The organism is Methylobacterium durans (assembly GCF_003173715.1).
Taxonomy (GTDB): Bacteria; Pseudomonadota; Alphaproteobacteria; order Rhizobiales; family Beijerinckiaceae; genus Methylobacterium; species Methylobacterium durans.
The window spans coordinates 1,420,447-1,476,692 of record NZ_CP029550.1 but is presented as its reverse complement, the minus strand read 5'-3'; the positions used below and the strand labels follow the sequence as shown (position 1 = coordinate 1,476,692).

The following is a 56,246-nucleotide window of genomic DNA, read 5'->3' as shown; positions in this document are numbered from 1 at the left end:
AGGATACGGCCCGTCGACAGCCCGGCGCTGAGCTGGCCCAGCACGGCCGGGCGCGCGGCCTCCGGCGTCTCCCGGACGAGGGCGGCCTGCGCGTGCGGCATCACCCCGGCGGCGCCGGCCCCGTAGGCGATCCGCGACAGGACGAGGAAGGCGAAGCAGGCGGCCGCGGGCAAGGCATCCAGCGTGAGCGCGAGGCCGAACAGGCCGTGGCCCAGCGCCATCAGCGCGGCCAGGACCAGGAACAGCCGGCGCAGGCGCCAGCCGGTGCCGCAATGCCCCCAGGCCGGCGCGCAGAGCAGGAACACGATCGCCCCCAGAAGGCGACGGCGCCCATCGCGGCGGCGTCGAGCCCAGTGCGATCGGCGGTCACCGGCACGAGGGCGAGCACCGCCGACTGGCCGAAGCCGACCGGCACGGCCGCGAGCGATAGCCGCGCAACCAGACCGCCTTCGCGAGACCACGCGCCGGCTCGAATCATGACGCCTCCGTATTCAAATGGATAGATGACGCATTTGATCGAGGAATGCCAGTTTTTTTGAATAGCAATAGAATAATTCTATAGTTTATGGCCGCTCTTGCGGTCGATTTTGTCTGTGTATAACAACGAAATTTTGTGTGATGGAGGGAGATCTATGATCAAAACATTCATCTCGTCCATCGATGTTGCGTACGAGATATCCGCTCGCAGCTTCCTCAACAGCCTGATGCGGGAATGGAGAGAATGGTCGCTCGTCCCTGCGGCGCAGGGGGCGGGGGTTGGGCCGTTGCGGTGGACGGCGCGCTTCCCGCTGCCGAGCCGCGGATCGGTCGTCGAGATCGAGGTCGTCCACCGCTCGTCGGTCGGGCAGCACGTCTTCCGGCTGCCGCTCCGCGAGCACCGGGCCGGCGCGCCTTCCCGCGCGCTGGCCTTCCCCGAATTCGCCGCGGCGGTCGCGAACGAGCCCGCCATCGTCGGAGCGAGGGCACCCGACGCGGCACCGACCTTCCTCCGGCGCGTGTTCCAGAGTGCCGCCAACGTAGCGGATGTGCTCGCTCGCGCCCCCGGCCGGAGCGTGTCCCTGCGTCGTGATCCGAGCTTCCACGAAGCTGAGCAGGCCTTGCGCTTCGGCCACTCGATGCATCCGACCCCGCGCAGCCGGGACGAGTTCACGGCGGAGGATTCGCGGCGGTTCGCGCCCGAGTACGGCCACGGCTTCCCGTTGCGCTGGTGGTCGGCCGACCGGGATGCGGTCGCCCAGGGCTCCTCGCGCGAGGAAAGTGCGGCGCGCCTGTGCGCGGACCTCGCGGCGGGGGATCCCGCCATTGATCCGCGCCTGCTCGCGGAGGCGGAGGGCCGCGTCCTCCTGCCGATGCATCCCTGGCAGGCGGCCCGGCTCGCCCTCGACCCGGCGATCGACACCCTGTTCCGCGCCGGACGTCTCGTCGACCACGGTCATGCCGGCGCGCCCTGGTTCGCGACGACCTCCCTGCGCAGCCTCTACGCACCGCACGCGCGCTGGATGCTGAAGCATTCGCTGAGTCTCAGGCTCACCAACTCCCTGCGCCTCATCAAGGGGATCGAATGCGAACGGGGCCTGATGGTCGACGCGTTGCTCGCGGGCCGGGTCGGGGCGGAACTCGCCGCGCGCTTCCCGGCCTTTCAGATCCTCGGCGAGCCGGCCTACCTGGCCTTGCGCGGGCCCGACGGCGCGATCCTGCCGCAGACGATCGTGGCCTTGCGCGAGAACCCCTTCCGCGGCGACGGCCAGCGGCCGGCCGCGGTGCTCGCCGCCTTATGCGAGATCCATCCCGACGGGCAGGGCAGCGCGCTGGCCGACACGATCCTGCGCATCGCCGGGGGCGCGGATTCCGCGGGGACCGTGGCGTTGCGCTGGTTCGAGCGCTTCCTCGATGTGGCGGTCCGGCCGATCCTGGAGATCCAGTGCGATCTCGGCCTGCTGTTCGGGGCGCACCAGCAGAACCTCGTGATCGGGCTCGAGGATGGCTGGCCGCGCGAGGCGTTTTTCCGGGACTGCCAGGGCACGGGCTTCGTGCGCGAGTTCCTGCCGGCCCTCCGCGAGGCCGCGCCGGGCCTCGACCTTGAGGCCGGCCACCTCTTCGCCTCCACCGAGGCGGCGCAGATCATGGCCTATTACCTGATCGTAAACAGCGTCTTCGCCGTCATAGGCGCGATAGCGATCGCCGGATTGGCGACAGAAGATGCTCTCATTCAAATATTACGTCGTGCAATCGAAGAAATCGCCGCGAAAGAAATTCGGGACAAGGCGTGCCTGCGCTTTCTGATGGAGGCAAAGATGCTCGGTTGCAAAGGAAATTTCATGATTTGCTTTCGCAACATCAACGAGAATACAGACGTAATCGATCCTCTGGCGGGCTACGTGCCCATGCCGAACCCGATCGCGACCCGACCGACGGAGGCCTGACCATGACCCTGCGCGCCCGCTTCGACGCCTTCGCCGGAATGGCCCTCGACGGCTGGACCGGCACGAGCCGGCACTGGCCCACCGGCGGAGATGCCATCGCCGTCGAGAGCATTCCGAGCGATCCCCATGCCGCCCGGCTACGAGCGGTGCGCGGGGGCGAGATCGTCGCCGAAGCGCAGATCCACACCGTCGCCGATGGTGAAGAGGCCATGCTCGCGCTTACGGGACCGGAGGGGCGTCACCCCGCCGACACCCCGCTCGTCGCGTGCCTGATCGAGGCCGCGTTCCAGCGCTGCCCGGATGCGCGGCGGCTGCGCGTCGCGGGCCTCGGAGGCGCCCCCGCCCTCGTCGCCCTGGCGGCGGACGGGCGGGCCAGTCCGGGTTCCGCTGCGCCCGACGCCCTTGTCGAGCGCAGCGGCTTCTACCAGCTCCCCCTGCTGTGGCTGCGGCCCGAGACGCGGGCGGCCCATCCGCAGATCCGCTCCGCTTTCGGGCCCGAGGACAGGCTTCCGCCATTGCGGCCGCCGCAGCCGAACGGCGTGATGTACCGGCGCTGGCTGCCGCATCTCGGCACGACCCTGTCCTTCCGCGCCATCGACCGCCGGGTCGATCTCGTCCTGTTCCATCAGTGGATGAACCAGCCCCGGGTCTCCTATTACTGGGAGCTCGCCCGTAGCGAGACGGAGCTCGACCGCTACCTCGCGGATCAGGAGGCTGACCCGCACCTGTTCGGCGTGATCGGCAGCTTCAACGACGTTCCGGTCGGATACTTCGAGTTCTACTGGGCGAAGGAGGACCGCCTCGGTCCCTACTACGACGCGGAGGATCACGACCGCGGCTGGCACGGGCTGATCGGCAATCCCGACCATCTCGGCCGGCCGAAGACACTCGCCTGGTTCAAGGCCGTCACGCACTACCTGTTCTTGGACGAGCCCCGCACCCGGCGGATCATGGGCGAGCCGCGCGCCTCGCACCGCAAGATGCTCAGCTACTGCGCGGATGCAGCCTACGAGACGATCAAGGAATTCGACTTCCCCCACAAGCGCGCGGCCCTCGTCTGCTGCGAGCGAGAGCGCTTCTTCCGCGAGGTGCCGCTGTGAGCGCCGGCCCGCTGCCCGGCGGCGCGCCGGTGACCGCCCCGCTCTGGCTCGACATCAATCGCGCACTGATCGCCAAGACGATCGGCGAACTTGCCTTCGAGGAGGCGTTCGCGCCCGAGCCGATCAATCGCGAGGGCACGCAATGGCTGCTCCGGCTCGACGGCGGCATCGCCTACCGGTTCGCCGCCGAGCGCCGGATCTGGGGCAACCTCGCGATCGACCCGCCGAGCCTGTTCCGCTTCGCCGGCAGCCTCGTGACGCCGGCCGGAGACGCGGGCGGCTTCCTCGTCGATGCGAGCCGGACCCTCGCGATCGAGCCCGCCACGCTCTGCACTTACGTCGGGGAGGTGATGAGCACGCTCGCGGCCGATGCCCGCATCGCCGCGATCGGGCGGGGCATGACGGGGCCGGACCTCCTCCGTCTCAGCGACCGCATCCTGCAGCACTATCTCGATGGGCACCCGAAGGCGCCGGCGAGCAAGGGCCGCATCGGCTGGGGGCTGGCGGATTTCGAGTCCTACGCGCCCGAATTCGAGCCGGAGATCCGTCTGTTCTGGGTCGCGGCGGACCGCGCCGCCTGCCGCATCAGCCTCGAACCCGGCCTCGACGAGGCGGACCTCGTCGCCGACGCCCTCGATGGTTCCGAGCGTGCGCGCCTCGCGGAGGCCTGCCGCGCTCACGGCATCGAGCCGGCGCGCTACCTGCTGCTGCCGGTCCATCCCTGGCAGTGGGACCGCATGATCGCCCTGCAATTTGCCGGGGAGATCGCGGCGCGGCGCCTCGTCCCCCTCGGGTCCTTCGGCCGCGCCTACCTGCCCCAGCAATCGCTGCGCACGCTCGCCAGCGCGGATGCGGCGGGGCGCCTCGACGTGAAGCTCGCGCTGACCGTCCTCAACACCTCCGCTTGGCGGGGCGTGCCAGGGAAGTACATGGCGACCGGGCCGGCCTTCTCGGCCTGGCTCGCGGAGAAGGCTGCGCAGGATCCGGCGCTCGCCGGCGTCGTCATCCTGCAGGAGCGGGCGGGCGCCTTCTATCCGCACCCGGTCTACGAGCGGATCGCGGATGCGCCCTACCAGTTCCGGGAGATGCTCGGGGTGATCTGGCGGGACGGGATCGCCGTCCGCCTCGAACCCGGCCGGTCGGCCCTGATGATGGGGGCGCTGCTGAAGGCGGATGCCTCGGGTCGGCCCCTCGTCAGCAGCCTCGTCGCCCGGTCCGGGCTCGACCCGGAGACGTGGCTCCAACGGCTCTTCGACCACGTCGCGGTGCCGCTCTACCATTTCCTCTGCCGCTACGGCGTCGGCTTCATCGCGCATGGCCAGAACGCGACGTTGATCCTCGAGAACGGCGTGCCCTGCGGCGTGGCGCTCAAGGATTTTCAGGGCGACGTCGACCTCGTCGACCGGGATTTCGCGGAGGCCGGCGACCTGCCGCCCGGCGTGCGGGAGACGCTCCTGCGCCGGCCGGCGGCGCATCTGCTGCAGCATCTGCAGACGGGCCATTTCGCGAGCCTGCTGCGCTTCGTCTCGGACGCGCTCCTGCGCCAGGACGGCGTGCCCGAGATCGCGTTCTACGCTGCCCTAGCGCGCGCTCTGCGCCGCTACCAGGCGCGGCATCCCGACCTCGCCGAGCGCTTTAGCCTGTTCGACCTGTTCGCCCCGCAGGTGCCGCGCATCTGCATCAACCGCGTCCGTCTCGCCCTCGGCTACGGCGATTCCAGCCTGCGGCCGGTACCCCGGCTCGGCACCGACCTGATCAATCCCCTCCATCGCGCGGAACGCTCCGCGCTCGGCAATGCAGGCATGCGCGCATCATGACCGGACACCCGCTCGACCTCGCCGGAATCGGCATCGGCCCATTCAACCTGAGCCTCGCTGCGCTGCTCGACGCGGTCGACGACCTCGACGTTCGGTTCTTCGACCGGAGCCCGGCCTTCGATTGGCACCCGGGCATGATGCTTCCCGACGTCGCGTTGCAAACCTCCTTCCTGAAGGACCTCGTCACGGCGGCGAACCCGACGAGCCCCTGGAGCTTTATGGCCTACCTCGTGGCGCAGAAGCGCTTCTACGAGTTTCTCAACGCCGAGTTCGAGGCCGTGCCGCGCCGGGAATTCGCCCAGTATCTTGCCTTCGTGGCCGCTCGTTTGCCGAGCCTGCATTTCCGCACCGAGATCCGCGACATTCGTTTCGAGGAGGGCGCCTTTCGCCTCTCGGGCGACCGGACCCGGGTCAGCGCCCGCAACCTCGCCCTCGGCGTCGGCCTGCAGCCGAACCGTCCCGCCTTCGCGGAAAAGCTCGGCGAGCGCGATTGTCTCCACACCGCGCAGGCGGCCTTCGCCCTCGATCGTGTCGCCGGCAAGCGCGTCGCGGTGATCGGCGGCGGACAGAGCGGCGCCGAGATCGTGCTGCATCTCCTCGGCCGGACCGATCGCGCGCCGGCCCAGGTCGACTGGATCAGCCGGCGCCCGAACTTCCAGCCGCTCGACGCAACGCCCTTCACGAACGAACTGTTCACCCCGCACTACGTGGAGAGCTTCCACGGGCTGCCGGAGCCGCGCCGGCGCTCGACGGTGGCCCGCCAGAAGCTCGCGGGCGACGGGGTCTCGGCCTCGACCCTGCAGGCGATCTACCGTCGCCTCTACGCCTTGCGGCACTTCGAGGGCGATCCCATGCCTGTCGGGCTGCTACCGCATCGTGAGGTGCTCGACGTCGATCGGGCGGGCGGCTACCGCCTCGTCATGCGCAACGGCTTCGACGGACGCATCGAGGTCTCGCACGCGGACGTGGTCGTCCTGGCGACGGGCTACCGCTACGCGCTGCCACCCTGCCTCTCCGCGATCCGGGATCGCCTAGCGCTCGACGCCTCGGGCCGGCCGCAGATCGGGCCCGATTTCAGCGCGGATTGGGACGGGCCGAAGGGCAACCGCATCTTCGTCCTCAACGCCGGACTCGTGAGCCACGGCATCGCGGAGCCGCAGCTCAGTCTGATGGCGTGGCGCAGCGCCGTGATCGTCAACGCCCTGGCGGGCCGCACCGTCTTCGACACCGATCTCCTGCCCTCCCTCGTCACCTGGTCCAAGACCGATCTCGGGGAGACGGCGCGGCGCGCGGATCGGGTTCGGGCGGAGGATTAGGCCGTCCCGACGTGTCCGCTTCCGAGCGATCGTGACTTGACTTGCACCGACCTGGATCGCACCGACGTGCTTGATCCAACTGGCGCTCCCAAGGGGACTCGAACCCCTGTTTTCGCCGTGAGAGGGCGAAAACAGCCAGATTTTGGGACGCCAGCGAACGCGGGCGTACTCAGAAGCTGCTGAGTGAGCTGCGTTTATCGACCTTGTACGTCCGTCGGCGTTCACGTACAACCATTCCGTACATTTTCCGTACGTCGTGGAGTTGCCGGCATTGGCGCGCACAGTTCGCAATCCAAAGATCGACAGCCGCTCGGCGCGGGCAAAGCTCTCTGAGCGCCGCGAGCCATACTGGACTGTCATCTCGGCAGGCTGTGCCATTGGCTACCGGAAAGGCGCAAAGGGTGGCACTTGGGTCGCGCGCATGCGCGACGGCTCAAAGCAGTACTACGATGCGCTCGGGGCATCCGATGACAGCCGCGATCCAGACGGCCTGACCGTCTTTTCGTTCTCCCAAGCTCAGGAACGAGCGCGCGACTTCTTCACTCGCAAGGCCCGTGAGCTAGCAGGGCACGCTGAGCCGAGCCAAGGACCCTATACAGTCAACGCAGCCGTCAGCGACTACCTCGCCGCTCGTGAACGCCGTGGATCGAAGGGTGTGCGCGCCGATCGCTACGCTGCCAATGCGCGGATCATCCCAGAACTCGGCGCCATCGAGGTCGCCAGGATCACCGCCAAGCGTATCCGCGACTGGCATCACGGCCTCGCCCATGCACCGAAGTTGGTACGAACCGGCAAGGGCGCATCTCAGCAGGCCACGGCACAGGTAGACGAGCGGGATGCCGAAGCCATTCGGGCCAGGCGTTCGACGGCCAACCGGTTGCTCACCGTCCTGAAGGCAGCGCTGAACCACGCCTTTCACGACGGCAAAGCAGCCTCGGACGAACCTTGGCGCAAGGTGAAGCCGTTCCGCGAAGCAGATGCGGCTGTCGTGCGCTACCTGACACCTGCCGAGTGCCTGCGCCTTGTAAATGCCTGCGAGGCAGACTTTCGCGATCTGGTGCGGGCAGCTCTCGTCACCGGCTGCCGCTATGGCGAACTGGTCCGGTTGCAAGCATCAGACTTCAACTCGGATGCGGGCACGGTGCTGGTTCGGCAGTCCAAGGCTGGCAAGCCGCGCCACGTCGCGCTGACCGAGGAAGGCCAGCAGCTTTTTGCGGCTTTGACGGCCGGCCGTGCGCCACGCGATCTCATTTTTACCCGCTCAGATGGCCGCGCCTGGGGCGTGTCTCATCAGCAGCGTCCGTTGGTCGAGGCATCGCTGCAGGCAAGGCTTGAACCGCCCGCGACCTTTCACATCCTGCGGCACACATACGCGAGCCTCCTCGCCATGCGCGGTGTACCGATGGGCGTCATCGCCGCGCAGCTGGGGCACTCCGACACGCGGGTGACCGAGCGGCACTATGCTCATCTGGCGCCCTCGTACGTCTCACAGACGGTGCGGGCTGCACTTCCGGCCTACGGTATTCTTGGTACGGGCGAGAGCGCCGCTCCGCGTGGTTGAGAGTTGCGGCTGTATCACTCCCTGTGCATGGGAGGAGGCGTTCCGCTCAACCTCGTGGCGGGGCACTGCGGTACGAGCGTGCGGAGGCGATCGCGGGCAAGCCGCGTGAGTTCATTGCCAAGGGTGCCTCCAAGCTTGAGCGAGGCATGAGGCGACTGGGCTGATGGTGCAGTGGGTCAGGGGCGGGCCGATTGCGGCCCAATGGCTTCAGCGTCCTGTGCCAAATGTGCCAATAGTGCCAAAAGCCCCCAGCAATGGCTGTCAGCGGGCGAGAAGCTGGATCCGGATTGATAGCAATAGGGTCGAGTGCACAGACCGGCATTTTGAACCAGGGGAGCGGGCCACGGACAGTGGTGTCCGTATAGATAGGTGTCCGAAAGGCGAAGCTGACCCTAGCGGACGCGGTTTTGACCCCGCTTTCAGACGTCCACTGAGGTATACCCTTACGGCGTACTGAAAGAACGGACGCGCCATACCCTCCTCGACCCCGGACGCGCTCGCTCTAGGCGATCTCGGCAATGTCGCCTGATGCAGACCCTAGGCTTGCTTTCCACCGCAGACGTCCGTCGGGTCTTAATGCCGAGCAGGCCGCAGAAAATGAGCGCCGCTCAGCTCACGATTTGATTAGGGTATTGAACATTACTGTACTAACCCTTGCCATCGCGAAATTTCAAGCAGAGCATGTCAGCCCAACAGATTAGATCTGCTTCGCGTGGAACATGCCCTAACGACGTGCGCCCGCTCGTCTGTAGCAACCGCGCGTACTGCGCACGAGCAGGGGTCAGTGAGACCATTTTGCGCAGCGTTATGCAACGGACCTGAAGGACGACAACAGACGAAGCTCGCATGGGAGGCGGCGATGGCTCTGAACCAGAACGACACCGTCCAGGAAACCATCGGCACCGACGACATCCACGTCAGAGCTTTACTTAATAACGGTTGGCGGTGGAATCTCTCCGCAACTACAGGAGGACTTATTAATTGGGCTGTTGACCCAGCCGATAATTGGACGCCGCTTCAGATCGCGACTCTCTCGAATATTTTTGCAGCCTACGCTGCCGTGGCCAATGTGACGTTTCAACAGGTAACAACTTTATCTGATGCAGAGATTGTTCTGAATCGGACGACTGGATCGCAAATCGGCAATTTCGGTGGGTACTCAGGCACGCCTGCTGAGGCAAGCGATGTAGGGACGGACACCTTCAGCTCTGTAACCATTGCCCAGCAAGGGCAAGTCAACACCTACTTTGCCACGGACGGCTTTCTCATCTCCGGCCAGCCAAACACCTTCATTCCAAATCCGAACACATCCGATACAGCTAACCCTCAGATTATTTCGGCCGAGGGCTTCGAGCTGATGCTTCATGAAATCGGCCATGCGCTTGGATTGAAGCATCCACACGACGGCGGCGCGGTCTCAAGCCCCGATCGTTTCCCCGGGGTGGCCAATTCGGGAGATACCGGAAACAACGGCCTGAATCAGTCGGCCTACACAATGATGAGCTACAATCATTGGGACCCTGACACCACGGCTACCGGCGCTCTGCCTACCATGTCAACGCCCATGGCGTTCGATATCGCAGCAATTCAGCGTCTTTACGGCGCGAACACCACGGCTCGCCAAGGGAATGACACGTATATCCTATCTGATCCCGGCACAGATGGCACGATAGAGGCCATCTGGGACACAAAAGGGGTGGATCAAATCGTGTACAACGGGTCAGCACGCGCGCACATCGATCTTCGGCCTGCGACCCTCGACGACACCCCGACCGGCGGCGGGTTGGTATCTTATACTTTCACTGGCAGCGGTGCGACCCGGGCATTCGGCTTTGGCTTCACCATCGCCGGCGACTACATGCACGCAATCGACGACCAAACGGGCATCACTGGCGTCATCATCGAGAACGCGGTCGGCGGCTCCGGTGATGACGAGTTCGTGGGCAACAGCGTCAGCAACGAATGGACTGGCAACGCGGGCAACGACATCGCCGACGGCGGGGGCGGAAGCGACACAGCGATTTTTAGTGGCGCTCGGGCAGACTACAAAACCTCTGTCGTTCTGAACGGAACCGAGAGTTGGGTTCAGATCGTTGACATGCGCCCGAGTAGCCCAAACGGCAGCGACCAGTTCTTGAATTTCGAGTCTTTCGAGTTCAGCAACCGGATCTATACGCTGGCCGAGGTGCTGGATCAGCCGCCAAAGGCGACCGCCGATAGCAATGGTACGGCGAAGAATTCCACGCTCATCGTCAACGCAGCCAATGGCGTCCTCGCGAACGACACAGACGACAACAATACTATGTCTGTCAGCGCAGTCGACGGTGTTTCGGGCAACGTTGGACAGGTTGTCAAGGGAGTCTACGGATCCCTGACGCTCAAGGCGGACGGAAGCTATGTCTACATCGCGGATAAGGGCGGGCTGCCGCCCAAGATCGTCGCGCAGGATGTCTTTACGTACACGGTTTCAGATCCGATCGGCGGGACCGACACGAAGACGCTCAGCATCGTGGTTTCCAACCCCGGGGTAAGCTACGCGCACGGTACCAGTGGCACGCTGTCCGGCGGCAATGGCCCGGATGTGGTGGATGGATCAGCAGGCAACGTTGTCCTGATAGGCGGCAACGGTCCCGACGTTCTGATTGGCGGCGCTGGCGATACGCTGACCGGCGGCAATGGACCCGACATCTTCCTTTTCCGGCCGAGCTTTGGCGCAAACTCCATCACCGACTTCAGAGTCGGCACCGATGCGATCCAGTTTGACGACTCCATTTTCGCAACGAGCGCTGCCCTATTCGCTCACACGTCAAACTCCGTAGGCGGATCTCTCATCAATGACGGTAACGGAAACACGGTGACGCTTACAGGCGTGACCCTCGCCCAGATGCAGGCGCATTCAAGTGACTTCTACTTCGTCTAGAAGGCTCGGCTGATATATTGACGAGGGCTGTCTACTGCGGCTGCATCGGAGGCTCCATAATGCCCAATGAGCGAAGGCATTCTTAACAAGATGTGTTCACATCAAAGCCGATTTTCTCGAAATCCAGAGGGCGAACTATAAGGTTCAAGCTTACCGTCAGGCCACTCTCGGCGGATCGGCCAGATGGCGCGTACCTTCATCCACTATGCAGAGACCAAGCTCGCCCTAGCGGCCGTCCTTCTCGCGCTTCTCTGTGCCGGGACCGTGTATGGCCTCTATCAGCATCTGGTCACCCTTCAGGCCGGGACCGAGTTGCTCATGCGTGGCAACATGCGTGCCCGACACCTCGCAGAGACACTGTCGCTCCTACAGGACGCCGAGACGGGCCAGCGCGGCTATCTTCTGACTGGCCGCTCCGAATATCTGGAGCCCTACGATCGCGCCCTGAAGCACATCGATCAGAGCCTCATGACCCTTCGCGCCGAGTACGAGGAGGTCGATCTTGCGGCCGCGGTCATCACGTCAGTCACTTTGCAAGCGCACGCGAAGCTCGCCGAACTCAAGGAAACGGTCGAGGTCCGCCGCCGGGATGGTCTCGCGGCTGCGCAACGGATTGTGCTCCAGGACACTGGCAAGCGCCTGACGGATGCGATCCGGGCCAACATCGACCAACTTCTGAAGACCGAGCAGGCGGTCATCGATCGGGGTGTCGCGCGTGAGGAGGCGGCGGCGAAACATAAGGCAACCCTCTGGCTCTGGGCGGCCTTCGCGGCACTTCTCCCGATCAGCCTGTGCCTCCTGATGGCGGTACGAGACGCGCGCCGGAGCCGACGTGAGAGCGTGCATCTGGCCCATGTGTCGAGCCATGATGCGCTCACCGGTCTGCTGAACCGCCCAGCGCTGCTTGCACGGCTGGACGAGGCTATTGCGCGCTGTCCCCGCGAGGTCGGGCTCCTGTACCTCGACCTGAATGGCTTCAAGCGGATCAATGATGAGTTGGGTCACGCGATCGGTGACCGCGTGCTGATCGAGGTAGCCAGCCGTCTTCAAGAGACGGTACGTCCGCGCGATGCCGTGGCGCGGCTGGGCGGAGACGAGTTCGTCGTGCTGATCGGGGACTGCCCGGATCGAGCCGCCCTCAATGGGCTCGCGCACCGCATCGAAGCCGCACTGGACAGCATCAGCATGCCGGACCTTCAGGGTCACCGCATTGGCGGGAGCGTTGGGACGGCGTTCAGTGCCGAGGACGGGACTTGGGGCATGTCAGTGCTCGCGACAGCGGATGCGGCCATGTACGCGCGCAAGGCACAAATTCGGCAGCCCAGACCGGGGCGGTTCCAGCCTCGACTTGTGCCAATGTCAGCGTAGAAGCCGCCCGAGCAGTGCTCCTAGTGGCATACTCAGTTTGATCCGAACCGAGCGGATCCACAACGTCAAATCCGCCTAGGCCTGGATGCTGCCCACCAAGAGCAGAACATCCGCTGCGGTATACCCCAACAGACAGGCTCGAGCATGCGCGAGACTCATGACCGTTTCAGAACGGTCTTAGCACTACCTGGGCACTGTTCCGAAAACCCGTTATAGATCAACGACTTAGAAAGGGGCGCATTTTCGCCAACCCCTTGATTTTGCTACCTAATTTAGAAATCCTGCCCAGGTAGTGTTAGGTGCTAAGGCTGAAAAGCCATACCAAAGGCCGCACCACCTCAACGGGGCGGATTAGGCCTCGCGTCGATCCGGGTAGAAGCCCGCGCCAATCAGCGCCGGCGTCCCATCTACCGTCATCTCCAATACGTGCCAGGATGTTCCACAAAGCAGCTTACACAGACTCGTGGCGCTTCATAACTCTTACCCCGAGCAGATCTGCTCAAGCCATCTACCTCTGAGACACATGGGAACATCTCCCAGCCACGCATTCGCAATTGTACGGACTGGTACGGAGAGCCGCCCTTTTTCTGCGTGCGACGGTTTCGGCCGATTTAACTTATGTAAGGCACGTAGAAAATCATTGTTCAGCGAAGATTTTATGTCCGATTTCAGAGTATAGTATGATAATATACGGCCAATACACTAAGAAATCACCAATGATATGAAGTTCGCACCCCTGAGAGTGCAGACTTTTAGCTTCGCCTCGCCCTCACGCGAGTCCCTTCCTACAAGGATGAGCCATGCCGAAGACAGGAATGTACGTCCTGCAGGGTGTCACACCTTCGCAGATCGCGGCGGCGCCGTTCGACGTGAAGGTCATCGACATCTACAACGACGCCGGCCAGACGTTCACACCCGCGGAGGTCAAACAGATGGGCGGCGGGCCGGGCAGCGCGCTGCTCCTCGGCTATTTCAGCATCGGCGAGGCCGAGACCTACCGGGATTACTTCAAGACCATTCCGGCCGCGGCCTTGGGGCCTGAGAATCCGCAGTGGAAGGGCAACTACGAGGTCGCCTTCTGGACGCCCGAGTGGAAGGCGGTCGCCACGGCCTACATCGACCGGATGCTGGCTGCCGGCTACGACGGGGTCTACTTCGATGTCGTCGACGAGTATCAGACGTCCTGGGCCAAGAGCCACGCGCCGGGCGGAGCGGCCGGCGCCGAGCAGGCGATGGTCGATCTTATCAAGTATCTAGGTGACTATGCTGAGGCGAAGCACCCCGGCTTCAAGGTGTGGGTCAACAATGCTGAGGAGCTTCTGACCCACCCGGGCTACCTCGGCACGATCGACGGCATGTTCAAGGAGAACCTGTTCTACACCGACGGCGGCCAGAAGCAGCCTGCAGCCGAGACCAGCTACAGCATGGGCCTCCTGCAGAAGGCAATCGACGCCGGCAAGGACGTCATCAGCATCGAGTACGTCACCGGCGCGCAGAAGGTCGCCGATGTGCACGCCTTGGACGACAAGTACGGCATCAGCAGCTACGTCGCCCATCTCGACCTGAATGGCGTCGATACGGAGGGTGTCCGCCCGGGACAGGTGATGCACGACGACGCCCTCGGCGCGGTCCAGCCGCCAGTGCCAGCCCCGCCGCTCACGACGCCACCGGTACAGCCTGACCCGCTGCCGGCGCAGAAAGTGGTCGCCGGGGATGCCAGTGACAATCGCCTCAAGGGCACTTCCGGCGACGATATCATCAAGGGCCTCGGTGGGCATGACAGGCTTACAGGCCTCAGTGGAGCGGACACGTTCGTCTTCCAGGAGTACGGGAGGAAGAACAGCGACACGATCACCGATTTCAAGCACGGGACCGACCACATCGGCCTCGACCACGCTGTCTTCCAATTAGCCCAAGGGGAGCTATCGCCTGACGCATTCTGGGTCGGCAGCAAGGCACACGATGCCAACGACCGCGTCATCTACAACAAGACGAGCGGCGATCTGCTCTACGATCCCGATGGGAGCGGAAGTGCAGCGCCGCAAGTCATTGCCAACATCGGCGCCAACATGAAAATTGATTATCACGACATCCTGTCGATCTAATGAGAGGAGCCTCAGCTCCTCTTCTTTGGGGAGGAGCTGGGAAAGCTGTGGCGTGAGGTCATGCAGCTTAGCGGAATGGCGGGTGAGGTCAGCGAGGCAGGGCAGCAGGCTCACTGCGCGTGCGCCAAGGGTTGATAGTTCCCGCCCCAGGAAGCCGGCGGCGCATAGGGTGTTAAGAGCTTCTTAACCGGACATCAGGCGCACTTGCTTCCCGCGGGAGCAGCCCGCGAGATCTCATGTGGAGCCGAGCAGCGATGGTGCTTCTTCTAGCGGACAGCGTAGCTGCTGGCACAGCCGCTCTGACGCTCTTATGCCAGAGCGGCTTCCTGCCGCCGGCCACCGCGTTGCCGTTTGGCGGCTGCCTGTGCGCCCTCGCGGTCACCGTCTACCTCGCACATCGTGCGAACTGCGAAAGCAATCAGGCTGAAGGGCATTGAGCAAGTCGAAGGCTGACACAGCAGGTGGTGAGCCGGCAGCTCCGTACACAGCACCGGAGCCCCGGCGGCGCTGGTAGCGGAAGGACGGCTAGGCTTCCCAACTTGGGAGTAATCCTTGGCGCATCAGGGGAGGGCCCCTGAAACCTCCCGCCGGGCGCTCCATGTTCAAGGGATGCGCTGCCTCGCCACTGTCGCCGTTTTCCTCCTGGCCGGCCCCGCCTTCGCTGAGGCGGTCCCCATCCCCCGGGTTAATACTCAGCCCTGCCCTAGCGGCTACACCACCAGTGGCAGCTTTTGTTATCCGCTCCCCAAGACTCGGCCTGCCGCATCGTGGCGTCCTGAGGAGACCTGCCCCACAGGCATGTTCGCGATCGGTCATGTGTGTCTCCCCTTTACTCAGGCGACGACCGAACCTCGCCGCTTCCCCTCCGCACCAGGAGAAGTTCTAGAGGCTGCTATGAACCTATGGCCCACTAATACCAAGCCTCGTTGAGCAGGACTCACGCTGGGTAGCGGTGCAGCACGGGTCGTGATTCATTTCTCGGGTTTGTAGCCTGAGGAGGATGGGATGGGCGCTCCTGTGCCGCTGCGGCCAGACTTCGATGCCGAGGCCTTGCGAGCTCTGGCCAAGAGCTCGCGCGACCCGGATCAGACCCGTCGCCTGCTGGCGCTGTCAGCGATCTATGCTGGCGGCTCGCGCTCCGAGGCGGCGGCTCTCGGTGGGGTTGGCCTGCAGACGGTGCGGGACTGGGTTCTGGCCTTCAACGCCGACGGGCCGGATGGGCTGATCGGCGGCAAAGCCCCTGGAGCCCGCCCGCGCCTGAACGCTGAGCAGCGTGAGGCGCTGCGGGCCTTGGTTGAGGCGGGACCCACGCCGGCTGCGCACGGGCTGGTGCGCTGGCGGCTGGTCGATCTCGCTCAGATCCTGGTGGAGGAGCACGGCGTCTCGGTCTCCGAGCAGACCTTGAGCCGGGTTCTGCGGGGCCTGGGCTACGCCAAGCTCTCGGCTCGTCCGCGCCATCATGCTCAGGATCAGGGCGCCATCCCGGCTTTTAAAAAGCCTTCCCCGCTCGCTTGGCGGAGGTCGCGCAGGCTGTCGGCGGCAAGCCGATAGAGGTCTGGTTCGCCGACGAGGCCCGGGTCGGTCAGAAGAACTCCATCACACGTCGTTGGGCACGCCGCGGCACACGGCCTGCAGCCTCAAAGGACCAGCGCACCGCCTCCGCCTACATCTTCGGCGCGATCTGCCCGGCTCGTGGCACGGGAGCCGGGCTCGTCATGCCCCGCTGCACCACCGAGGCGATGAACCTGCACCTGGCCGAGATCGCCAGGGCCGTCACCGCCGGTGCGCACGCTGTGCTGCTGCTCGATCAGGCCGGCTGGCACATGACCAAGAAGCTCATCGTCCCAGCCAACATCACGCTGCTGCCGCTGCCGGCGCGCTCGCCCGAGTTGAACCCGGTCGAGAACCTCTGGCAGTTCATCCGCGAGAACTGGCTCGGCAACCGGATCTTTGCGTCATACGAGGCCATCCTCGATCATTGCTGCGACGCTTGGAACAAGCTCATCGACCAACCCTGGCGCATCATGTCCATCGGCCTGCGCGCCTGGGCTCATAAGTTCTGATCAGTGAGGGTTGGTATAAGTCATTTATTTTATTGGGCCAGACTGCGAACATGCCTGATAGCCGGGGAATGGCGCCATCAAAGGGCAACAGTGATTTGTCAGAGGTTCATCACAGCCTCTGAGGCTGTCGCTGGTGCGCTGAGTATCGCCCGAGGTGTCTGTACGGTTGCCTGGCGCGACAACGAGACGGTCGGCGTGCAACTCACACAGGCTGCCGCTTGGTGAGGTGATCGAACTGACGAGCACAAGCTTTCTGAATGTGCTCCCCGAGATCGCGTGATCGTCGACACGACAAAGCGGCGCGACACGCGCGAGGAAGTTGTTTGATCTGAAACATTCATTGGCTGTTAAATACATTTAAAGGCCGAGCTTTCCCGGATTTGTTTAGAAGTTTATCGCAGCATTGTAGTGCGTGTAGAATTCTCGGACGATGGGGTCTGAGCATTGGCAATGGTACCGCGTTCACTCAGGAAGCTGCGCGCGGATCGCTCGGGTGCCTCAGCCGTCGAGTTCAGCCTCGTCGCTCCCCTGTTCGTCGGCCTGATGCTCGCGATCTGCGAGTTCTCGTTTGCCTTCTTCACGCTGACCTCCGCGCAACAGGCCGTATGGGGCGAAGCCCGCCAGCTCGCGCTCGGCCGGATCACCACGACCGCTGCCCGTGACGCCGTCGTGGCGGCCCTCCCACGCTGGGCACAGACCAAGGCGACGGTGACAGCTGACAAGGATCCCGCTGACGCCACTCGCTACCTGGTCACAGCCGCAATCCCCTCACCAGTGCCGCACCCACGAGCTTCTTCGCGAGCCTCTACGGGAGCCGGTCGATGACCGCCTCTGCGACCCTGCCGCAGGAGACGCCGTGATGCGGAGGTTCTGGCGCAACGAGGAGGGCGGAGTCACGCTGCTCTCCGGGGTGACCATGCCCGTCATGCTCGGCATCGGCGCCTTCGCCGTCGATCTGGGCGTGCTGCGCTACAACAGCATGCGCCTGCAGATCGCGGCCGATGCTGGCGCGATCGCGGGCGTGCGCCAGTTGCCCGACACGGCGAAGGCGATCCAGGCAGCCGTGACGGTGGCTAACCTGAACGCACCGCGCAACGCTGGCCAAGTGACGCTCGCCAGTGATGTTGAGTTGGTCGTCTACGATGCCGCCGCCAAGACGTACCGAGCGGCGGGCGCGACCGCGAACGCCGTGCGGGTGACGGCGGTTCGAGACGCCGCGCACCAGAACCAAGTGCTCGGCATCTTCTCGCGCTTTGCCGGTTCGGCCGGTCCGTTCAGCCTGTCGGCCCGCTCGACCGCGATCATGACGAGTGATGAAGAGGGCGGCGCGGGCTCGGCCTGCCTGTACGCGCTCGACCCCACGAACTCAGATACGCTCACGATCGCCGGCAGCACAATGGTCACCCTGAGCTGCGCGGCGAGGGCGAAATCCTCCTCGGCGGCAGCGATCTCATCGAATGGCAACGCCGCTCAGATGACGGCCACCTCGATCTGCCAGGCAACTACGCCGTCCCTGAGCCCGCGCGGCTACAGCCCGGCGGTCAGCAAATGCGGCTCGCCCACGGCCGACCCGCTCGCGGCGATCGCCGAACCCACGCCCATTAACTGCAAGTCGGGCGGCACCTTGAGCGGCACGCTCACGCCGGGCTGTTATAGCGGCTCGACGACGTTCAGAGGCAGCGTCACCCTGGCTGCTGGGACCTACTACTTCCAGGGCGCATCGATCAAAATCAACAGCAACGCCAGCATCTCAGGATCGGGGGTGACCCTGTTCCTCGACGCGGACTCGTCTCTGACGATCAATGGCACGCCTTCGGTCAGCTTGACGGCTCCGAGCAGCGGATCGCTCAAGGGCATCGTGCTCTTCCAATCGCGCGGGGCAACCGGCGCGTCCCTGTCGATCAGCGGCAACTCCTCGGTGTTTCTCGACGGCGTGCTGTACGCACCGGCCACCGCGGTGACGTTTACGGGCAACGGGACGACCACGAACCCGGCCCGCTACGGTTCGGTGATCGCATCGCAGGTGCACTTCACCGGCAACTCGGCCTTCGCGTTTGGCTCGACGCTCCCGAGCGCGCCGGTCAATGGGCGTTCTGCGTTGATCAATTAGTACCTGCCGGCGGAACGGCTGTGGCTCCCTAACGCCCAGTCGGCGAATGGCTATTGCAAGGCTAGAGCGCCCGCACGGCTGAGCTACCATCGCCCGCGGCTCGTTTTCCGAGACGTGGCGGGCTCGCCCATTCGGCGGTGGCGGGAAACACCGAAAGCCGGCGGCTCATGACATGCGATGGGGCGCGGCCGGCGCCTATTTCGGTGCGCTCGCGACCATGGACAGAGCCGCCCCGCGTCCGCTGCGGGCGGCTTTTCTATGCCTCTAATGGCGGGGTCCGCGCGTCGCGGCTCTGAGTGTGGCTCCGAGGGCGGTCGCCTTCACGGCGTGGAAAGGCTTGGGCGGTAGGCCAGACCTCGTTGAACAGGAGGCTCTGGTGCAGGCGCTGCAGTCCGTCGTTGCTGATGTCGAGGGCGCCATCGCGAGTGGCGACCCGACCAAGCGTATGACCATGCTGCGGCAGATGACGGGCCTGTTCACGGCGCAGGCGCCGCGGCTCAGCGAGGATCAGATCGGCGCCTTCGACGAGGTGATCCTGCGGCTCTCGCGCGACATCGAGACCCGCGCCCGAGCCGAATTGTCGGCGCACCTCGCGGACGTGGCCAATGCCCCGCGCCGGGTGGTGCGCAACCTCGCCTACGATCCCTCCGCGGAGGTGGCCGGGCCCGTGCTCGAACGCTCGAACCGCCTCGACGAGAGCGACCTCGTCCAGATCGCGAGCGGTGCCGGGCAGCAGCACCTGATGGCCCTCTCTCGCCGCAGCACGCTGGCCGAGCGCGTCACCGACGTCATCGTCTCGCGGGGCAACGAGCAGGTGGTGCGCAGCGTCGCGGGCAACCAGGGCGCCCGGTTCTCGGCCGGCGGCTTCCAGATCCTGACGACGCGGGCCCAGCAGGATTCGGAGTTGGGCCGCGTGCTGACGAAGCGCTCCGACGTGCCGGAGGCGCAGCGCGCGCAACTCGTCGCCATCGCCCGCGAGCGCGCCCGCCAAGCCCTGGCGGCGGAATTCGGCGAGAACGCCGCCGCGCAGGCCACCCTCGCCATTGCAACGGCTCTGACAGCGGTTCCTGCAGACTTCACCCCGGCCGAGGTGGCCGTCGCCAGGCAGGCGAAGACCGGCCTCGACGAGGGCGCCGTGCAGACTTGGCTGACCTCCGGCGAGACCACCTACGCGCTGGTGGCTCTGGCGAAGCTCGCGGGCGTTCCCTCGGCGATCGCCCTCAACGCGCACGCGGCGCCGACCACGGACCCGCTCCTGTTCCTGGTGCGCTCGGTCCGCTTCGGCTGGAAGACGCTGAAGCTCCTCCTCGCGAGCCGCCCGGGGGCATGCCCGATGCCGAGGCGCTGCAGAGCGCCTTCCAGGCCTTTCAGGACCTCTCCGTAGCGACGGCGCAGCGCGTGGTGCGCTTCACCGCGGCCCGCGACAAGCTGGAGCAGCCGAGCGCCGCTTGATTGGGCTTCGGGCCCGAAGGCGGAGGAGGCAGTCCGTTCCCTTCGCGTAAGGTGCCTTATGGAAACCTGTCATGGGTACGAAACTTTACCCGGCTTTCATGCAATCTAGTAAGTCGCCGCGAGACGCGGTAATGCTTGCAGTCCTTTGTGCAAGTGACTCAGGGTCATCTAAATAAAGCTTGGACCAGATACGATTGTATTTGGCCCGCTGAATCAGGCGCGACTGGCGCTACGCAGATTTGATAGCTCTGCGGCACGCGCGAGGGGAGGATATCGTATGTTGAGCCGGCGGATGTTCACCGGTTGCGCGATCTGTGCGGCGATTGGGTTCGTGGCGGATGACGCGTCGGCGCAGACGCCGAGCGGGATAAAGCGGGCGATTACCTCGCGGATCGATGGTCCGGCCGAAGGTTATGAGACGCTTCAGGTGATGGTCGATATCGAGCCGAACTTCGTCCTTGACTGGCACACCCACCCAGGCACCGAAGCGGGCTATACGCTGGAAGGCGCCGGCGAGCTGCGCATCAAGGGCCAAGCGACGCAGATGATCAAGCCCGGCTTCTCCTGGGTGACCGCGCCGGAAACTCCGCACACGCTGAAGAACGGATCGCAGACAACCAAGCTGTTCGTCACCTTCACGGTGCAGAAGGGAAAGCCTCTGTCGACCCCGGTTCCGGCGCCGACGTAAGCGCTCCCGCTGCCGCGGCACCTTACCGAGGGATTGGCAGGGCGCGGACAGGCCGTACTCGGAACCTACTTGCAGTGGCCTTTGCCCACCAGGTCGGCCACCGCTGCAACCTCCGACTGCTTGCACCGCTCGCCCCACTCCTGCGCCAGCGAGCTTTCCTCTGTCCTGAGACTGTCGTCCTGTCCATTGGGGTATACCCAAAACGCACCATGCGGGTCGGCTACTATGGGCGCAGGCTGTGTGAAAACGCAGGGACGCTCTGAAATCGTAGAACAATCTTTTATGTGGTCGCCACCAAGCATCCTGGATAGCGATCGCTACGTCACTGGGAGCCCTCGTTCCGGCGCTGCACAGGGCGTTCGAGGGGAAATCCTTCTATTGCCTCCGCGTTTTCACACAGCCTCGGTGGAATGCTGACCGACTGCTCCTTGGCGTGCCATGCGCTACAGCAGACATCGGCGGAGTGCTCGTACTGCCCACACCGCGGTCAGCATCACAAGCCTGACTTCATCCATGCACGCGTCTCGGAGAGGATCTCGTCCGATAGCGCTGGGTCGTCGACCGCACGCGCGAGGATCAGCGCGCCGAGCATGGCCGCATAGGTGCCGATGGCCTCGCGTCGCCGGTTCTTCGTGACCGAAGCGGGAAGGGCGGCCTCGACGCTCCCGATGTTCGAGCGGATACCGAATGTCATGGCGGAGCGCGCGGGCGCCGGTCGGAGGCGGACATCCGCCGCGAGGGCGGCCATCGGACAGCCACCGGCGGCGTCATCCCGGTGAGCGGGGAGAGATAGGCCGCCAGGAAGGCCGGAAGGCCGGCACCCGAACTGGTCTTCTCGGCCGCCGCATGCGCGATGGCGTGCGCCAACAGGTCTTCCTTCGATGCAAAGTGACCGTAGAAGCCGCCGTGCGTGAGGCCGGCGGCCTTCATCACCTCGGCCACGCCCACGGCCTCGTAGCCCTTCTCGCGGAACAGGCGGCTAGCCTCCGTCAGGATGCGCCGGCGGTTCTCGCGCATCTGTTCCTGGGTCACCCGCATGGCGAAAAATCCCCGCTGAAGCCGTTGACACTAATATGATCGCGATCATATTTGTTTTCAATCATGATCGCTATCATGAATATCGTCTCGCTTCCGAGGGACCGTGCCATGTCGACCAAGCCCACCGTCCTCGTCACCGGCGCCTCGTCCGGCATCGGCGCCACGTATGCCAACCGGTTCGCGCGGCGCGGCCACGACCTTGTGCTGGTCGCCCGCGACTCAGCCCGGATGGACGCCCTCGCCGACCGTCTCCACGAGGAGACCGGAGTGGCCATCGACGTGGTGCGGGCCGACCTCACCGACGCGACGCACATGCGTGCCGTCGAGGCACGCCTGCGGGACGACAATCGCATCGGCATCTTGGTCAACAACGCCGGCGCGAACGTCGGCGGCGGCTTCGCCGACCAGTCGCCGGACGACATCGAGCGCCTCGTCACCCTGAACGCCACCTCGGTGATGCGCCTCGCACGCGCCGTCGCGCCGCGTTTCGCCGAGGCCGGCGAGGGCGCCATCGTCAACATCGGGTCCGTCGTCGGGCTGGTGCCGGAGTTCGGCTCGACGGTGTACGGCGCGACCAAGGCCTTCGTGCAGTTCCTGTCCCAGGGCCTGGCGCATGAGCTCGGCACGAAGGGCGTCTACGTCCAGGCCGTCCTGCCGGCGGCCACCCGCACCGAGATCTGGAGCCGCTCCGGCGCCGACGAAGCCTCGCTCCCGCCGATGATGGAGGTGGGCGCCCTCGTCGACGCCGCCCTCGCCGGTTTCGACCGGCGCGAGCCGGTGACGATCCCGCACCTCCACGACGCCGGCCAGTGGGACGCCTTCCAGGCCGCGCGCCAGGCGATGATCCCGGGTTTCGGCACGGTCGAGCCGGCCCCGCGCTACGCCCCGGCCGCGTAACCCCATCCAAGCCCCCGAGTTCGGAGACCGTAGTCCCGTGAAGGCGTTCATCCTCGACCGATACAAGAAGAGGCAGCCGCTGCGCCTCGGCGACCTGCCGGAGCCCACGATGGGCCCGGCGACGTCCTGATCGAGATCGCAGCGGCCGGGCTCAACGTCCTGGACGCCAAGATCCGCAGCGGCGGGTTCAAGGTGATCCTGCCCTACAAGCCGCCCTTCGTGCTGGGACACGACCTCGCCGGCACGGTGATCCGGGTCGGGTCGGGGGTGCGCCGGTTCAAGGTGGGGGATGCGGTCTACGCGCGGCCACGGGACGGTCGCATCGGCACCCTCGCCGAGACTATCGCCGTCGACGAGGCCGATGTCGCCCTGAAGCCGAACAACCTTTCGATGGCCGAGGCGGCCTCGATCCCCCTCGTCGGCCTCACGGCATGGCAAGCCCTGGTCGAGCACGCCAAGCTCAAGCGCGGCGACAAGGTGCTGATCCAGGCCGGCTCCGGCGGCGTCGGGACCTTCGCCATCCAGCTCGCTAAGCACCTCGGTGCGACGGTGGCGACCACCGCGAGCGCGGGGAACGCCGACCTCGTCAGAAGCCTCGGGGCCGATGTCGTCGTCGACTACAGGCGCGAGGACTTCGAGAAGGTCCTGTCGGGCTACGACATCGTGCTTAACAGCCTCGACGGCGAAACGCTTCGCAAGTCCCTGACCATCCTGAAGCCGGGCGGGAAGCTGATCTCCATCTCCGGCCCGCCGGACCCGGCCTTCGCCAAGGCTCAAGGGCTAAACGCGTTCCTCGCACTGGTCATGCGCCTTTTGAGCTTCGGCATCCGTCGGAAGGCCAGGGCACGCGGGGTCAACTACGCGTTCCTGTTCATGCGGGCGAACGGAGCGCAGCTCGGGGAGATCGCGAAGCTGGTCGAGGCGGGGACGATCCGCCCAGTCGTGGACCGGGTCGTCCCGTTCGAGGCGACCAACGAGGCCCTGACCGAGCTTGAAGCCGGCCGGTCCAAGGGCAAGGTCGTGGTCGAGATCCGATGATCGAAGCATCCGACATGGACATGCCCCTCTCCCGATTCGCCGATCCCGCACGACGGTGGGCGGACACCCCGACCCGGACCGTCTCCGCCGCCGGTACGACCTTCTTCTACCGGCAGCTCGGGCCTGCCACCGGCGTGCCGGTGGTCCTGCTCAATCACTGGGGTGCGAACCTCGACAACTTCGACCCGCGCATCGTCGACGGATTCGCGGCTAGTCGTCCCGTCTTTGCGCTCGATTACCGCGGCGTCGGCGCCTCGGGCGGCAAGGCACCGCTCACGGTGGCGGAGATGGCGACGGACACGGTGGCGACGCTCCGGGCGCTCGGGCTCGACCAGGTCGATCTCGTCGGGTTTTCCCTGGGTGGGTTCGTGGCGCAGGACGTCGCGCTGCGGGCGCTGACCCTGGTGCGCAGGCTGATCCTGGCCGGGACCGGTCCCGCCGGGGGCATCGGCATCGAAAGGGTCGGGGCGGTGTCCTGGCCGCTCATCCTGAAGGGGCTCCTGACCTTCAAGGATCCGAAGACCTACCTGTTCTTCACCGCCTCGGAGCCCAGCCGGCGCGCCGCGAAGGCGTTCCTGGGTCGCCTGAGGGAGCGCACCAAGGATCGGGACGCGCCAGTCGGGATGGGGACTTTCCTGAGGCAGCTCAAGGCGATCAAGGCCTGGGGCCGGCAGACGCCGCAGGACCTCGGTCGTATCGCGTCGCCCGTCCTCGTCGCGAACGGCGACCGGGACCTCATGGTGCCGAGCTCGAACTCGGCGGATATGGCGCGTCGGCTGCCGAACGCCGAACTCGTCCTCTACGAGGATGCCGGACACGGCGGCATCTTCCAGTGCCACGAGGCCTTCACGCGGAAGGCGCTCGCCTTCCTCGACGCCTGAACGAGGGTCCGCCGATAAGGATCGGGCCTGCGAAAGGTCCGGGACCTCCCAGCCAAACCAGTTCCGTCAAACGCCGCAGACATGCTCGGACGGGCATCCGGCGAGGCGGATTGGACCCAGGACCTCAAGCAGGCGGTCAGGGATGCCGCCAAGTAATCCGATCACCTGAATTCCCGCACCACCGCAGGGTTGGATGCCTCGCCGGTGGCAAACGAATCGTGGGCGACCTGCAGGACCGGAAGGAGAGCGTGGCCGCTTCTGTGGAGAGGCGTCCTGGGGCTTTCACTCACGGGTGACGGGCCGGCGGCGAAGGCTTGGCAGGGACCCGGCGCTAGCGGATGAGCGCCTGCCCGAACAGCGACGCCCGAGGGTCGACCCGTTGAACAGGTGGACCTTTCGCTTGGGCTTATGTCTCCGTCGTTTTGGGGACACGCAAACGCTTGCTGGACGGCGATATTGCGCTTCGCCATGAGGGAGCGGCGGTGGTACGTCCGCTTCCAGGAATTGTGCATTCGCCCGTGTACGGCTGCGTTGAGTCGCAAGCAGCCGTGAATGGCAGTCTGCTAAAGGCGCACCCATAACGAACCGACAGTCGCGGTTCCTCCTCGTATGCCCGTTTCAGACCGGCCGGAGGCTGGTCTGAAAAGCACCGCTTGACCGTTCAAAACAGACCGCCGCCTTTCAGAGCACTCAAAACGGACCAAGTCCCTGCCTAGGGTGTGACGTCCATCACGGCAATCGCACAGCCGCGGAGCCATGGATGCCCGGAAGCTGCGGATGCCCGTGGCTCCTGATCCTTGAGGTTCCTGTGAAGCTCCTGCGCGCAAATCGCATCGTAGCCGCCTCGCTTGCCGAGGTGATGGCGGACGAACTCGCCGCGGCGGCTCACGCTCACCGGCAGGAAGACCAGTTGGAGGCCGCAGATGGGCTCCTCGACCAAGCCCGGCACCATCGCGTGCAGGCCATCCGGCTGCGTGCTCAGGCGGGGGCTGAGGACTACATGCGAGCCGCGAGGCTGAGGTAAGGCGCGTTGCCGCGCGAGACCCGCCTACTCGCATAAGCGCCGGTATGGAAAGTCAGGTTGGCTCGTCAGGGATGGGCGGGCCTGTAGTCTCGCCTGCGGCTCAGGACAGGCCACCAGCGCCGCTTCTCCGGCACCGGAGGGGGAGCAGGGGCAAGAGCCGTCTCAGCCGCTAGACGGTCACGGTAGGCCGTCAGCCGAAATTGGATGCGCTCCATCGCCATCAGGGTCGTTGTCGCCATCAGCCGGTGCCCCTCGCAGGCACCGGCCTTGTGCAGCCGGCTCACGCATTCCTGGCGGATGAGGCTGGCACCTTCGGCCAGGTAGGCATCGATCTCGGCGCGTGTGGACATCTACAGGCTCCGCAATGCTCGAAGGCTGCCAACACTCTGCTGCCAGCAGCCTACTTGCGATCCAGACTGCTTTTACGAACGCGAACTGCCTTTAATCCGCCCGTCACGAGGTTGTGATCGCGCGTGATCGGCAATCTGGCTTTGGTGCGTGCTAGCAAGAGGCGTTCGGTAGGTTCCACAGCCAGCCGGGCGTATTACCTCCAACTGCTTCAGCCCGCCCGGTTCCCCTTTCCGCGGCGGGCTTTTCTTGGCCTGTTGGACTTTTATCCTGCCCGCTGGGGTATGCTTCAGCGGACATCACGCTCCCAGCGGACGTCGGGGCGGGAGCCAAAATTTATAGTCCCACGATGGGTGCAGCCGCCTATGCGCCTAAACGTAGAGCAGCCCGTAGAAATCGTACGCCACACTCTAGGATGCCGAGACCAATAACAAATTGCGCCCACCGCAATCTAGGATAGCTGTCTCTTTGTACTTGTTGAAACATAGACGAGTCACAATGAGACTAATATTTGATCATGACAATAAGGCGGGCTTGCTTAATCTGTCACTTCCTCCGACAGGGGAGCGACAGATGCGCGAGGGCGCGTTCTGGGCCACCATGCTGACCGACCCGCCAGCCTCGAAGGCGGCTCACTACGCGCCACACGATATCCAAGCGATGACGATCAAGGCCAATCCCGGAGCCGGCGAGCGTTACGACGCGTTCTAGGCCGCCGTCTCCACCCAGCAACTTCGATACTCAGTGCCACCGTTCAGGGAGGTGAGCTATGTCCAAGCTCGCGATGGTTGCGGCTGCCTTTGCCCTTGCGACAGCCGCGTTCTGGTCCGTCGTGCTGACCAGCCCGCCAGCCTCGCACGCGGCGGTTGCTCCTGCCGCTGCACAGGCCGATGGCGCAACAGCGGATCACTGCGTCCCGTTCGCCGTCTGCCCGTAACGGTTCGCCGTCATCGCGGCGCCCCGAGGGACGGGGTCGCTAACGGGCCGCAGGAACACCATGGGGCCTTCGTGGTTCTGCTGGTGCCATGGCTGTCCCGCTCGCTCTCCCCGTCGCTCAGGCGGCGGCGTTCACCCTCGGCTGCGCGCTCATCCACGCCTTGCGGCGCCATCATGAGCCTGTGACCGGCGTGCTGGCGGGCGTCGCGCTCATCCTGGTTCTTGCCCTGATGGTCGCGTCCCTCCCGGCAGACGTACCGATCGAGGGATGCAAGGCCGAGTTGGGCGTCTCCCTGGCAGCAGTTGCGCAGTAGCTTCCCAAGACCTCTACTGGGACAAGCATGCATCTCGCGCATGCCGCGTTCGGTCCGCTGGAGTATACCCCAACGGACGAGCTGGACCATGCACGGGGCGCATGATTGTTCCGGAACGGTCTTAGATTTGGAGCGCGCCCGCGTCCCAAGCCGCTCGTCTAAAGTGCCTTCGGCCGCAACTCGATTGTTCGCAACCGAACGCAATCGGAGCAGTTGTAACCTGGGTTAGCTGTCCGCGTTGATGGGCCTGAGGAGGTGGGCAAGCCCGTCATGTTCGTGGGCCAGAGTTCAGGATCATCAGCGCTTTTGGCGCGGCAGGCTGCTCGCCCGGTTCTCCGGGCCGTCGTGCGTGAGCGAGCCCTGGATCCAGATCAAAACCTCATCCTGCAGGGCGAAGCGCCTCAGGTCGCCCATATTCTCCTGTCCGGCTACACCTGCCGCCATCGCACGCTGATGAACGGCCGGCGGCAGATCACCGCCATCCTAGTGCCGGGCGACATGTGCGATCTTGAAGCCGTTCTGCGCGGCTGGGCGGACAGCGGGATCACAGCGCTGACCCGCTGCGTCTTCGGGGAGATCCCCCTTGAACAGGTCGCCGATCCACTGCGGCAGGAGCCTGAGCTTGCGCGGGCGCTGCTCCACCAGCTCCTGTATCAGAAAGCCATCGACAGCGAGCGGGTGCTGAGCCTCGGCCAGCGCACGGCTCTGCAACGCCTTGCCCATCTGTTCTGCGAGCTACAGGAGCGGCTGCAGGCGGTCGGGTTGGCGGAGGAAGATGGGTACAGTCTGCCCCTGACGCAGATGGAGCTGTCTGAGCTGACCGGCATGACGAATGTGCACGTCAATCGCACGCTGCAAGCGCTGCGCGGCCAGAACCTCGTCCGCTGGCATAGGGGGCGATTGAGCCTGCTGGATCGGCCGGCTCTGGAGCGCCTTGCGGAGTTCGACCCAACGTACCTGCGGGTTCCGTGAGAGCGAGCTGTGCCGCGCTACTTCTTCGACGTTCACATCGACCGCAAGGTGCAGCGGGACGACACCGGCACGGACCTCGCCACCCTCGAAGAGGTGCGCAAGACGGCTCAGCGGCTCCTGCCCGACCTTGCGCGAGAGAAGATCCCCTACGGTGGGGATCAGCGCGCGATTGTGGTGGTCACAAACGAGGAGAGCCATCCCGTCTACGCGGCATCCCTCAACTACGCAGGGCTCTGGCTGATCCGGTAGGTTTCCTGGCGAGATGCCATAACGCCCATTGCGCGACATCTACGCTGCCTTGCGCACAGCCAGGAGGCTCTCGCTACACGCACGATTTGCCGGAGTACGGTTCGGCTCGGAAGATCGCGGTTGTGGTCAGCAGCTGCCGACCACCGGCCATGGCTTGACCGTCAACGTTCAGGAAGCTGAAGGGTCGAAGGATGGACACAGCCGCTCGCACGGCCACGACATCATTCCCTTCTGGGCACTCGAAGCGGGTGCCGAAGCTGATCACGAAGTCCTGCTTCTTGCTGTCGTAGGCCGGTGGGATCTGGTTCCCGCTGAAGCTGCCAGCGCGGGTCACGTCCAGCCGCACCTCGTCGCAGCGGAAGAACACCACTCGGCTGCCGCACATGAGCCGGCGCAGCCGCTCGCCCGGCTGGGAGCCGTCTGCCGCGTCTTGGAACTCGCTCGTGCGCAGAACACGGGCAGCCCGATCAACCGCGATGTCGAGCGTCTGCTGCGAGAGGAAGACGAAGCCCGCCTCAAGGATCACGCCGAGCAGCGCCAAGAAGGGGAGGGCAATGAGCGAGAACTCGACGGCCGAAGCTCCGCGGCAGTCTGAGGCGAGTGGAGCCCTCGCCAGAGACCGCAATGCAGTTCTGGCCATGCCAACGAGCCTGCCGCTGGAGCTAGACACCGCCCGCACTCATTGGGTCAGCATGAGCTTGCCGGAGAGGGGGCCGACGCCCTTCGGCACGGGAACGCTCGTGGCGTCGTAGTTCGCGTTGAGATAGAGGTTCGGCCCCTCGTAGAGGTTGACCTGCTGCGCGACGATGACGGTGTAGGCGGACTGATCCGCGACCGGCCGGCTCGCGTCGATCACCAGCCGTCCGGCCGGCAGGTAGATCGTGCCGAGCATCGTCCGCGCGTTGTCGCTGATGATGCGGTAGGTCCGCATCGGCTTCGTGATGCCAAGCGGCGGCGGTGTCGGCGGGATGGAATTGCCCGAGATGATGTCAGTCGCTTCCAGAACCGGGTCGAGCGGTGAGTTGACCGACCGCTGCTCCGACATCAGCAGACCCGCCATCACACCCGTGGTCGGTGCCGCGAGGCTGATGGTGGTCTTCTTGTCGAAGAGCAGGCCGCCCTTGTCGCCGGTGAAGAAGAAGCCGACGTCCACGCCCGACAGGGTGGCGTTGTCCTTCACGATCAGCGGTCCGTTCTTCATGACGTAGATGCCGGCCTTCAGCGTCGCGACCGCCGAGCCGGCGATCTGCAGGCCGCCGCAATAGGTGCCCGGCTCCAGGGTGAAGGTCGTGTCGACCTTGTTCTCGCCGAGGCGGAGCTTGCCGTCCTTGCGCGCGGAGGCGGGCAATTGCACGCAGTCGCCGAGGCTGGGCTGGCCGGTGTTCTTGAGCGGATCCTCGATAGCAGGACAGTCGGTCTGCGGGTTGGGCGCGAAGTTGGCCTTCGCTCCGTCGAAGCCGCCGGCCGAGCAGATGATGTCGGCGCGAGCCAAGGCATTGTCCTTGCCGACCATGCCCTTGGTGTTCTTGGAGTTCGAGTACAGCGAGCAGCTGTTGGCCGTGACCTGGGCATTCTTCTGCAGCGCGAAGGTGCCGGGCGCGCCGGGATCGAGCGTCAGCATGCACAGCCTCATGCGGCCGACCACGTTGGCGCGAGCCTGCGCCGCAACGGTGGTGGAGCGGATGCCCACAAACGCACCGAAGGTGAACCGGATCGTCTCCTCGGCCCGCGCGAAGACGCTGGTCTTGTCGTCGGCGACCGTGACCTTGACCGTCAACGGCTGACTTGCGGAGGCCTGGGCGGCGTCGCGGATGGTCTGCTCGGTGAGGCCAGCGATGCTGGCGGGGTTCGAGGCTGCGAGCTTCAGGGCGTTGCCGCCGGCCAGCGTTCCGGCATCGACGGCGCTCTGTAGCTGGGTGCGACGGTGAACGAGCCGTGCGTAGTCGCTGGCGCCGCCCGCCATGCCGAGCAGCACGGTGGCGCTCAACCCGAAGATGACGGCGACGGCTCCGCGGCGATCATTCGTGAACTGCTTTCCGACACGAGGTATGGGCTGCAGTGTCGCTCGACAACGAACCCTTTTGTTCAGCCTGCTGCACAGCATCATGATAAACCTGTCGCCGGCCTTCCCTGGCGTTGCGGCGGCAGATGGTAGGGGACGTGAGTTAACAGGCAGGCTCTACTCGCGCAGCGCAGCAGCTTTGAACGTCCGCTGAGAACCAAAGCTTCCATAACGCCCAGTTGGCGAATGGCTGTTGCGAGCTATGGCCTGCGGTCGGCGCCTTCGAGGTGAAAGACACCGCTGTCCTTTTCCCTAGGATCCTGGGCAGTCTGCTGAGCGCACAGGGGGCTCACCCATTCGGTGATAGCGCGGAACACCGAATGCCGGCGGCCCCTCCGAACGGGGGCGCGGCCGGCGCCTTCAGTTTGACGCTCGGACCGCCGGCGGGCAATCGGTTGAGGGGGAGCCGTCACCCATCGGCGGCCGCACACCAGCATGTGCCGGGGCGCCGGAATAGAACGCCTCATAGGCACTAATGCAAGTTAAAGCGTGCGAACGGGCCAGACGACAGCCCCTCTCTACCGCCCAGCCCGCTGCGAACACGGCAGAAGTCTCCGCCGCATCGCAAGATCAATTTTGCACAACCGAGTTGCCTGGGCAATGGGCGCCCTCTACCGGGTGCCCTGCTGGGCTATCGCCGTCCGAAGCCCCAGCGCGATAAATCGTGCGCATACCCGCCTGCCAGCCGCTATTTCGGGGGGCTTTGGGCCGAGGATTTGGACGTGTCGAGTTCGGGATGGATGCGGACCAGCCTCTCCCGCTCCAAGCCCAGAATGTCCCAGGTCCGGGCCATCTCCAGAAGCTGGTTGCGCTGCTCCCCCTCGGGCATCTGCTTGGCGAGGGCCCGGCATTCTTTGGCGTGTTTTCTATATTCTGCTGCGGTTTTCATGGAGGCCTGTTATGGAGCACCGCGTCTGAACGACAACAGCCTCCTGTTCGGCTCAGGAAGCTACCGCATTCCATAAACGCGCCTTACGCGATGTCCCTGCACCTTCACGCGCGTCAGATTGGGCTCATGGAACTGCCCTTGTGCGCGGCCGCAGTGGCGCTACGCCGAGGCTGACCCGGACGTCTCGCCAATCCGCTCGATCGCCACGCAGGCGTGCAAGACGCCGTCCTCGCCCGCCATCCGCCGCCTCGCCTCGGCACAGGCCTGCGCGGCCGTGTCGGACGCGAGGAGCCTCGCCAAGCGCCGCGCCGCCCGGGACGGCGTGAAGGCACGCTGGCTCATCACCGTGCCGAGACCGAGGCGCCGCACGCGCGAGCCCTCGTCGAAATGGTCGAAGGCCACCGGCACGATCATTTGCGGCACGCCGGCGGCCAGAGCCTGCGCCACGGTGCCGATGCCGCCGTGATGGACGAGCGCGGCCGCGCGCGGCAGCAGCGCGCTCAAGGGGGCGTAGGGCCGGTGAAGGATCTCGGGCGGCAGGTCAGCCGGCGCCTGACCGCCCTGCGGCGCCAGCAGCACGCCGCGCCGGCCCAGGCGGCGGCACAGGGCGACCGCGGTCGTGAAGAAGGCGCGTCCCTGCCGCATCGCCGAGCCGTAGGTGAAGACGAGGGGCGGCGCGCCCGCATCGAGAAACGCTTCGAGGTCTGGATCGAGCCGGTCGGTGTCGCCGAAACGATCGGCGATCGGGAAGCCGACCTGCACGGCCTGCTCCGGCCAATCGGCCTGGGGCGGCGAGAACCACTCCGGAAACATCAGGATCAGGTGCGGCGCGAGATTCCACCAGTAGCGCAGGCGCCGCACCGGCCCGAGGCCAAGCTCAGCGCGGAAGGCGTTGAGGCGCGGCAGCGCGGCGGGGCCGATCACGTACTTGTCCGCCCCGAGCCCGACCCAGTGCCGGAAGCGCGAGGGCAGGACGCGCGGCAGCGGCAGGCCTGGCAGGCGGGGGCGTCGAGCCGGCTCTCGATGAAGAACGGCATCACATGCACGGTCGCAAGCTTGAGCCCGAGCCGCTCCTGCGCCACCCGCGCGCCGAGGCTCAGCGTCGAGGCCACGACGATCCCGGCCTCCGGCCGCGCTTGGGCGGCGAGCCAGCGGTAGGTCGGCTCCGTCAGGTCGGAGACGTAGGAGAACAGCGGCTCCACCCCGCGCCAGGGCCGCCACAGGTCGGGCTCGGCTGTGAAGCGGGCAAACGCGGCCTCCGTCCCGAGCCCGTGGAACGGGATGCCCGCGCGCTCGGCGAGGGGGGCGAAGGGCGCCGGCGCCGCCAGCGCGACGGCGTGGCCTCGGCCCTTCAGGGCGCTGGCGAGGGCGATGATCGGCAGCACGTCTCCGTGCGTGCCGATCGCGACGAGGAAGATTTTCATATAGGAACTGTACAGTTGAAGTACGCTGCTCCCACCAAACTGCGGGGTCGGAACCTCACCGTCTCAAAGCATGCTGAGTACCCGATCCCGGCGCCCGCCAGACTGCGTTGGCTTGAAACGTCGGCGCGTCTCCACTCCTGAAAAGGCCTTGGGACGTTCCGTCCGGGCAAGCTCTCCTGTACCGGTCGAGAAGACAGCTTCGGGTTGAACCGTCCTGGGGATCTCGGGTTTGCTGCCCACAAAAAAAGCGCCCCGGGATCTCTCCCGAGGCGCCGTTTGACGAAGCGGCCAGGTGATCGGACGCTGGGGGCGCTCGGCCAAACTGCGTCGTTGTCGAGGTTAGTACGTGCCGAACTTGTAGTTCACGCCAGCCCGCACCACCGCGAACTCTAGCGGGTTGTTGCGCGCGACGAAGCCAGGCGCCAGGACGGGCACACCGGTCACAGTGTTGAACGCGAACACGCCGTTGTTGCGGTTGTTGCGCTCCAGGTTCACGTACAGACCTTCCACCCGGAACGTCACGGCCGAAGCGCGGAAGAAGTTCAGCCAGCTGTCGGCCGACAGCGCGTACTCGATGCCACCGCCGGCGGTCCAGCCGGTGCGGAAGTCGTCGTTGCCGCGGAAGCCGCCGAAGCGGGTCTCGTCGCTGCCCGAGCCGTAGGCGAAGCCGCCGGTGCCGTAGATCAGCGTGCGATCCCAGGCATAGCCGATGCGGCCGCGCACCGTGCCGAAGAAGTCGAGGCTGGCCAAGCCGATCGGGTTGACGAACTGGACGTTGGGAGCCGGCGCGAAGCCGGGAGTCAGCAGGAAGCGGTTGCGGTTGCGGCCGAAGTCGACGTACTGCGCGTCAGCCTCGATGCCGACCACCACTCCCGAGCCCGGCGTGAACTGGTAGTTGTAGCCGATCTGACCACCGCCCGAGAAGCCGTCGAGAGAGTTGCGGCCGCCGAACGCGACCTGCGAGGGAGCAAACGGCCCGACGACGAGTGGGCTGCCGGCGGGCAGGTTCACGACGAAGGGGCCAGTGTTGCGCGAGCTGGCGTCGAACGCGTAGCCAGCGTTGAAACCGGCGTAGAAGCCCGTCCAGGTGAAGACCGGGATCGGCGTGAACACCGGCGGGGGAGCAGCGCGACGCGGCAGGTCGGCGGCCGAGGCGGCGCCGGTCAGCAGAGCGGTGGCCGTGCTGGCGAGAAGAAGCTTTCTGATCATCTGGTCCTTGGCCCTCTCTACTATGGAGATAAAGCCGAGGAGAACGCCTGTTGCTGGCGGGTGCATAGTGCGGAAGCACAACACCCGACGGATAGCTAAGCGGGAAGCTGTGGCGCGCTCAGCTGAGACCGCATTTTGGTCTTACATGCGGCATCAGAGCCACATTGAGGCGTCAGCTTCCGGAAAGAAAAACCCCGCGAGCCGAGGGGCTGGCGGGGGCGGAGGTGGATTGTAGTCAATTCCTAGGACCAACCAGGAAAGCTCGCCGTTCAATGGAGCCCCTCGTGGCGGCACTTGCAAGGTGCCTCACCTCTGGAGGCATCCGATATCCGGGAGCGATGCAGCTGAGCCACACTCGGCGCAGGTGCGGGGCGCGGACGATCTGCGGCAGATCGTTCCTTAACACCACGATGATCCACGCTCCATAACGCTCAGTCCAGGAGCGGCTTCATGGCTCAGGTTCGAGGAGGGCACACTCAAACCGAGCTGAAGCGGGTGCATAACTCTGCGTGTGGAGAGAGCCCCGCTGCGCCAAGGGGGTGGGGCGAGCGGGGCTGAGGGAAGGTTGAGGTGAGGGCTGGGGTCCCTCGCGGCTAAGCTTCGCACGAACCGAACGACCGCGGCACCTGTGACAGCCGGTGTGTCGGAAACCGCACGGGTGCGAGCAAGACTGGCTGCGTCAGGCAAGCGCCAGGCGAAGCATAGCTCCAGCCGAAGCCGGGCGGTTGCCCGTCATGGCGCGGCCCCTGTTGGAGGACGCTGTTGAGACCGCGCGTGAGAGGGTGAAAGCGCCCAACCCTAGGACGTCCCCAGCTGCAGCACGAGCCCAGCCGGCGCCTGGAATGCTCCACACTTCTGGTGTTGCCCGAGGGTCGCGCGGACAGCCGCCACGACCTGATAGGCTCCAAGGCGGAGAACTGCGGATGATGAACGAAGGAAGCCGGCGCCTCAGGCCAGCTGCCTGCCGCGCTGGCGCCGTCTCCACTCCGCAATCGTGGCATCGAGCGCCGCTTTGCCGGCCTGTCGTGCTGCCTCGAAGGTCGCGTACGTGTGCAGGGAATAGGCCTTCATCTCCCCCGGCCGGCTCACCGCATAGGTGAAGCGGTCGGGCACGTGCCGAACCTGCCGAATGTCGAGCACGAACGGGTGATGGGGCGGCGTACAGCGCATGTCGGGAGCAGTGAGCCAGACCGCCAGGTGCCCTCATGCCTGTCGAGCGATCACGCGGCCTTGCCGCAGTCCCACGTCAGGCAGGGTCGAGTTCGAGGGCGAGGTCCGCGAGGTAGAAGGCAATGCGACGGCCCGCCTCCCGGTCCGCGCAGTCGACACAGAAGCCAACGGTGAGTGTGTGCCCCTCGTAGTGGCGCATGACGGACTCCGCCATCAGTGCGACTTCGCCCTCCGCCGGCGCGGACAGGACGCGCCGGCCGTCACGGGTCTCGAGCGTCACCTGAAAGCGCGTGTCGGGCATCATAGGTCCGTTCCATCGACCACTCGTCGGCCGGGCCAAGCGGCCAGCGTACAAGCTTAGCAACGGCGGAGCTCACAAACCGATCCAAATCGGGACAAAGAAAGCCTCGGCAGCGGCCATCCCGGTTGGTGTCATCTTGCGGGATAAGGTTGGCACCCGATCGCCCAACCTGCGAAGTGAACCGCACCGGGTTTCCCGGAGGCTGTTTGGTTTGGATCAGGCGGCCAAGGCTTGAACCTCGACCTCTGCATAGTAGCGCGCTTCCGCCTCGGCGGGAGGCACGTTGCCGATCGGTTCAAGCAGCCGACGGTGATTGAACCAATCGACCCACTCGAGCGTGGCGTACTCGACCGCCTCGAAGGATCGCCACGGCCCACGCCGATGGATCACTTCGGCCTTGAACAGGCCGATCACCGTCTCAGCGAGGGCGTTATCGTAGCTATCGCCAACACTGCCGACAGACGGTTCGATGCCGGCCTCGGCCAGGCGCTCGGTGTAGCGGATGCTCACATACTGCGATCCGCGATCTGAGTGACAGACGAGCCCGCTGCTGGCGAAGGGCCGACGTTGATGAAGGGCCTGCTCCAGGGCATCGAGCACGAAGTCTGCCCGGGCTGAGCGCGACACACGCCAGCCCACGATCCGGCGGGCGAAGACGTCGATCACGAAAGCCGCATAGACGAAGCCGCCCCAGGTGGCGATGTAGGTGAAATCCGCTACCCACAGCCTGTTCGGGCATTCGGCCTTGAACTGTCTGTTGACCCGGTCGAGCGGGCAGAAGGCAGCCGGATCGGGAATGGTCGTGCGAACTCTGCGTCCGCGGACGACGCCCTGCAGTCCTATCGCCCGCATCAGCCGCGCCACCGTGCAGCGCGCCACCGCGATCCCCTCGCGGGCGAGTTGCCGCCACACCTTGCGCACGCCGTAGACGCCGAAGTTCGCCGCGTGAACGCGCCGGATCTCGGCCATGAGCACGGCATCCCGCTTGGCTCGAGCCGGCAGTCTGCCGCGATCGGCCCGCCGCGCGGCATGAGCGTGGTACGTCGACGGGGCGATCGGCAGAACCCTGCAGATCGGCTCGACCCCGTAGGTGGCGCGATGATCGTCGATGAAGGCGATCATGACCGGGACCGGCGGTCGAGCTCCGCCTGAGCAAAATACGCCGACGCCTTCCTCAGGATCTCGTTGGCTTGCCGAAGCTCGCGGTTCTCCTGCTCCAGCGCCTTGATCCTCTCGCGCTCGTCCGTGGTCGGCCCGGCTCGTACGCCGCCGTCGCGTTCGGCCTGTCTGACCCAGTTCCGCAGCGTCTCACCCGAGCAGCCGATCTTGGCCGCGATCGATTGGATCGCCGCCCACTGTGAACCGTGCTCGCTCTCATGCTCCCGAACCAGCCGGACTGCCCGCTCGCGAACCTCAGGGGAGAAGGGTGGAGTATGCTTCGTCATGGCTCCAGTCTCTCAAGAGTTGGAGCCTCCGAAAATCCCGGAGCGGTTCAAAGCCCTCGCGGATTGGATGTTACGGAACGCTGACCTCACGCTCGATGGAAGCGCCACACAAGACAGGTGGTAGATGAACAGCAAAGGGCCGCCTCGCCGGCGACCCTTGTCACCATCTCGCCTTTTGCTTGCGTCAGGCCGCACGCACGGTGCTGAGGAAGCGCGTGACCTCGGCTGAGAGGTGCTCGGACTGGCGCGACAACTCGGAGGCAGACGCGAGAACCTGAGAGGCAGCCGCACCCGTGTCCTCGGACGCACGTGCGACGCCGGCGATGTTGCTCGTCACCTCAGACGTGCCAGTGGACGCCTGGGCCACGTTGCGCACGATCTCTTGGGTGGCTGCACCCTGCTCCTCGACAGCCGCCGCAATCGTCGTGGCCACCGCATTGATCTCGCGGATGCGTGCCGTGATCGAGCTGATCGCGCTGACTGCCTGACCCGTCGCGCCCTGGATCTGGCCAATCTGGCCAGAGATCTCCTCTGTTGCGCGTGCCGTCTGGCTGGCCAGCTCCTTCACCTCAGCGGCTACCACGGCGAAGCCGCGGCCCGCCTCACCGGCGCGAGCTGCCTCAATGGTGGCGTTCAGTGCAAGCAAGTTCGTCTGGCTGGCGATGCTGGAGATCAGGCCGACCACGTCGCCGATCTTGGCTACCGCACCGCTGAGCTCCTGCACGAGCGTGGCCGTCTGATCCGCCTCACTCATGGCTCGCTGCGCCAGATCCGTCGAGCCAGACACCTGCCGACCGATCTCCTGCACGGACGCGCCCAGCTCCTCGGCAGCCGCAGCAACTGTGTGGACGTTGGCCGCAGCTTCCTCAGCCGCAGCCGCGACCGTTGTGGACTGGCTGGCTGTCTCCGATGCCGTAGCCGTCATCGTCTGAGCAGTCGCCTGCAGCTCGGTTGCGGACGACGAGACCATGCCGACGATACCGCCCACCGCCTGCTCGAAGCTGTCGGCCATCTGCCGCATGCCGGCTTTGCGCTGCTCCTCGGCTGAGGCACGCGCCAAGGCTGTCTCCTCCTCCAGAGCACGAGCGCGGATGAGGCCAGCCTTGAACACCTGTACGGCATCGGCAATCCGGCCGATCTCAGTGGCCTCGCCCTGATGCGGAACGCTGGCACTCAGGTCGCCACTTGCGAGCGCCTGCATCGGCTGCACCACCGAACTGATCCCACGCGAGATGCCGTGGAGGATGAACGCTGTGAGACCAAGCGCCAGCACGACAGCCGCGCCGCCGATGCCGATCATCACGAGTTTGATGGTCTGGGCTGACTGCTCACCCTGCACGACAGCAGCGTCGCCAGCCTGATTGTTCATGGTGATGAGGGCATCCATCGCCTCGGCAGCGGCTTTGATGTGCGGCCGAACCTGGGTCAGGTTCTCAGCGAGCGCCACATCCTTGCGGCCCTCCCGCGAGTGCGCCAGCACGGGTTGCACCGCAGCGAGGTACGCTGCCCACTCTGCCTGGAACTTGTCGAAGAGCTCAACTTCTCCCGGCAGGCTGATGAAGGGTTGGTATGACCGCACAGCGCGAGCAACCAGATCTGTTTTGGCTGCAAGTGCCTTCTCTTCTGCCTGCATCTTAGCAGCATCGGGGTAGATGATGTGGTTGAGCACGCTCACGCGCACGTCGATGACGTTCCCGCGCAGCTCACTTGTGTACCGGATACTCGGCAAGCTGTTGCGGCCTATTTCCTGATTGGCTTGCGAGAGTACGCTAATGCCATGTGTTCCAGCTATCGCCACGGCGACGATGGAAGCGATCAGAAATCCAAATCCTATGATAAGCTGTTTGCTGATTGATAATGAGAACTTCACCGCAGAATTCCTTGCGTTAACTGAAGACGCTGACGGTTTGCGCTCGCTTTCATTGGCGTTGCGGCGGCACCGTCAGACCAACAAGGATCTGCTTGCGCAGCTAATGCCGGTCTCCATTCAGATTTTGCCGTGCTCTGATTGAACTATGGTTAAGTTCCTTGATGCGGTCGGACGCTCACACGTGAGGTTTGACTTCTCCGTTGAGCGGCACAGCGGAAAGACTCGGTCTGACACACCGTTAAAAATGGACCGGCGCCTTTCGGACCACCCAAAACGGACCATGGCTCTGTCACCGGATAGTCGTTCTATCCACTAGGGTAGACTTCAACGAACATTCTGCTCTTGACGGGCAGCGTTGCCTGAGCGGAGCTGTGCTGGGCAGCGGTTCGACGCCTTCAGCGTGGGCCAGCAATAGGCTAAAGGTTTATATTCCTATAATGCGCATCCGCCTACAGACCTCAACCTAGAGCAGTTGTCAAAATCGCACGCCACACTCTAGGAAGCGCGGAACAATAGTAGATCGTGCGTTTCACAATCTAGGAGGGTTGTCTCTCGGCGCCTGTTGAGACGCCGGCGAGCCTCAATGAGCCTAATATTTGATCATGACAATAAAGCGAATCGGTGTACTCTGCCCACTCCTCCGACAGGGGAGTGATAGATGCGCGGGATCATCATGTTCGCCGCAGCCTTTGTGCTGGCCGCTGGCGCGTTCTGGGCCACCATGCTGACCGCTCCGCCAGCCTCGAAGGCGGCTCACTACACGCCGCTCGACATCCGAGAGATGACGATCAAGGCCAACCCCGGAGCCGGCGAGCGCCACGACGCGTTCTAGTCCATCGTTCTGGCTAGCCCGCCAACCTTGCATGCGGCGGTTGCTCCTGCCGCCGCGCAGGCCGACAGAGCAACAGCGAATCACTGCGTCGCCTTCAGCGTCTGCCCGTAGAGGGTGGCGCCCTCAAGCCTGACGATGTTTGCGCGCGGCACATCTCCCTGGGCGGCGCGTTTTCAGCAGCAGGCAAAGGGAAGTCCTTGGCGCGCCGGCCCCCTGCATCCTCTGGATCGCCCGATGGCTGTGCCGCCCGTTCCTCCCATCGTTCAGGCCGCTGCCTTCACGCTCGGCTGCGCCATCATCCACGCCTTCCGGCGTCATCATGAATGGGTGACCGGCGTCTTGGGAGCCGTCGCGTTCATGCTCCTCCTCACCGTCGCGGTCGCAGCCATCCCGGCCAATGACGGGGTTAGGAGGAGCGAAGCCGAGCAGGACGTCTCTCTCGGATCAGCAATGCAGTAGCGAGGCGCAACGGCCAAGCCCGCCGGGCCCTTGAACGTGCGCCTCAGCTGGCTCTGCGCCTTGGCTTCAAACTGGACCTATGCGGGCGCCGTGCCATGCTTAAATACGCTCTGCCTTTCCTCGCGTGTCTCATGGTGGTGGCAGCAACTTCTGCTGAGCTGCAGCAACCTCCCACAACGGCTGAGAGAGCTGCGCGGATCGAGGCCCTGGTCAGCAAGGCTGCGGCACTCGTAGAGGCAAGAGGAAGGGCCGTCTTCTCTGAATTCAGAAAGCGCGACAGTGAATGGCGGTTCGGTGAGTTTTACCTATTTTCTGTAGATTTTGACGGTAAGATTTTGCTCAACGTTGAATTTCCACTTCGTGAAGGAACGATCCGGCTGAAAGAGAAAGATGCCGATGGAAATCGGTATGTCGAAGAGTTTATAGAGGTTGCTCGGACGAGTGGTTCCGGCTGGGTCGATTACATGTTCCCCAAGCCCGGTCAGAGATATCCATCTGTGAAATGGAGCTACATTAAGTCAACGACGGTAGATGGGACGCCGGCGCTGATCGGCGCGGGCTTCTACCCGGATTAACCCGAGGCCCGACTCGCCCCGTCGAGGTGGTGCGGCCTTCGGTATGGCTTTTCAGCCTTCGCATCTAAGAGCCTTCCGAAACAGTCATGCGTCGCGTGCATGTCGCGTCCTGTCCGTTGGAGCATACCCCCAGCGTACCATCGCGGGCGCATGACTGGACTGCCGCCGTTAAAGGGAAGCCTCGCCGGGTTAGTGCGCGAGTAGGCGTAGTGCCGAACGCGGTCCTCGGTTTTGCTGCATTCGTACGCCAGGAGGAGAGGCATCCGGAGCTGCCCGATGCGTCTTCCTCTCTTCCTCCTCGCCCTGCTCGCCATCAGCGTTCCTGTCTGTGCCAAACCGCGTGCGGCTCACCCGCAGCCGAGCGCCGAGACAATGCGGGAGCACGCTGAGGAAACCGGCGCCATCACGCCGGAGAACGCCGAGGCCTATAGCCAGCAACGCGCGTTCGACGAGCGCATGGACAAGAGCAGCCAACAAGCTCTCGGGTCGGTTTGCAGTGGCTGCAAGGAGCGCAGAGCGCAGGCTCAGCCTAAAGTGTCACCTCCGAAAGCCATGCGGCATGAGGCCGACGCGGAGTCGATCTACCGCGGCCGGAAGTTCGATCCCGCACAGGCTCGAACCGAGTAGCTGGCTGATCCGCAGGCGGCCCTTCACGCCCTCTTAACCATAAGCCGCGATGTCGAGGATGCAGCCGCTCTTCGACGTGTGAGGCGCGCACAGGTCTCCGAGGCTAACCGTGGTCACCTCCAATCCGCTCAGCGGCCAACGCAGCACGATCAAGACGCCCCGCTACTTCATTGACCTGCACGACGGCTCTGGGCTGCTCCGTGACGACGAAGGGTTCGAGCTTCCCGACGAGGAAGCAGCGCGCGGCAAGCTGACGAGCATCCTGGGCCGCGTCGCCCGCGAGTTTCTGCCTGACACGGACCAGCAGGTGTTCACCGCCGCGGTGCGCGACCAGACTGGAAAGGTGATCCTCCGAGCGCGCCTGTCGCTTGAGGTCGAGCGAACCAACTAGGCCGGCAGCAAAAAAGAACCCCGCTGCCGCAGGGGTGTGGCGAGCGGGGCAAGCAGTTGGAGGTTGCAGCGGTGAGGGGACCAACCCACCGCTAAGCCCGCCTTAAGCGCACCGGGCTACTGGCGCATCACCTATTCTGCGTATGCGGCGGACACGACACAAAGAGGGGCCGCCCCGAAGAGCGGCCCGAGTCTATGGAGGAAACGCCCATCCGCAGGGTGGGGATGAGGACCATGCCAGCGCCGTGCCATGAAGCACCGGCCATGGGGCTCAGGCGACCTGCAGGATGATGTGAGTGGGCGGAGCCTTGGCGGGAACCTGAACTCGGGTGCCGGTCAGGTTCAGCGTGGACGCGTAGATCACCCGCCCAGCCTCATCTCGCACGCTCGCAAGGAGCGTCCTCTGACCCGCTGTAATGGGTTCATTGGCTGCGATCTCAGCCAGCAGCCTATTGGCCATGACGCCGATCGCAGCCTCATCAGCGCACTCGGTGCCGACCGTGTCGCGCGTGGCGGATTGCTCGTCGTGAACGTCGAAGAAGTAGCGGGGCACTGACCTATCTCTGTTCTGTTCGTCCGCGGCTGAGGCACGCGAGGCCGACAGCCCGTGCCCGCAGGCGAATGGCTTCCACCCGGCCCCGGCGGGCATGTTCACGAAGAGCTTGCGCGGCGGCGACATCACCTCGCAGTTCGAGATGGGTGGCCGCGCCGGCCAGCTCCGTCGCCGCCGAGTCGCAGAGGTCGGCGCTGCTGAGCAGCCGTGGGAACTCGGCGTATTGCATTGCAGCAATTTACGCACGCTCGCAGTGCATCGCAACAAAATCGAAGCCTGTGCGGCCTATCGTACCGACGGTGCTTTTACGATCGCTCATCAGCATCCCGGTAGGTGGCCACGGCAAGGCCAGCCGGCGGCTGCTCGCACCCATGACAGCGCACGCGCCGGGCAACCGCCACCACATCTTCGTTGGGCTCTGCCTCGAGCTCTCCCCACGTCTGGTGGGTCCCGCTCCCGCACTCAGAGCAGCGCAGGATACGCAAGCCACGATAGCCACTCGCGCGCCAATCCGAGACCGTGCGCACCGGCGCGAAGGTCATAAGCTTCTCCTCGGGTGTGGAAGGAGGCGGCTCATACCCGTGCTCGATGACACTATATCTGCGCAAAACTTCGACGGGCCTGCCTCTACAAGGATGAGCTGGGCAAGCGCGGCTCCTTCAGCGGCGGCTTACTCGGCGACGCGCTGAAGTCCTTCAACATCGGCGACCGGTTCGGGGCGAGTCTGCTCCCGAAATACGCCTACGGTGTCAGGCGATTTTGATCCAGGTTCATGACAGGCCTGATTGCGCACAATATCATAGGCCGCAATCTAGTTTTCCCACGGGACCTGATATGCCACCCAAGGATGATAGCGCGGCGACAAACATGACTGCGGCACAAGCCGATCTTGCGTCCGTCGCGGTGCAGATCGAGACGCTGACCGGGGCCTTCAAAGAGGGTATCGATCTTGGCTCACGGGATCGTCAGATGCTGTCCCAACTGACGATGCTGCACTATCAGGCGCAGGTCCTCCGGCTAGAGGCGGCCAAGATCGCCGAGACCCTCGGTCACCTCTACCAGGGCAAACCGAAGTTCCTCGAAGCCGCAGAGCGGATTGCCGACACCGTTGACCATCTGGTGTTCAAGAACCGGAAGCTACCCTGGTCAGACCGCTGATGTTCTGCCGGCCGCGCTCCGAGGTCAGGAGCCGCCGGCTCTCGGTGTTTTGCGCCACCTCCGAGTGGGCGCGGGCTGCCGATGTTCAAAGCAGTCCAGTGGCTTAACCGGGATGGCCCTGGGATCGCTCCAGAGCCTCGCACAGACGCGCGGCCACGCTTCCGCACCCTGAACCGCCAGACCCTCTCGGCCGCCTACGGGGCCCCTGGCACGCCCAGCGGCTCCGGCTCCTCGCAGAGCGCGGTGCATGCACTCAAGCAACACCGCGAAGCAAGCCAGATAAGCCGTCGCGACGACCAAGAGCGGTGCTACGTGGACGCACCACAGGAACAGGGCAAGGCAGCCGAGGTAGGCCGTCACCGCAACTGGCATCTGTCGTCTCGGGCGCGAGTGTTGCGTCTCGCGCACGAGTCGGCGGGGTGAATGCCCAGGCTCACGGGACCTTCGGGGCGAAGCGAAACCAGCTTTTCAGGGGAGTGGCTAGGGACGAGCCGAACTCGTGCGGCCCCTCGACCACTCCCCCACCGGAGAAGGACCCAAAGACCACACCTTGGCGCAGGGAACGCGATGCGCTCTGCTGCATCACGCCACCCTCAGGAAAGCGCCACATGCTCAGATTTCTCGGCCGATGGTTCATGCTCTCTGTCGTCTCTGGTCTGTTGCTCGGTCGGTTCATGAGGGCAGGCAAGGGGCCGCCGACGCGGGAGGAAGAGACAAGATAGCGACCTATCTGGACTTCGCTCATGAAGTTCCGCAAAGCACTAATCCAATGCCAGCGCTTGCCACGAACTGAACACAATTCGATAAACGTATGTTGTGGATTGCCTTTCCGCCGGTCGGCAGGATTTCTGACTGGGGAGCGTACTGAGTAACTGTATAGGAGTGTGGCATGACGGAGTTCAGCCGTGCCAAGGACGAGGTGATGACGCAGATTGCGTTTTCCCTGCTCAGCAACGCATACACAGAACTGGCCAGAACCCTGATCGGGATTGAAGAAGAGCCGGCCCGTCAGCTGCTGAAGGCTGTCCAGCAGAAGGCAGCCCTGCACTCCTCCCAGGCTCTCGAAGCCGACAACGACAGCGAGATCAGAACGGAGATCCTCGCGGCCGCCGCTGACAAGGTGCAGGCGGTCCTGAGCGAGGCGCTTCAGCCTGCAGAGGTCGAGCCGGAGCCGCTCGCAGCGTAAACGCGAGGACGGCTTCGACGCGAGTGGCGGGTGCACGGCGTACTTCGGCACCCGCCAGTTTACTGACGCCCTCAGTGAGCCGTAACCGCCAGCACCTCGGCGAGATCGGCCATCATGAGAACCTGCCGACCGAGGCGACGGCTCGCCTGCGTTTGGAGCATGTGCACGCTGGTCAGGGGCACCGGCCGCGCTCCAAGGTCAGGAGCCGACGCTCTCGGTGTCTCACACGACCGCCGAGGGGCATGAGCCGGCGCATAATCAGCAGCAGCAGTCCCGCATCCTCAGCCTGCCCGGCCGAACGCCGAGCAGACCCTCAGCTCGCATGCAATTGACCGTGGTTATTGTTGGCCTGGGCGGCATCTGCGACCAATGCGGGATGAAGATACAGGAAGGTCGCTTTTATCGCACGCGTGATGGACGGACCGCCGGCCCCCTCGCGGCTCGCGGCGGCCGCTCTCTTGGTTGGGAAGGACGCGTCGAAGGGTTCGACGGGATCCAAAGCTGGACCGGTGATGGTTATTTCTTGCCGAGCTGCGAACAGCACAGCCTGGACCTGGTAAAGCGCGCGCAGAGTTCTGTCGGCATAGCGATGGACCAGATGACCCTTGATGATTATCGGCGCGGCATCGCTAAGCTTCGGAACACGTTCTAAAACAAAGACCGAAGGCGCGAGATCCCGGGGCGATCGCAGTCCATTCTTTGCATCGCAGTCCCGGTTCCGAGGTAGCTGTCGCTGCACAAATGCGGTCCGTAGCGGTCAGAGCGTAGCCGCAACCATACTACCGACCTTGCATTGGTCCCCATCAGCAACAGCTGGAAGGCAGATGGATGGTTGTCGGATATGGTCTTATCGCCGTGCTAGGGGGCGCCCTCAGTACGACTCTGCTTTGGTCTCACGGAGTAGTTGAAGCCCTTGCGGCTGCCTCGATCGGCGGCAGCCTCGCCGCACTCGCTACCGCAAGCTGGGTGCTCGTGCGTGACCTGCCGCTCGGCAGCCGCCGCGTTCGTGGTCCGTCGGCCCGCGCGCAGTTCGCTCCTGTTTGGACGGCCGCGGTGCACTGCTGATCCGGCAGGCGCCTTGCCCGCCTGAAGAGCTCGCCGGCCGCGCCCCAAAGGACAGGGGGCCGCCGGCTCTCGGCTGTTCTTCGCCACCTGCCGAATGGACGGGGCCGCCCCCATGTCCACGGGCGGTCCGCTGGTTCAACTGACGCGGCGCAGGATGGTTCAGGACGCCCGCACAGACTCGCGGGCACGCTTCCGCACCCCCCGGGCGTCAGATCCAGCAGGTCCGCGATGGTGTCGACGGGGTGATTACCGAGGCTCATGCCGCCCTCAAACGAAATGAAAGGGCATCTCAAAGTCTGTGGCTAGGCAGAAGCTGAGCTGCGGCGGACCGTCGCCGCAGGGGGCTCCGGAAGGACCCGGTGTAGGGGTGGGGGCTCCCTTGCCTCCGCTCTCGGAGCGGGCTGTTCGCTGAGCGGAACGTCGCCTCCCTGGCCCTGTTGACCTCGGCGACGCCCGAGGAGGGGATCATGAAAGTTCTACTGGCATCATCAGTGCTCGCAGCCGGCTTGCTTGCCGCCGTGCCAGCATCTGCTCAGAGCATCGAGGTCGGTCCTGGTGGTCCGTCTGTTGACCTTCGATCCAGAGGACAGCGCGAGCGCGACATCGATCGCGAAGAGACGCGTCGTGACATCGACCGTGGTGGGGTGCGCCGCGAGCGTCGCGAGATCCGGCGCGGTCCAGGTGCGGACGACGATGACGATGACGAGGACTGAAATCCCGCAAGGGGCTCACGTCACCTGATAGGGACTGCCGGCAGGGCATTCTGATCAGTGCGCCGTGACCGCCAGCACCTCGCTCGGCAGCCACAAGGATCACACCAGCGCCAAGCCGGTTATCCCCGCTCGCCACAACAAGAACGATGGTGCCCGGGATGGAAATGAAGCAGCGGGAACTCGAGGCGCGCATCGTCGCCATCGAGCACGCCCTCCAAGTGATCGTGAACTGTCTCTCGGACCGGCAGTCACTTGATCGGGGCAAGCTCGTGTATCTGCTCGGAGCCGCGGCAGACGAGCCGAATGCTGGCCTATCGAACGCCGGTGTTCCGAGGGCACTGCGTCGCTTGGCGGAGAGCCTCTGAGCTACAAGATAGGACGGTCAGACCGAGCGCAGCTTCACCACGTTGTGGGCACCTGTCGGTCCGATGGGCTCCGACAGCGGGGCACGCGGCTGAAGTTCGTCGTGGAGCGCCTCGGCATCCACGAGAGCACGTTTTGCCAGGAACGACAGCTTGGATCGCGTGGCCTCGTCCATCTCGGCCCGCTCGATCTCGGCCACGAGCGTGTCGAGGATATTGGCGAGCACCAGTGCTCGCATGTCAGAGAAGATCCTCACGTCACCGGCCTACTGGATCAGCCACGCCAGCAAGCAAACGGTTTCGGCCGCGACGCGATCCGGTTCGTCGCCTGGCCAAGGGGTGCCGTAGGCTCGGCGTCAGTATGCGACTCCTCCGCCTGCCCGACTGCCGCTCAGCCACATGCATCCAGCGCGTTCTTGCTACCCGGAATTCGGCGCTAATCAGGCGGTTTTCAGTTCGAGCCGCACGGGCAAGGCCGCGATTGGAGAGCGTAGCCAGCTACCGGTGATGTTCAGCGCCGAGGTGTAGACCACGCGGGCTGCTTCATCGCGCACGGTGACGAAGAGCTTCTTCTGGCCGGCCCGTAGTGGCTCGTGAGCCGCGATCTCGGCCAAGACGCGCGTAGCCATCGCGCTCACCTCGCGGTCATCGGCGCAGATGGTGCCGTCCGTGTCATGGTGGGTGAGCTGCTCATCGTGCAGGTCGAAGAAGTAACGCGACATCATTTGCCTCCTGCCCCCCGGTGGAAGGGACAGTGAGTACGGTCTGACAGGTACGAGCGATAGCTGGCTGAGTGGCCTAGATGTTTGGTCCCGGGATTTGGTGGTGCGGGTTCTGGGTGAACCTAGAGGGCTCCTCCGTCCAAGCTTTGCAGATAGCTTCGTAGGGCGTGAGGCCGCGTAGCGTCTTGAGGCGGCGGGCGAAGTTATAGGCGGCCACGAAGTCGGCGAGGTGCTGCCGAAGCTGACTGTGGCTGTCGTAGTAGAAGCGCTTGACGGTGGCGTCCTTGATCGTGCGGTTCATCCGCTCAACTTGACCATTCGTCCAGGGATGGCGCGGCTTCGTGAGACGGTGCTCGATGTTGAGGTCGGCGCAGGCGCCCTCAAAGGAGTGGCAGCGGAACAGCACCTTCTCGGCGCGCATCGCTCTGATCTCTTCCGGCGTCCAAGTGTTCCCGGACGGCTCGGTGAAATGCGTGCCGTTGTCGGTGAGCACCGTGTGGATCTTGTAGGGAACGGCGGCAGCAAGGGCCCGCAGGAAGTTGCCGGCGACCCGGCGCGTGGCCTTCTCGTGCAACTCGGCGAAGGCGAACTTGGAGGTCCGGTCGATCGCCACAAGCAGGTAGAGTCGGCCTTCTTTGGTGTGCACCTCGGCGATATCGATGTGGAAGTAGCCGAGCGGGTAGCGCTTGAATTTTGCACGTAGCGGCTTGTCGCCATCCACTTCGGGGAGCCGCGAGATGCCATGGCGCTGCAGGCACCGGTGCAGGCTTGAGCGTGTAAGGTGCGGGATCGTCGGCTGCAGGGCGTAGAGGCAGTCGTCGAGTGGCAGCAGGGTGTGCCGGCGAAAGGCGACGATCACCGCCTCGTTCTCGGCCGTCAGCACCGTAGACCGGTGTTCCGTTGGCCCCGTCTTCCGGTCAGCCACCGAGGACCGCTTCTTCCACTTCGCGACGGTCTTCGGGTTGACGCCGTAACGGGCCGCCAACGCCCTCAGGCTCGCTTGACTATGCTGTATCGCTCGACGGACTGCCGCTGTCGTCGTGGCGCTCCCGTGCTGAACCTGGCCCATAGCGCGTCCTTCCACTCTCGTGAGAAAACTGCACCATCAAACCCTGGGATCAAACACCTAGACCGGGCCTGTCGCAAAGTTTTTGAGGTTCACGGCTCGTTAGGCATACGGGCCGAGTTTGCCGCCTCCAGCCCGGAGGTGGTCCATGATCCTGAGCGCTATCGCCGCCAAGCTGAAGCGCCGGTCCAAGACCGACTTTAAGGGCCGCCACTTTGAGGCCGCGCTGATCGTCCAAGCTGTCTCTTGGTACCTGCGCTACCCGCTCAGCTACCGCGATATCGAGGAACTGTTCCTGGAGCGCGGGCTTGAGGTCGATCACAGCACGCTGAACCGCTGGGTGCTCGCCTACGCCCCGCTGATCGAGAAGCGATTGCGGCACTTCCGCAAGCCGCACTGCGGCTCGATCCGGATCGACGAGACCTACGTGAAGGTGCGCGGTGAGTGGCGCTACCTGTACCGGGCCATCGACAAGCACGGCAGCCCGGTCGACTTCCTCCTCTCAGCCAAGCGTGATCTGGATGCGGCCAAACGCTTCTTCCGCAAGATGCTCGAGGATCAGCCGTTGTTGGCCCCCGACCGGATCGGCACGGATGCGGCAGGCCCCTACCCGCCCGCTATCGTGGCAACGCGCAAGGCCGGCCTGCTGCCCCGCATGCCGACCCACTACATGACCAAACACCTGCAGCAGGGCATCGAGAGCGACCACTTCCGGCTGAAGAAGAACATGCCGCGGATCGGCGGCTTCCGCTCCTTCGCCACAGCCCGGCGCACCATCCAGGGCTTCGAGGCCATGCTGTGGCTGCGCAAGGGCTTCGGCTTTGCCGGCGCATGGACTGTCCGAGAGCAGAACCGGCTGCTGGCACTCTGTTTCGGACTTCCCGTCACGAACAAAGCATGAAAGCGGAGCCATCGAGCCCCTTCTGCGGTCTGTTTCCGGGTTTGCGACACGCCCTCCAAATCGGAGGAGCACCCTCTCGGAAAGGTTCCTCGGCAACTGTGGAACGGTCCAGACGGGTAAGCCCTATTGGAACGCTGACGCCCAAGATCGCGCCTCAGAGCGCGTTACTCGGCTCGTCGGACCAGATTTCCGTTGGTGCCCGCGCCTTCAAGCCGCCTCTGGATGGTGTCGGGCACGAACCGCGCGACCTCGTTGCCCAAGGCGGCCCGTCCTTGGTCGCGCAGGAGAAATGAACGCTCCCGCAGATGCGGCTCATCGCATTCTCCTCGGGCAGAATCCTTGAGGTTATCAAAGGAGTGCATCACCCAAGGTGCAGTGACAAGCTTCGGTTAAATCAGATGCCATCCCTCCTCGATCTGGCCTAAGTGCAGGTACTGCGACTCGGGGCTACTAGAGATTTGCGCAGCTACTTCCCCGCGCGGCAGGCCATTGTTGAGCTGAAGAGCCCAGAACGCACTCTCCGAGTGCCGCCACAAGGCGTTCACATAGAGCGCGTCCACGTAGGCCGCGTTATCGACAGCACCGTACCTTGCCTGGAGTTCGGGCGTGGTGAGGAAACTGTCTGCGACACTGCTGAGCGAGCGTCCTTGGTTTAGCTGGTCCGTCCAGTACTGCAATCCTCCGAGATCAGGCATCCGATCGAGAAGTGTATAGTATAGACGGGCCACGTCGCTTGCTTGTCTGTCAGGGACGAATATACTTAAGCTAAACTCTAGGGTTAAACTTGCGAGATGCTCTGGAGAAAAAACAAAACCGTCAGCGACATCGGCTCGGGTAGCACCTCGGTACAGCTGATCACTCCAGAAGTCACGCTCTTCATCATTTGGATTGCGGTTAAGCATGGTCTCGTAGAGATGATTGACGAAAACTCCGTCGTTGAGCGAGCCTACTCTTGCTTGTCCTTCCGAGGAGTTGAGCACTTGTTGGGTGAGGTCGCGCACGGTAGTGCCGTGCTCCAGTCGATCGGCCCAGTACTCCAGCCCGAGAGAGTCTGGGGCACGACCTAGCAGGCCGTCGTAGATGGCGTAAATTTGGCCGCCTGCACTTTGGGCACCTTGAATAAACGTACCGAAGTATGGCTTGTTCAAATAATTATTTGTATTTAGCCGACCCGAGTCCTCAAAACTGACTGATCCTGATTGGGGCCAAAAGTGGATCTCAAAATCGTCGTTATGGTTTACCTGTTGCCGCTGATGCAACGTGAGGGGACCCCATTGTTCCCCGGCGGGAGACGACGTAATGGCGCCATGGACGGTGACCTCATCCGGTGCACCAATATTGCCCGGACCGGGTCCCACCAGCACTCTCGAAGTAACGGTGTGGCCGGGAAATACGTTGGCAGCGATGCCATGCAGATGAGCATAGGTTGGGTGGAATTGCGTATCGCCCGTGTTGTCGCCGGGACCGTTGACGAAGATCCCCACGGCTCCGTTTGGGCCCTCGCTGATCGGAGCGCCTAGGTCATTATGAAAGACAAAGTTCACCGACCCACGGAGGCCAACGTCGAGACTGTCCACGTTGTTGCTGGGCTCGTGAACTTTGATGACCAGCCGACCGTGCGTGGTATCTCTCTGCGAGTGTAGGCCCAGCCATGCTGCTTCGTCGTAGTGGATGTCAAACACCAGTGGCGTTGTGTTTGCCCCGTTCAAAACAAGGTTGTCCGTACGGCCGCCTTGGCTGATCGTAACCTGCTCGGGCAATTCGAAGACCCAGCTCCCTGCTGATCCTGCAACTGTTTGGAAGTGTGTCATCTTATCTCTCCGTTATCCCGGCCGATAAGGTACACTTTGCTGGGGTTCAACAAACTGTCTCAACTCTAGGATCTATCTTCCGATCTCGTCGTTTACGGCGAAGCCATCGAGTTTCTTAACCCGGGCCGACTTCATGTTGCGCAGCGCGCTGGACGCGGTTTTGGCCCCCTGTTTGCCCGGTTCCTCATTGCTTTGCGGGTCAGGCAAGTGATGCTCTGCCCGGCATCACCGGGAGGCAATCCTCTGTGCAGTTGCGCGCAGGGGCTTAGCGGTAGTTCCAAAGCGGCTCCATAAACGCGTACGCGAACCGCGCGGCTTCGTGCGTGCGAGAAGGGTGATCATTTGAGCTTGCTGCGTTCCGGGATGAAGCACAGCCTCATCAAGAGCGAGGGCACGCCACCTCGGGCTGCCGTCGAACCGGAAACCGGAGGAGGCAAGCCATGGCGGAGACGGACGCGTTATCAGCTCCAAGCCACCCGCTCATCGCGAGTGATCGCATCGAGGGAACGGCTGTCTTCGATGCGAGCGGCAAGCGAATTGGGGCCATCAAGCGCCTCGTGATCGAGAAGATCAGCGGCCAAGTCGTCTATGCCGTTACCGCGTTCGGCGGCTTCATGGGCGCGGGTTCAGAGACCTATACGATCCCCTGGGAGCAGTTGCGTTACGACACGAAGCTTCACGGCTACCACACGACCATCACGGCGGGGCATCTGCGCCAAGCACCCGAGTTCTCGCGTCGTGACGAGGCCCTCCTGTCTGGGCACGAAAGGCAGCAACTCAACGACTTCTATGCGGAACCCATGCCCTAAGGATCGCCCCGCACTCGGTCCTCTTCCGATGCACGACTCTCACCTAAGGTGGCTTGCGCTTGGAGGACGCTCGCGAACGAACGCGACAGCCGTTGGCATCGCACCCTTATGGAAGCACCCGTTCCCATATGCGGCCTACGCGATCCGGGCGGCTCCATAACGCCCGATCTGCGCAGGACATCACGATCCGGCTTCGGGTTAGCAGCGGGATGGCTCGGACGTAAAAAAGCCCTGCCAGAACCCGGCGGGGCTGATCATCTTCCGGTGCAGGAGCTGCCGGTTGCCGCTTAGGCGGCGAGCTTCACAGAGGCCGGAGCGTTCTCGTTGCTGACCACAAGCTGACGAGCGGAAGCGGCTGCATCGGCCTTCGGGCTCAGGAAGTCAGCCACGTAGAACACCAGCGAGATGTTCGCGGCGAGGGCGGCGAAGAAGGCGTAGTAGAGAAGCAGGTTGATCATCGGAGGTGCCTGATGCGTTTGCGTTGCAACATACATCGCATCGCAAGCGGCGTTCTGGCATACCACATTCCATCTGACAGCCATGCGACGGAAGCATACATCTGGCAAAAAAATGGTCGAGGGCCGGCGTTTCTGCAGGATGATACCTGATCTAAACAGGCCGGCCCGCGTTATCCTTCAGCCATGCAGAAGCGCGTGTCCCACCCATTCACGTTGCACATCCAGGCACGTCCCTGGATGCGCGGGCGCTTCCACTGGGCGATCTGGCGGCGCGGGGTGATCGCGCACGAGCCGACGATGACTTATGAGACCTTCGAGGAGGCCCGGCTGGCCGGGAAGGGTGCTCTGGATCAGATGATCAAGCTCTGGTTGCGCGAAGCGGCCCCAAGCGAAGCCACTCCGCCGCATCTGTATGGTCCAGCAGCTACTTAAAGGTCCGCTGCGGTATACCCAAACGGACAAGCTGAGACATGCGTCAGCCGCATATTCGCTCCAGCAGGGTGGAGCGCCCGGGTCTATCTACAGGGATCGGCTGATAACGCGAGCTCGGCCAAGGGGCCGTCGTAGATGGCTGTCTCAACGTTGTCGCTGACGGTGCGTCTCTTCTTCCAATCGACACCTGGGGCCGTCGAGCCCTTCCACGAGAACCCCTTCACCGGAGGAGAGGCGTCGGGCTTGACGTCAAAGCGGACCGTGAAGCGTTCCGATCCGTAAGCCACCTCGACAGCGTCCCATTGCTCCTCGCCTGCATGCCTGATCTCGCGAACGGTTTTGCCGATCAGGTCTCGCCGCGCCATAGGCCGGAGGGACGCGATCGGCCGGGCATCCAACACCGTGTACGTACCGGTGCACTCCCCCGCTCCTCGCGTTGGTGTTGGTGTTGGTGTTGGTGCGCGCGAGGCAAGGGTGCTCCAAGCGAAGGCTGATCCGGCGATCACGAGCAAGCGGACGAAAGGCATCATGGATGCTTCCTTGCCGCCTGAGGAAAGCAGATCGTGGCACTCGGCGCCAGCGGTCACCGCCGCACCGAACTCCTGCAGCGGAGGCTCTACAACGCCCGGCCCGCGCAGGCCGTGATGCTGCCCGTCAAGAGCGAAATGTCCGTTGAGGCATACCCTAACGGATAGGACAGCAGTCCGGCAGGCGAAGAAAAGCCCGCCACGGAAGGGGGAACCGGGCGGGCGGAGGCAGTTGGATGAAACGCCCGGCTGGCTGTGGACCATCCGAACGCCTCTTGGCTAGCACGCGCCAAAGCCAGACCGCCGTTCATGCTCAATCACAACCTCGTGACGGAGGATTGGAAGCGGTTTGAGTGGGCCTTACGCGATACCTCTGCGGCCTCGCGCGAGAACAGGCTTATGGGCCCGCCGCCCCCTTCATCGGCCGTTGGCCGTGCTCTACTTCACCTGCATGTCCGACCGCCGCTGCACGTCACATGCGACGTGTGCTCGAAACGGTGAAGGGCGGATATAGGCGCCATTTCAATACTATAGTTGATTAGATAGAAAGTATTATTGCGGTCGGAGGTGATTAATATATAAACTCATGAAAGAGTGACAGTTCGCACGGCTTGAACGATGTGTAGAATATTATTTTGCGCTCCGATACTATCGTTCGCTTTGGTTGTATCAGCGCCCTCGGCAGCAGAAACGTGCTCGGCGCGCAATCAGAGATGCATTAAATTCTGTGACGAGAGAAATAGCGGAGGAAGGGCGTATAATTGCCACTCCTTTTGCGCCGATGCTGTCGCTCAATGTATGAGAGACGGGTGCTATAGTACTCCAATGGTGAAGGGCTGCGGTTTTGTCAGGAAGTGAAGCACGAACGGCGCGTTTCGATGGTTGAGACGATCCGGCGGCGCTGGGCATCGGCACGCCCTCATGAGGGCGTCGCGACCGAAACGCTTGTGCGGAAGATCGAGCGCGGTGCCTTGCGTCCGCTGTGTCGCGAACTCGCGCGTCGCGAGCTTGCTCGCCGTGAAACATCACATCGGGCGTTACGTCCGGACCCATAAACGCCCTTACGTGAGCCGAGCGGTTCCATATCGCCCAATCGGCGAGGGGCTGTTGCGAGCCACGGCTCGATGGCTGTACGCGTACTGCTCTCGATTGCGCCATGTGAGACCGCCTCTCGCGCGGGCGCGCGTACTGGTCTCATATCCTCGCCGGAAGCTACGCGTTGATTTTTTTGATGAGGCTTTCCAGTTCGTCCAAGGCGGCGCCAATCAGGTCAGCTTGAGCCTTGATCTTTTCAGCATTCAGCCCCGCAGCGGCATCCGACGACCACCAGATGCCGCTGTCGGCTGAGCGGAGCATGTCCGTAAAACGGTGATGCTGAAGCGCTAAGGCGTCCAATGCGGTCTGATTGTCCACGGCGCTGTCTCCTGCTTGGCGCCGAGCATAAGCCAGCACGAAAGGATGCGCGAGCGAGCGGAGCGGACCCCGGCCCTCGTCGTCTACTCGCTGCCCTTGGGAGGTGGCATCAGGTTACCGCCGGGCGTGGTCGGTGCTGTTAGATCGAAGTGCTGGAGGTCGTCCGTCACGGCCTCGGCCAGCCCGTCGATGGCGTCCATGATGCCGCTGGTGGCCACGTAGACGGGGGCCGAGTTGATCGGGGCGCGAGACAGGACGCGGATGCACTCCTTCCGCCAGCCCTCGGCATGGTCGAGGAAGTCGCGCTGCTCAGCGCCGACGAAGACACGATTGTGGCTACTCTTCTCCTAACTTGATGGTCCAGACATGGTAGGGGTTGTGATGACCCTTCTGATCCTTGTTTGCGTAGCTGCCGGCCTTGCCTACTATTTCTTGGCGGCTGGGCCAGCGCGAGGGCGCACCTTCGTTCGATCAGTGATGTTTCTACGGTGCCTTGAGGTTGGGCAGACCCCTGAGCAGGCCAACGTATCGATCAGCTCGCCTACGATGACCGACAACCCCAAAGTCATCCGGTTCGCGAAACGCGCCCTGCAACTGCGGTACGGAGGCAAGAGGTCCCCGGCGATTGCGGAGGCGAAGCGGCGCGGCATGATCGAGCCGAAGACGAAGGCTTAGAGCTGTTGCCGTTCAGTCTGAGGCTGCGGGGGTAGTGTGGTAGCCGGTGCTGTGATTCCATGGCGTTCGGACCACGGAGGAACACTATGGCTGCAGCCCTGTCGCAGGATCTTCGCGAGCGGGTGATCGCCGCCATCGAAGCGGGCGCCTCGTGCCGACAGGCGGCGGAGCGGTTCGGCGTGGGTAAGGCGAGCGCGATCCGCTGGCACGCCCGCTTCAGGGCGGACGGTAAGATCGCTGCCAAGCCAATGGGCGGAGACCGGCACTCGCATCGAACCGAGGCCCATGCGGCCCTGATCCTGCAGGCCCTTGAGGACCGGTCCCAAGCCTACCTGCGCGAGGTGCGGGCGACCTTGCAGGAACACGGTGCCGCAGTGAGCCTGAGTGGGCTGTCGCGCTTCTTCAAGCGCCACGGCATCAGCCGCAAAAAGGGGCGCTCCACGCGGCCGAGCAGAACCGCCCGGACGTGAAGGAGGCGCGCGAGCGGTGGTTCGAGGGCCAGCTCGACCTCGATCCGTCACA

General features: G+C 64.3%; 53 protein-coding genes, 1 tRNA gene, 3 pseudogenes and 1 other annotated feature (1 of these 58 running past the window's edge). Of the genes and pseudogenes, 35 read left to right on the top strand and 22 right to left on the bottom strand.

What is annotated here, in order from left to right; genetic code table 11:
• Nucleotides 1-305: the 5' portion of an MFS transporter gene (locus DK389_RS33965; protein WP_236960682.1), read on the bottom strand. Its footprint begins 409 nt before the window's first position; the window shows 305 of its 714 coding nt (coding positions 1-305); it begins with the start codon at nt 303-305; its stop codon lies beyond the left edge, outside the window.
• 327 nt (nt 306-632) lie between these two features.
• Here DK389_RS33965 and DK389_RS06850 point away from each other — a divergent pair, with 327 nt between their 5' ends.
• The 4 genes from DK389_RS06850 to DK389_RS06835 are packed head-to-tail and all read left to right on the top strand — an operon-like array spanning nt 633 to nt 6,656.
• The gene (locus DK389_RS06850) at nt 633-2,423 is read left to right on the top strand and encodes an IucA/IucC family protein (protein WP_109888335.1); all 1,791 of its coding nucleotides are present in this window, start codon (nt 633-635) and stop codon (nt 2,421-2,423) included.
• Between the two features lie 2 nt (nt 2,424-2,425).
• Nucleotides 2,426-3,523, top strand: a complete 1,098-nt coding sequence (locus tag DK389_RS06845) for a GNAT family N-acetyltransferase (RefSeq protein WP_109888333.1) — start codon at nt 2,426-2,428, stop codon at nt 3,521-3,523.
• On the top strand, nt 3,520-5,340 hold the full coding sequence (locus tag DK389_RS06840) for an IucA/IucC family protein (RefSeq protein ID WP_236960680.1): 1,821 nt from the start codon (nt 3,520-3,522) through the stop codon (nt 5,338-5,340). Before DK389_RS06845 ends, DK389_RS06840 begins: the two co-directional genes overlap by 4 nt.
• Entirely contained in the window at nt 5,337-6,656 is a 1,320-nt protein-coding gene (locus tag DK389_RS06835; protein WP_109888329.1) for a lysine N(6)-hydroxylase/L-ornithine N(5)-oxygenase family protein, read from the top strand. Before DK389_RS06840 ends, DK389_RS06835 begins: the two co-directional genes overlap by 4 nt.
• Before the next feature lie 80 nt (nt 6,657-6,736).
• On the opposite strand, the gene DK389_RS06830 is transcribed toward DK389_RS06835, so the two are convergent.
• Nucleotides 6,737-6,807: transfer RNA gene (locus DK389_RS06830), tRNA-OTHER, on the bottom strand.
• A 120-nt stretch (nt 6,808-6,927) separates the two neighbouring features.
• Between DK389_RS06830 and DK389_RS06825 the strand changes: the two genes are divergently transcribed.
• From DK389_RS06825 to DK389_RS06785, 9 genes are all read left to right on the top strand, one after another.
• On the top strand, nt 6,928-8,217 hold the full coding sequence (locus DK389_RS06825; protein WP_109888328.1) for a tyrosine-type recombinase/integrase: 1,290 nt from the start codon (nt 6,928-6,930) through the stop codon (nt 8,215-8,217).
• 859 nt (nt 8,218-9,076) lie between these two features.
• Nucleotides 9,077-11,137, top strand: a complete 2,061-nt coding sequence (locus tag DK389_RS06820) for an Ig-like domain-containing protein (RefSeq protein ID WP_109888326.1) — start codon at nt 9,077-9,079, stop codon at nt 11,135-11,137.
• A gap of 183 nt (nt 11,138-11,320) precedes the next feature.
• Nucleotides 11,321-12,505, top strand: a complete 1,185-nt coding sequence (locus DK389_RS06815) for a diguanylate cyclase domain-containing protein (protein WP_109888324.1) — start codon at nt 11,321-11,323, stop codon at nt 12,503-12,505.
• 800 nt (nt 12,506-13,305) lie between these two features.
• Nucleotides 13,306-14,610: an endo alpha-1,4 polygalactosaminidase gene (locus tag DK389_RS06810; protein ID WP_109888322.1), complete on the top strand. Its 1,305-nt coding sequence runs from the start codon at nt 13,306-13,308 to the stop codon at nt 14,608-14,610.
• A gap of 1,005 nt (nt 14,611-15,615) precedes the next feature.
• A protein-coding gene (locus DK389_RS06805) for an IS630 family transposase (protein WP_109888320.1) occupies nt 15,616-16,673 on the top strand; the annotation gives its coding sequence in 2 pieces (ribosomal slippage) (nt 15,616-16,108 and nt 16,108-16,673; 1,059 coding nt in all).
• A 450-nt stretch (nt 16,674-17,123) separates the two neighbouring features.
• Nucleotides 17,124-17,498 (top strand): TadE/TadG family type IV pilus assembly protein, encoded by a 375-nt coding sequence (locus tag DK389_RS06800; protein ID WP_109888318.1) that lies wholly within the window; start codon nt 17,124-17,126, stop codon nt 17,496-17,498.
• A 34-nt stretch (nt 17,499-17,532) separates the two neighbouring features.
• Nucleotides 17,533-18,783 (top strand): DUF7305 domain-containing protein, encoded by a 1,251-nt coding sequence (locus DK389_RS06795; protein WP_109888316.1) that lies wholly within the window; start codon nt 17,533-17,535, stop codon nt 18,781-18,783.
• A gap of 376 nt (nt 18,784-19,159) precedes the next feature.
• Complete coding sequence (locus DK389_RS06790) at nt 19,160-20,167, top strand: DUF2336 domain-containing protein (RefSeq protein ID WP_109888314.1); 1,008 nt, start codon at nt 19,160-19,162, stop codon at nt 20,165-20,167.
• A gap of 345 nt (nt 20,168-20,512) precedes the next feature.
• Entirely contained in the window at nt 20,513-20,923 is a 411-nt protein-coding gene (locus DK389_RS06785; RefSeq protein WP_109888312.1) for a cupin domain-containing protein, read from the top strand.
• Between the two features lie 493 nt (nt 20,924-21,416).
• Here the strand turns inward: DK389_RS06785 and DK389_RS06780 are convergent.
• Nucleotides 21,417-21,961 (bottom strand): annotated as a pseudogene (locus DK389_RS06780) (TetR/AcrR family transcriptional regulator).
• 108 nt (nt 21,962-22,069) lie between these two features.
• Here DK389_RS06780 and DK389_RS06775 point away from each other — a divergent pair.
• From DK389_RS06775 to DK389_RS06760, 4 genes and pseudogenes are all read left to right on the top strand, one after another.
• A complete protein-coding gene (locus DK389_RS06775; protein ID WP_109896101.1) occupies nt 22,070-22,858 on the top strand; it encodes an SDR family NAD(P)-dependent oxidoreductase in 789 nt (262 codons plus the stop codon).
• Nucleotides 22,859-22,895: 37 nt separating this feature from the next.
• A pseudogene (locus DK389_RS06770) lies at nt 22,896-23,896 on the top strand (NADP-dependent oxidoreductase).
• Nucleotides 23,893-24,777, top strand: a complete 885-nt coding sequence (locus DK389_RS06765; RefSeq protein WP_418292013.1) for an alpha/beta fold hydrolase — start codon at nt 23,893-23,895, stop codon at nt 24,775-24,777. Before DK389_RS06770 ends, DK389_RS06765 begins: the two are co-directional and overlap by 4 nt.
• Before the next feature lie 760 nt (nt 24,778-25,537).
• Complete coding sequence (locus DK389_RS06760; protein WP_109888311.1) at nt 25,538-25,801, top strand: hypothetical protein; 264 nt, start codon at nt 25,538-25,540, stop codon at nt 25,799-25,801.
• Between the two features lie 65 nt (nt 25,802-25,866).
• On the opposite strand, the gene DK389_RS06755 is transcribed toward DK389_RS06760, so the two are convergent.
• Nucleotides 25,867-26,151, bottom strand: a complete 285-nt coding sequence (locus DK389_RS06755; RefSeq protein ID WP_109888309.1) for a hypothetical protein — start codon at nt 26,149-26,151, stop codon at nt 25,867-25,869.
• Nucleotides 26,152-26,722: 571 nt separating this feature from the next.
• Between DK389_RS06755 and DK389_RS33355 the strand changes: the two genes are divergently transcribed.
• From DK389_RS33355 to DK389_RS06740, 4 genes are all read left to right on the top strand, one after another.
• On the top strand, nt 26,723-26,860 hold the full coding sequence (locus tag DK389_RS33355) for a hypothetical protein (protein WP_194075170.1): 138 nt from the start codon (nt 26,723-26,725) through the stop codon (nt 26,858-26,860).
• Nucleotides 26,861-27,174: 314 nt separating this feature from the next.
• Entirely contained in the window at nt 27,175-27,399 is a 225-nt protein-coding gene (locus DK389_RS06750; RefSeq protein ID WP_109888307.1) for a hypothetical protein, read from the top strand.
• 255 nt (nt 27,400-27,654) lie between these two features.
• Nucleotides 27,655-28,371, top strand: a complete 717-nt coding sequence (locus DK389_RS06745; protein WP_162560540.1) for a Crp/Fnr family transcriptional regulator — start codon at nt 27,655-27,657, stop codon at nt 28,369-28,371.
• A gap of 9 nt (nt 28,372-28,380) precedes the next feature.
• Nucleotides 28,381-28,620 carry a DUF6894 family protein gene (locus DK389_RS06740; RefSeq protein WP_109888304.1) on the top strand — a complete coding sequence of 80 codons (240 nt, stop codon included), beginning with the start codon at nt 28,381-28,383 and terminating at the stop codon, nt 28,618-28,620.
• Between the two features lie 73 nt (nt 28,621-28,693).
• On the opposite strand, the gene DK389_RS06735 is transcribed toward DK389_RS06740, so the two are convergent.
• The 9 genes from DK389_RS06735 to DK389_RS06700 all read right to left on the bottom strand — a co-directional run bounded on the left by DK389_RS06735 (nt 28,694) and on the right by DK389_RS06700 (nt 38,990).
• Nucleotides 28,694-29,260, bottom strand: a complete 567-nt coding sequence (locus DK389_RS06735; RefSeq protein WP_109896097.1) for a TadE/TadG family type IV pilus assembly protein — start codon at nt 29,258-29,260, stop codon at nt 28,694-28,696.
• A gap of 39 nt (nt 29,261-29,299) precedes the next feature.
• Nucleotides 29,300-30,724: a TadE/TadG family type IV pilus assembly protein gene (locus DK389_RS06730; RefSeq protein ID WP_109896095.1), complete on the bottom strand. Its 1,425-nt coding sequence runs from the start codon at nt 30,722-30,724 to the stop codon at nt 29,300-29,302.
• A 1,006-nt stretch (nt 30,725-31,730) separates the two neighbouring features.
• Complete coding sequence (locus DK389_RS35205; RefSeq protein WP_335645528.1) at nt 31,731-32,495, bottom strand: glycosyltransferase; 765 nt, start codon at nt 32,493-32,495, stop codon at nt 31,731-31,733.
• Complete coding sequence (locus DK389_RS35200) at nt 32,492-32,995, bottom strand: glycosyltransferase (RefSeq protein ID WP_335645527.1); 504 nt, start codon at nt 32,993-32,995, stop codon at nt 32,492-32,494. The genes DK389_RS35205 and DK389_RS35200 overlap by 4 nt, the downstream gene beginning before the upstream one ends.
• A 339-nt stretch (nt 32,996-33,334) precedes the next feature.
• The gene (locus DK389_RS06720) at nt 33,335-34,204 is read right to left on the bottom strand and encodes an outer membrane protein (RefSeq protein WP_109888302.1); all 870 of its coding nucleotides are present in this window, start codon (nt 34,202-34,204) and stop codon (nt 33,335-33,337) included.
• 948 nt (nt 34,205-35,152) lie between these two features.
• Nucleotides 35,153-35,317 (bottom strand): hypothetical protein, encoded by a 165-nt coding sequence (locus DK389_RS06715; protein WP_162560539.1) that lies wholly within the window; start codon nt 35,315-35,317, stop codon nt 35,153-35,155.
• Nucleotides 35,318-35,450: 133 nt separating this feature from the next.
• Nucleotides 35,451-35,678: a hypothetical protein gene (locus tag DK389_RS06710; RefSeq protein ID WP_236960674.1), complete on the bottom strand. Its 228-nt coding sequence runs from the start codon at nt 35,676-35,678 to the stop codon at nt 35,451-35,453.
• Nucleotides 35,679-35,891: 213 nt separating this feature from the next.
• A protein-coding gene (locus tag DK389_RS06705) for an IS3 family transposase (RefSeq protein WP_109888298.1) occupies nt 35,892-37,120 on the bottom strand; the annotation gives its coding sequence in 2 pieces (ribosomal slippage) (nt 35,892-36,832 and nt 36,832-37,120; 1,230 coding nt in all).
• Nucleotides 36,723-36,839, bottom strand: a sequence feature (AL1L pseudoknot). It overlaps the preceding gene by 117 nt.
• A gap of 184 nt (nt 37,121-37,304) precedes the next feature.
• Complete coding sequence (locus DK389_RS06700) at nt 37,305-38,990, bottom strand: methyl-accepting chemotaxis protein (protein WP_109888297.1); 1,686 nt, start codon at nt 38,988-38,990, stop codon at nt 37,305-37,307.
• A 658-nt stretch (nt 38,991-39,648) separates the two neighbouring features.
• Between DK389_RS06700 and DK389_RS33350 the strand changes: the two genes are divergently transcribed.
• The 5 genes from DK389_RS33350 to DK389_RS06680 all read left to right on the top strand — a co-directional run bounded on the left by DK389_RS33350 (nt 39,649) and on the right by DK389_RS06680 (nt 41,874).
• Complete coding sequence (locus DK389_RS33350) at nt 39,649-39,822, top strand: hypothetical protein (RefSeq protein WP_194075169.1); 174 nt, start codon at nt 39,649-39,651, stop codon at nt 39,820-39,822.
• Between the two features lie 234 nt (nt 39,823-40,056).
• Nucleotides 40,057-40,281 (top strand): hypothetical protein, encoded by a 225-nt coding sequence (locus tag DK389_RS06695; RefSeq protein WP_109888295.1) that lies wholly within the window; start codon nt 40,057-40,059, stop codon nt 40,279-40,281.
• A gap of 95 nt (nt 40,282-40,376) precedes the next feature.
• The gene (locus tag DK389_RS06690) at nt 40,377-40,856 is read left to right on the top strand and encodes a cache domain-containing protein (protein WP_109888293.1); all 480 of its coding nucleotides are present in this window, start codon (nt 40,377-40,379) and stop codon (nt 40,854-40,856) included.
• Nucleotides 40,857-41,132: 276 nt separating this feature from the next.
• Complete coding sequence (locus DK389_RS06685) at nt 41,133-41,483, top strand: hypothetical protein (protein ID WP_109888292.1); 351 nt, start codon at nt 41,133-41,135, stop codon at nt 41,481-41,483.
• Between the two features lie 109 nt (nt 41,484-41,592).
• Nucleotides 41,593-41,874 (top strand): DUF6894 family protein, encoded by a 282-nt coding sequence (locus DK389_RS06680; protein WP_236960672.1) that lies wholly within the window; start codon nt 41,593-41,595, stop codon nt 41,872-41,874.
• Between the two features lie 270 nt (nt 41,875-42,144).
• Here the strand turns inward: DK389_RS06680 and DK389_RS06675 are convergent, their stop codons facing one another.
• Nucleotides 42,145-42,426, bottom strand: a complete 282-nt coding sequence (locus tag DK389_RS06675; RefSeq protein WP_162560538.1) for a DUF6894 family protein — start codon at nt 42,424-42,426, stop codon at nt 42,145-42,147.
• Nucleotides 42,427-43,260: 834 nt separating this feature from the next.
• Here DK389_RS06675 and DK389_RS06665 point away from each other — a divergent pair.
• The 5 genes from DK389_RS06665 (at nt 43,261) to DK389_RS06645 (ending at nt 46,913) form a co-directional block, all read left to right on the top strand.
• Nucleotides 43,261-43,584, top strand: a complete 324-nt coding sequence (locus DK389_RS06665; RefSeq protein ID WP_162560537.1) for a hypothetical protein — start codon at nt 43,261-43,263, stop codon at nt 43,582-43,584.
• 889 nt (nt 43,585-44,473) lie between these two features.
• Nucleotides 44,474-44,770 carry a hypothetical protein gene (locus DK389_RS06660; RefSeq protein WP_109888285.1) on the top strand — a complete coding sequence of 99 codons (297 nt, stop codon included), beginning with the start codon at nt 44,474-44,476 and terminating at the stop codon, nt 44,768-44,770.
• A gap of 217 nt (nt 44,771-44,987) precedes the next feature.
• The gene (locus tag DK389_RS06655; RefSeq protein WP_162560536.1) at nt 44,988-45,422 is read left to right on the top strand and encodes a hypothetical protein; all 435 of its coding nucleotides are present in this window, start codon (nt 44,988-44,990) and stop codon (nt 45,420-45,422) included.
• 880 nt (nt 45,423-46,302) lie between these two features.
• Complete coding sequence (locus DK389_RS06650) at nt 46,303-46,548, top strand: hypothetical protein (protein WP_109896089.1); 246 nt, start codon at nt 46,303-46,305, stop codon at nt 46,546-46,548.
• Nucleotides 46,549-46,706: 158 nt separating this feature from the next.
• A complete protein-coding gene (locus DK389_RS06645; protein ID WP_109888281.1) occupies nt 46,707-46,913 on the top strand; it encodes a hypothetical protein in 207 nt (68 codons plus the stop codon).
• A gap of 17 nt (nt 46,914-46,930) precedes the next feature.
• Here DK389_RS06645 and DK389_RS06640 read toward each other — a convergent pair whose 3' ends face one another.
• From DK389_RS06640 to DK389_RS06630, 3 genes are all read right to left on the bottom strand, one after another.
• Complete coding sequence (locus tag DK389_RS06640) at nt 46,931-47,149, bottom strand: hypothetical protein (protein WP_109888279.1); 219 nt, start codon at nt 47,147-47,149, stop codon at nt 46,931-46,933.
• Nucleotides 47,150-47,350: 201 nt separating this feature from the next.
• On the bottom strand, nt 47,351-47,632 hold the full coding sequence (locus tag DK389_RS06635) for a DUF6894 family protein (protein WP_162560535.1): 282 nt from the start codon (nt 47,630-47,632) through the stop codon (nt 47,351-47,353).
• Nucleotides 47,633-47,708: 76 nt separating this feature from the next.
• Complete coding sequence (locus tag DK389_RS06630; protein WP_109888276.1) at nt 47,709-48,701, bottom strand: IS481 family transposase; 993 nt, start codon at nt 48,699-48,701, stop codon at nt 47,709-47,711.
• A gap of 145 nt (nt 48,702-48,846) precedes the next feature.
• On the opposite strand from DK389_RS06630, the gene DK389_RS06625 reads away from it, so the two are divergent.
• Entirely contained in the window at nt 48,847-49,599 is a 753-nt protein-coding gene (locus DK389_RS06625) for an IS6 family transposase (protein WP_109888274.1), read from the top strand.
• 389 nt (nt 49,600-49,988) lie between these two features.
• On the opposite strand, the gene DK389_RS06620 is transcribed toward DK389_RS06625, so the two are convergent.
• Nucleotides 49,989-51,410: a DUF4214 domain-containing protein gene (locus tag DK389_RS06620; RefSeq protein ID WP_109888272.1), complete on the bottom strand. Its 1,422-nt coding sequence runs from the start codon at nt 51,408-51,410 to the stop codon at nt 49,989-49,991.
• Nucleotides 51,411-51,850: 440 nt separating this feature from the next.
• Here DK389_RS06620 and DK389_RS06615 point away from each other — a divergent pair, with 440 nt between their 5' ends.
• Complete coding sequence (locus DK389_RS06615) at nt 51,851-52,219, top strand: PRC-barrel domain-containing protein (protein WP_109888270.1); 369 nt, start codon at nt 51,851-51,853, stop codon at nt 52,217-52,219.
• Nucleotides 52,220-52,506: 287 nt separating this feature from the next.
• On the opposite strand, the gene DK389_RS33345 is transcribed toward DK389_RS06615, so the two are convergent.
• Entirely contained in the window at nt 52,507-52,677 is a 171-nt protein-coding gene (locus tag DK389_RS33345) for a hypothetical protein (protein WP_194075168.1), read from the bottom strand.
• 183 nt (nt 52,678-52,860) lie between these two features.
• Between DK389_RS33345 and DK389_RS06610 the strand changes: the two genes are divergently transcribed.
• Nucleotides 52,861-53,109, top strand: a complete 249-nt coding sequence (locus DK389_RS06610) for a hypothetical protein (protein ID WP_109888268.1) — start codon at nt 52,861-52,863, stop codon at nt 53,107-53,109.
• An 83-nt stretch (nt 53,110-53,192) separates the two neighbouring features.
• On the opposite strand, the gene DK389_RS32115 is transcribed toward DK389_RS06610, so the two are convergent.
• The 3 genes from DK389_RS32115 to DK389_RS34915 form a co-directional block, all read right to left on the bottom strand.
• Nucleotides 53,193-53,696 carry a hypothetical protein gene (locus DK389_RS32115; RefSeq protein WP_162560534.1) on the bottom strand — a complete coding sequence of 168 codons (504 nt, stop codon included), beginning with the start codon at nt 53,694-53,696 and terminating at the stop codon, nt 53,193-53,195.
• A gap of 1,152 nt (nt 53,697-54,848) precedes the next feature.
• Entirely contained in the window at nt 54,849-55,049 is a 201-nt protein-coding gene (locus DK389_RS06600; RefSeq protein ID WP_109888265.1) for a hypothetical protein, read from the bottom strand.
• Nucleotides 55,050-55,132: 83 nt separating this feature from the next.
• Nucleotides 55,133-55,267, bottom strand: coding sequence for a hypothetical protein (locus tag DK389_RS34915; protein ID WP_257791930.1), 135 nt, complete (start codon nt 55,265-55,267; stop codon nt 55,133-55,135).
• Nucleotides 55,268-55,810: 543 nt separating this feature from the next.
• Between DK389_RS34915 and DK389_RS06595 the strand changes: the two are divergent.
• Nucleotides 55,811-56,241: pseudogene (locus tag DK389_RS06595) on the top strand (IS630 transposase-related protein); the annotation flags it as partial.
• Between the last annotated feature and the right edge of the window lie 5 nt (nt 56,242-56,246).

Excerpts from the sequence above, each read along its gene's own strand:
- DK389_RS06630 (WP_109888276.1), bottom strand. The coding sequence starts at position 48,701 with ATGGGCCAGGTTCAGCACGGGAGCGCCACGACGACAGCGGCAGTCCGT.
- DK389_RS33350 (WP_194075169.1), top strand. The coding sequence starts at position 39,649 with ATGCGCGGGATCATCATGTTCGCCGCAGCCTTTGTGCTGGCCGCTGGC.
- DK389_RS06815 (WP_109888324.1), top strand. The coding sequence starts at position 11,321 with ATGGCGCGTACCTTCATCCACTATGCAGAGACCAAGCTCGCCCTAGCG.
- DK389_RS06665 (WP_162560537.1), top strand. The coding sequence starts at position 43,261 with ATGCCACCCAAGGATGATAGCGCGGCGACAAACATGACTGCGGCACAA.
- DK389_RS06820 (WP_109888326.1), top strand. The coding sequence starts at position 9,077 with ATGGCTCTGAACCAGAACGACACCGTCCAGGAAACCATCGGCACCGAC.
- DK389_RS06645 (WP_109888281.1), top strand. The coding sequence starts at position 46,707 with ATGGAAATGAAGCAGCGGGAACTCGAGGCGCGCATCGTCGCCATCGAG.
- DK389_RS33345 (WP_194075168.1), bottom strand. The coding sequence starts at position 52,677 with ATGATCAACCTGCTTCTCTACTACGCCTTCTTCGCCGCCCTCGCCGCG.
- DK389_RS06695 (WP_109888295.1), top strand. The coding sequence starts at position 40,057 with ATGGCTGTGCCGCCCGTTCCTCCCATCGTTCAGGCCGCTGCCTTCACG.
- DK389_RS06720 (WP_109888302.1), bottom strand. The coding sequence starts at position 34,204 with ATGATCAGAAAGCTTCTTCTCGCCAGCACGGCCACCGCTCTGCTGACC.
- DK389_RS06660 (WP_109888285.1), top strand. The coding sequence starts at position 44,474 with ATGACGGAGTTCAGCCGTGCCAAGGACGAGGTGATGACGCAGATTGCG.
- DK389_RS06760 (WP_109888311.1), top strand. The coding sequence starts at position 25,538 with ATGCCCGGAAGCTGCGGATGCCCGTGGCTCCTGATCCTTGAGGTTCCT.
- DK389_RS06795 (WP_109888316.1), top strand. The coding sequence starts at position 17,533 with ATGCGGAGGTTCTGGCGCAACGAGGAGGGCGGAGTCACGCTGCTCTCC.
- DK389_RS06775 (WP_109896101.1), top strand. The coding sequence starts at position 22,070 with ATGTCGACCAAGCCCACCGTCCTCGTCACCGGCGCCTCGTCCGGCATC.
- DK389_RS06835 (WP_109888329.1), top strand. The coding sequence starts at position 5,337 with ATGACCGGACACCCGCTCGACCTCGCCGGAATCGGCATCGGCCCATTC.
- DK389_RS06850 (WP_109888335.1), top strand. The coding sequence starts at position 633 with ATGATCAAAACATTCATCTCGTCCATCGATGTTGCGTACGAGATATCC.
- DK389_RS06690 (WP_109888293.1), top strand. The coding sequence starts at position 40,377 with ATGCTTAAATACGCTCTGCCTTTCCTCGCGTGTCTCATGGTGGTGGCA.
- DK389_RS33355 (WP_194075170.1), top strand. The coding sequence starts at position 26,723 with ATGCGCGAGGGCGCGTTCTGGGCCACCATGCTGACCGACCCGCCAGCC.
- DK389_RS06845 (WP_109888333.1), top strand. The coding sequence starts at position 2,426 with ATGACCCTGCGCGCCCGCTTCGACGCCTTCGCCGGAATGGCCCTCGAC.
- DK389_RS06710 (WP_236960674.1), bottom strand. The coding sequence starts at position 35,678 with ATGATGCCCGACACGCGCTTTCAGGTGACGCTCGAGACCCGTGACGGC.
- DK389_RS35200 (WP_335645527.1), bottom strand. The coding sequence starts at position 32,995 with ATGAAAATCTTCCTCGTCGCGATCGGCACGCACGGAGACGTGCTGCCG.
- DK389_RS06625 (WP_109888274.1), top strand. The coding sequence starts at position 48,847 with ATGATCCTGAGCGCTATCGCCGCCAAGCTGAAGCGCCGGTCCAAGACC.
- DK389_RS06730 (WP_109896095.1), bottom strand. The coding sequence starts at position 30,724 with ATGCTGTGCAGCAGGCTGAACAAAAGGGTTCGTTGTCGAGCGACACTG.
- DK389_RS06785 (WP_109888312.1), top strand. The coding sequence starts at position 20,513 with ATGTTGAGCCGGCGGATGTTCACCGGTTGCGCGATCTGTGCGGCGATT.
- DK389_RS06610 (WP_109888268.1), top strand. The coding sequence starts at position 52,861 with ATGCAGAAGCGCGTGTCCCACCCATTCACGTTGCACATCCAGGCACGT.
- DK389_RS06750 (WP_109888307.1), top strand. The coding sequence starts at position 27,175 with ATGGCTGTCCCGCTCGCTCTCCCCGTCGCTCAGGCGGCGGCGTTCACC.
- DK389_RS06640 (WP_109888279.1), bottom strand. The coding sequence starts at position 47,149 with ATGCGAGCACTGGTGCTCGCCAATATCCTCGACACGCTCGTGGCCGAG.
- DK389_RS06615 (WP_109888270.1), top strand. The coding sequence starts at position 51,851 with ATGGCGGAGACGGACGCGTTATCAGCTCCAAGCCACCCGCTCATCGCG.
- DK389_RS06685 (WP_109888292.1), top strand. The coding sequence starts at position 41,133 with ATGCGTCTTCCTCTCTTCCTCCTCGCCCTGCTCGCCATCAGCGTTCCT.
- DK389_RS06635 (WP_162560535.1), bottom strand. The coding sequence starts at position 47,632 with ATGTCGCGTTACTTCTTCGACCTGCACGATGAGCAGCTCACCCACCAT.
- DK389_RS06800 (WP_109888318.1), top strand. The coding sequence starts at position 17,124 with ATGGTACCGCGTTCACTCAGGAAGCTGCGCGCGGATCGCTCGGGTGCC.
- DK389_RS06810 (WP_109888322.1), top strand. The coding sequence starts at position 13,306 with ATGCCGAAGACAGGAATGTACGTCCTGCAGGGTGTCACACCTTCGCAG.
- DK389_RS06765 (WP_418292013.1), top strand. The coding sequence starts at position 23,893 with ATGATCGAAGCATCCGACATGGACATGCCCCTCTCCCGATTCGCCGAT.
- DK389_RS06735 (WP_109896097.1), bottom strand. The coding sequence starts at position 29,260 with ATGGCCAGAACTGCATTGCGGTCTCTGGCGAGGGCTCCACTCGCCTCA.
- DK389_RS06650 (WP_109896089.1), top strand. The coding sequence starts at position 46,303 with ATGAAAGTTCTACTGGCATCATCAGTGCTCGCAGCCGGCTTGCTTGCC.
- DK389_RS06755 (WP_109888309.1), bottom strand. The coding sequence starts at position 26,151 with ATGTCCACACGCGCCGAGATCGATGCCTACCTGGCCGAAGGTGCCAGC.
- DK389_RS06620 (WP_109888272.1), bottom strand. The coding sequence starts at position 51,410 with ATGACACACTTCCAAACAGTTGCAGGATCAGCAGGGAGCTGGGTCTTC.